Raw genomic sequence first — 57,671 nt, forward strand, 5'->3', positions numbered from 1 at the left:
GGGTGACCGTCCGGGCTGATCGAAATCGCGCATGCTCTGCTCCGGCCTGTTAGCGGAAATTCACGTCGCGCGAGGCCGCACGGAGCGACACCGCGAACCCCGCCAGAACGTCGACAAGCGTGATCGCCATCAGGATGAAGAACAGCGAGCTGGCCGCCTGCCGCACGAGCAGGAACTCAACGAGGAACGCCACGAAAACGAAGGTTGAAAGCAGGTGGTCGACCACGGAAGCGTTCGACGTGCGGGTCGCCTTGACGATCTCGACGAACAGCAGCGCCAGCGCAAGCAGCACGATCATGTCGGCGATGCTCATGGCCCATATGCCGCCCGAGAGCATGGTCAGCGAGAACATCTCCGCCTGCCACGGGTCGCCGAGGTCGCCGAACAGCCCCGCAAGGCCGAGGTTAAAGACGACGAAGGGAACGATCATCAGCGGGATATGGGCGAACATGGCGGGCTCCGGACACGTGGGTTACCTTGTAGCGCGAAAAACCGCTGCGCGGTCAAGCACCTGCTTCAAGCGGGAGACTACGAATCACCCGCTTCCAGGCACTCAAGATGAGGCGTGCCGCAGCGTTGATCTGTTCCGGATCGATACAGTTTCGATCAAAATTAACCATCCTGTTAAGCTTCAGTTAAGCTTTACATGGCATTACTGTGTGCATCCAGTGATCTGGATTCTTACCGAGTGGCTGGGCCACTCCGTTTGACGCCTCCCTGTTAACTCCTGAGAGCCGCCTTTGCGGCTCTTTTTTTATGCCCGGTTCCCTTATTTCCGCCATCTCGACCGCGTTAACCTTTCGTTAAACACGTGCTTGCCTTCGGAAGGCCGAGGGATCAAAGTCCGGTCGATATCGTTTAGGCACCGGCGACCGAGAGCCGGGACCGCCGGACGAGGGAATGCAGCGTCAGTAAATTCGCGGGGTGCAAGGTCATGCAAGAGCAGGGTCACGGGGAAACCAACACGGTCAAGCTCGCCGAGAGGCGCGTCTTTTCCAGTTCCTTCAAGCCCCTCTACAACGAAGGCATGACGCTGGTTGAGCGGGCAGCCGAATATCTCGACGGTGAAGGCCGAGCGGCCGCAAAGACGCTGACGCGCGTCGGCGCGACACTATACGCCGCAGAGTCGATGCGGCTGACGACACGGCTGATGCAGATCGCCTCGTGGCTGCTGCTCCAGCGCGCTGCGAACTCCGGTGAGATGACCCGCGACCAGGTGGCCGCCGAGAAGGCCAAGGTACGGCTCGACACGACCTCAGCACCGACCGACACGGCTGGCTGGACCGAATTGCCGGACACTTTCCGCACGATCGTCGATCATTCGCTGCGTCTTCAGGCGCTGGTGCGTCGTATGGACGACGAGATCTACGGCGAGCCGGCGAGCCAGCGCTACGTGGCGCCGCAGCGCGGCAACCCGGTGTCTGACCAGATCAATCTGCTGCACACGGCTTTCGCCCGCGGATAGTCGCTATCCGGCCAGTTGGCGGGCAATTGCATCGAAAACGCTATCGAAGGCGGGCAGCGCCAGCAGCGCCGCCATGACGACGAGCGCGAAGGTCACCATCCGGTAGAGCCACTCGCCGCCTCGGGAAAACATCGCCCAGCCGGCAAGAATGCCGACGAAGTAGGCGGGTGCCGCGAGCAGCCCCAGCGTGACGACGTCTCGCTGGAACAGCCCGGCAAACCAGAGATTGCCGATCGAGACGAACTCCCCGAGCAGGAACAGGGACAGCAGGTTGGCCCTGATGATGGTGGCCGGGAGCCCGCTCGCCATCCAGTAGGCGATTACGGGCGGGCCGGGTATCGAGGCCACGCCGGAAAGCACGCCCGCCACACCGCCCACGCCCAGGGAAGTGAGCCGGTTGCGCGGGCCCTTATAGCGCCAGCCCGTCCACAACACGAAGACGCAGCACAGGATTGCGCCACAGATCATCCAGCGCAGCACCGTCTCGTCGCCATGTGTCAGCAGCCAGATGCCAGCCGGGAACAGAAGGAACAGTCCAAGCGTGACCGGCAGCACTTCCTGCCAGCGCGCGATACGCAGCGCCGGCACCGTGACAGGCACGGATGGCAGCGAGTCGATGATGACGATAATGACCAGGGCCGCCTTCGGCCCATACAAGGCACCCGCCACCGGAGCCACGATCATGCCGGTGCCGAAGCCGGACAGTCCCTTGGCAACGCCGGCAACGAGCACGACTGCCAGCAGGGTCATCATTGAAAGGTCGAGCGGCGGAAGGTTCATCTTGTCCGGCTGTATGCGATCGGAAGTTGCGGCAAGGCGATACAGCCCGAGACCCCATCGAGACAGTGCAAGGGGGAACCGCAACGCTGGTCCAGCACACAGCCCTGCCATTTGTTGCCGGTTTGTTCACTTTTCCATGGCATTGCCCGATGATCGGACTAGGGTGACATCATGAACGACACGATTCGCGTCATCGGCATCGACCCCGGCCTGCGCCGCACCGGCTGGGGTGTGGTGGAGGCACAGGGCAACACGCTGCGCTTTGTCGCGGCCGGCACGGTGCGCTCGAACGACAAGGACGACCTCGCATCTCGCCTGCGTCAGATCCACGACGGTCTGTCTGCAATCGTGCACGGGCAGATGCCGCACGAGGCGGCCGTCGAGCAGACATTCGTCAACAAGGACGCGACCGCGACGCTGAAGCTCGGCCAGGCGCGCGGCGTCGCGATGCTGGTGCCGGCGCTGGCCGGCCTGCAGGTTTCGGAATATGCACCCAACGCCGTCAAGAAGGCGGTGATCGGCGTCGGCCATGGCGACAAGAAGCAGATTCATATGATGGTGCGCGTGCTGATGCCGCGAGCGTCCTTCGACAGCGACCATGCGGCGGATGCGCTCGCCATCGCCATCTGCCATGTTCACCATCGCCAGAGCGTGACGGGGCGGCTGGCGGCGGCCGCACTTGCGGCGGCCGGTTAAAACAACGAGCGGGTGGCGGGGATGATCGGCAAGCTCAAGGGAACGGTCGACGAGATCGACGAGGATCACTGCATTATCGACGTTCACGGCGTCGGCTATGTTGCTTATTGCCCGGCTCGTACGCTGGCGGCGCTGCCCGGCAGGGGCGAGGCGGCCGTGCTCTTCATCGAGACCTATGTGCGCGAGGACATGATCCGGCTCTACGGTTTCGCGACGGTGCTAGAGCGGGAGTGGTTCCGCCTGCTGCAAAACAATGTCCAGGGCGTCGGCGCCAAGGTCGCGCTGGCGGTGCTGTCGACCCTGTCGCCTTCGGAACTCGCCAACGCGATCGCGCTGCGCGACATCGCCATGGTGGCCAGGGCGCCGGGCGTCGGCAAGAAGGTAGCCGAGCGCATCGTCACCGAGCTTAAATCGAAGGCGCCCGCCTTCGCAGGCGATGCATCCGGCACGATCGGCTTCAAGCAGGAGATCGGCGAAGGCGTGGCGCCGGCGCCGATTGCCGACGCGATCTCGGCGCTGACCAATCTCGGCTACTCGCGCGACATGGCTGCAAACGCCGTCGCGGCTGCCATGAAAGCCGCCGGCGAGGATGCGGATTCGGCCAAGCTCATCCGGCTCGGGCTGAAGGAACTGGCGCGGTGAGCAGGCTTGTGCCGAAGCGCGCCGCGTGAAATGAAAAAGCCATGAACACCGCCCCCGTCTCATATCGGCAGAAAAGCGCGGCGAGGACGTCGAGCAGACGCTACGTCCGCAGTCGCTTGACGAATTCGTCGGCCAGGCGGCGGCGCGCGCCAACCTCAAAGTCTTCATCGAAGCCGCCAGAATCGCGGCGAGGCGCTCGACCACGTGCTGTTCGTCGGTCCGCCGGGCCTCGGCAAGACCACACTGGCGCAGATCATGGCGCGCGAGCTGGGCGTCAATTTTCGCTCGACCTCTGGCCCCGTCATCGCCAAGGCGGGCGACCTTGCGGCCCTTCTGACCAATCTCGAGGACCGCGACGTCCTATTCATCGACGAAATCCATCGTCTCAACCCGGCAGTGGAAGAAATCCTGTATCCGGCGATGGAGGACTTTCAGCTCGATCTCATCATCGGCGAGGGACCGGCTGCGCGGTCGGTGAAGATCGATCTCGCACGCTTCACGCTTGTCGCCGCCACCACCCGCCTGGGGCTCATCACCAACCCGCTGCGTGACCGGTTCGGCATTCCGGTGCGGCTCGACTTCTATACAGTCGAGGAACTGGAATTGATCGTGCGGCGCGGGGCCCGCATCCTGTCGTTGGCGATGGACGACGATGGTGCCACCGAGATTGCGCGGCGCGCGCGTGGCACCCCGCGTATCGCCGGTCGCCTGTTGCGGCGCGTGCGGGATTTCGCCTCCGTCGCCGGCGCCGAGGTTGTCGACCGCAAGGTGGCCGATGCGGCTTTGACGCGACTCGAGGTCGACGCGCTCGGCCTCGACAATCTCGACAGGCGCTATCTTGGCATGATCGCCCGCAATTTCGGCGGCGGGCCGGTCGGCATCGAAACGATCGCGGCCGGCCTTTCCGAACCACGCGACGCGATCGAGGACATCATCGAGCCCTATCTGATCCAGCAGGGCTTCATCCAGCGCACGCCGCGCGGTCGCGTGCTCACCGCCAATGCATGGCGTCATCTGGGGCTGGATGCGCCCGCCAACATCGCCCAGCAGCAGATCAACCTGTTTCAGGAAGAATGAGCGCTAACGAAACGATACCCGCCGGGCTCTCCGGCGAGCTGACCGAATACGGGCATCGCCTCGACGCGCGGGTCTATTATGCCGACACGGACTTTTCCGGCGTGGTCTATCATGCCCGCTATCTGGAATTCTTCGAGCGCGGCCGCTCCGATTTCCTGCGCCTTGCCGGGGTGCACCACACTGAGCTTGCCGACGGCAAGCATGGCGAAAAGCTCGTCTGGGTGGTCAAGCGCATGGAAATCGATTTTCGCGCCCCTGCCCGCATCGACGACATCCTGATTGTGGAAACCCGCACCGAGAAGGTGTCCGGCGCGCGTATCTTCATGGCGCAACAACTCAAGCGCGGCGAGGAGCTGCTCGTCGAGGCGAAGGTCGAGGCTGCGATCATCTCCGAGAGCGGCCGGCCGCGCAGGTTTCCCAGGGAATGGGTAGCCGCCTTCATGCCGCGCTCCTGAGCAGACCCGCATAACAGATCCTTAACCTTAACGGTCCATCAAGATCGTGGTGAACGTCGCGTGAATTCGACGCGCCTTCGTTTCACCAAATTTGGCCCGGAAAAGGCCGAAACCGCGCATTGAGGGCGAGTTCGGACCGACGACGGACCGAGGTCGATAGGGAATGATGCGCACGGGCAGCCGCTGGCGAATGCCCGACACTCTTTAGGGACTAAGGATTCATGGAACAAATGGCTCTTGCCGCGCCCGGCGGCGACCACTCCATATGGGCCCTGTTCATGCAGGCCGGCTGGGTTGTCAAGCTGGTGATGATCGGCCTTATAGCTGCATCGGTCTGGACCTGGGCCATCATCGTCGACAAGCTGCTCTCCTACGGTCGCATGCGCGCTTCGCTGAGCCGCTTCGAGGAGGTTTTCTGGTCGGGACAGTCGCTCGAAGATCTCTACCGGTCGCTTTCTGAACGCAAGACGACCGGCATGGGCTCGATCTTCGTCGCCGCCATGCGTGAATGGAAGAAGAGTTTCGAAAAGGGCGTGAAATTGCCGCTTAGCCTCCAGACCCGCATCGACAAGGCGATGGACCTGGCACTGACGCGCGAGATGGAGCGTCTGGAAGGGCGGCTCGGCTTCCTCGCTTCCGTGGGTTCGGCTGCACCCTTCATCGGACTTTTCGGCACCGTCATCGGCATCATGACCTCATTCCAGGCAATTGCGGGTTCCGGCGCCACCAACCTTGCAGTCGTCGCGCCCGGCATCGCCGAAGCCCTTCTGGCGACGGCCCTCGGCCTGCTGGCGGCCATCCCCGCGACCATCGCCTACAACAAACTGTCGTCCGACGCGGGCAAGATCGGACTGCGTATGGAAGGCTTCGCCGACGAGTTCTCGGCCATACTGTCGCGGCAAATCGATGAAAAGGTCGTCACGCGGGCGGCGGCTTAGGAGCGGGTTCCATGGGAATGTCAATCGGCCAGACCGGCGGACGCGGTGGACGCGGCCACAGACGACGCGGGCGGCACCATAAGCTCGTGTCTGAGATCAACGTCACGCCATTCGTCGACGTGATGCTGGTGCTGCTCATCATCTTCATGGTCGCAGCACCCCTGCTTACGGTCGGCGTGCCAATCGAACTGCCCGAAACGCAGGCCCGCGCTCTGAATGCCGAAACGCAGCCCATCACCGTATCGGTCAATCGCGAAGGTCAGATATTCCTTCAGGAAACCGAGATCGCGATCGACGAGATCGTTCCCAAGCTGCAGGCCATTGCTCAGACGGGCTACGAGGAGCGTATTTTCGTGCGCGGTGACCGCGATGCAGATTATGGCACGGTCATGCGCGTCATGGCGCGCATCTCGTCGGCAGGTTACCGCAACCTGGGTCTCGTGACGCTGCAGGAACAGGATAGCTGAAAGGCATGAAGGCCGGGCTGACGACATCGTTGGTGCTGCATACGGTCGTGCTGGGCTTCGGGCTCTTCACGCTGTCGTCGCCGCGTCCGATGGAGGTTGCCGACGTCGAGTCCTTCCCGGTCGACATCGTCCCCATGGCCGAGTTCGCGCAAAGCGTACAGGGCGAACGCGAGGCACCCGCCGCCGAGCGTCCCGCGCCCACGCCAACCACACGGACCGATGTCGTCGAGGATGCGCAGCGCGTTGGCGACAACACGGTCGACACGACCGCGCCGCCGACACCCGACCGCGGCCGCGGCCCGTCGAAACGGCCGAGGCACCGCCTCCCGCGCCGACCCCTCCGACGCCCGCACCCGAGCCGGCCCCCGAACCAGAGCCTCAGGCCGAACCGGAACGCCCCGAACCGGTGCCGACCACCGAGGTTGCTCCCGAGCCCCGCCCGCAGCAGGAAGTCGCGCCTGATCCGGTACCGGAAACCGAGGTTGCCGAGGCTCCCGCGACAGAAAGCGTGAGCCTGCCCACGAGCGCGCCCACCCCGCAGTCGCGTCCGCAGCCGCCGCAGGCACAGGCCGCACGCACACCGGAACGTCGCGAACCCGAGCGCCAGAGGGAGCAGCGTCAGCAAGCCGCCGCCAGCGACCGCGACTCCGAGAACCTCGAGGATCAGGTTGCCGCCCTACTCAACCGCGATCGCGCGTCAGGCGGCGGCGCGCAGCGATCGAATGAACAGGCGGCGCTCGGCGGCCGGGAAACCACCGGTGCTCAACTGACTCAGACCGAGCGCGATGCGATCATCGCCCAACTGCGCAGTTGCTGGAATGTGCCAGTCGGCGCGGAAGGCTCATCTGACCTGCAGACCACGGTTCGGTTCCGTCTCGACCCCTCGGGCACCCTTGAGGGGAGCCCGGTTATCGAGAAGGCAAGCGGCAACCGGCAATTCGATGAAAGTACCACGCGCGCCATCCGCATCTGCAGCCAGCGCGGCTTCCAGCTTCCCAGCGACAAATACAACACCTGGTCGGAAGTCGTCGTGAACTTCGACCCGCGTGACATGTTCTGACCTGAATGGAACGCCATCAAACCGGCATGAGCCCTATCGGACCCATGAGGCCAAACGAATGATGAAATCCCTGACAAACCTATTCAAGATCGGAATGCTGGCAGCCGGCCTCGCGCTCGCCGCCTCGCAGCCCGCACGCGCCGTGCTAGAGATCGACATCACGCAGGGCGTGGTCGAGCCTCTGCCGGTCGCAATCACCGATTTCGTGTCGTCGGACGCCATCGGGCAGGAGATCTCGGCGGTCATCACCGCGGATCTGAAACGCTCCGGCCTGTTCGCCCCGATCGACAAGGCTGCATTCATCGAGACCGTGACCAACCCTGATGTTGCGCCCCGCTTCGATGACTGGAAGGTCATCAACGCGCAGGCCATCGTCACCGGGCGCGTTACCAAGGAAGCCGACGGCAGGCTGCGCGCCGAATTCCGCCTGTGGGATACCTTCGCGGGTCAGCAGCTGGTCGGCGAGCAGTTCTTCGCCAACCCAACGAACTGGCGACGCGTCGCCCACATCATCGCCGACGCCATCTACGAGCGGCTGACTGGCGAGAAAGGCTATTTCGACACGCGCGTGGTCTTCGTTGAGGAAACCGGCCCCAAGAACCAGCGCGTCAAGCGTCTGGCCATCATGGACCAGGACGGTGCCAATCAACGTGCGCTCTCCGACGGAAGATCGATCGTTCTGACCCCGCGCTTCTCGCCTAATCGACAGGAAATAACCTACATGTCCTACGAAAGCGGTCAGCCGCAGGTCTACCTGCTGCAGATCGAGACGGGACAGCGCGAACTTGTCGGCAATTTCCCCGGCATGACCTTCGCCCCGCGCTTCTCGCCAGATGGGCAGAAGGTGATCATGAGCCTCCTGCGAGACGACGGAAACTCCAACATCTACACGATGGATCTGCGCAGCCGCACCACCACGCGCCTGACCAGCTCCAACTCGATCGACACCTCCCCCTCCTACTCGCCGGACGGCAACCGGGTCGTCTTCACTTCGGACCGTGGCGGCCGCCCACACATCTACGTGATGGGCGCAGACGGCTCGAACCCGCAGCGCATATCCTTCGGCGACGGAACCTACTCGACGCCGGTGTGGTCGCCGCGCGGTGATCTCATCGCCTTCACAAAGCAGACGGGCGGCGAGTTCCAGATCGGCGTCATGCGTGTCGACGGCTCCGGCGAGCGCATCCTGTCTTCCGGCTTCCTTCAGGAAGGGCCGACCTGGGCTCCGAATGGGCGTGTTCTCATGTTCTTCCGCGAAGCTGCGGGCGGCGGTGGACCCCGTCTCTTCTCGATCGACCTGACCGGTCGTAACGAGCAGTCGATACCGACGCCGAATTTCGCTTCAGACCCGGCATGGTCACCTCTGCTCGACTAGCGTAAGCCCCTGGAACGGAAGGCGGTGTCGAACCGCCTTCCCGTCAAAACGCCGCGTTTCCGCCGCATTTCGGCCTAGTGTGCGCGACAAAGCTGGTGAGTCGACAGTCTGATCGGCATGGCACGGACGGGCCATTAGGACATCGTTAACCCTGTTTGTTGAGCGCAAGTTAACCGCGACATGGTTACTAGACGTTCACCACATTCAATAAATTGCGAAGGAGAGGCGGCATGCGCCGTATCGCAGCCATCACACGTAACCCTGCCGCCATTGTGCTGATCGCCATGCTGGCGATTGCCGGCTGCGCCAACAAGCAGACGCCGAACAATCCCGGCGATCTCGGCCTCGGTGGGGCCGGCTCCGCGACCCCGGGGTCTAGCCAGGACTTCACGGTGAATATCGGAGACCGCATCTTCTTCGACACCGACTCCTCGCTGATCCGCGCGGACGCCCAGCAGACCCTGAGCCGTCAGGCTCAGTGGCTGAACCAGTACGGCACCTACGCGATCACCGTCGAAGGCCATGCCGACGAACGCGGAACCCGCGAATACAACCTTGCACTGGGTGCGCGCCGCGCGGCAGCAGCCCGCGACTTCCTGGTCGCACGCGGCGTTGCGGCAAACCGCATCCGTACCATCTCGTACGGCAAGGAACGCCCGGTTGCCGTTTGCGACAACATCTCCTGCTGTCGCAGAACCGCCGCGCCGTCACCGTGCTGAACGGCGCCGGAAGCTGAACCGGACCGATATGCGTCGAGAAATGCGGGAGGCGGCCTTCAAGGCCGCCTCTTTTGCATTACCCGAAACAAAATTTGGCCGAACTCGGCGGTCCTGATAAAAGGGCCAAGATCGACCACTAGACCCAGCGAAAGAGCCAAAGGTGAAGAGACCTGACATGTTCCTGAGAACCTTCCTCGGCGGCATCGTGGCGCTGCCGATCATGCTGTCGGGGGCCGCTCATGCGCGCGACGTCGCAGCAAGCGTCCCGACGTCGACTGCGGCGCCCGCGATCGCCTTTTCGATGCCGTCGCTGCGCCTGCCCGGTGCAGCACAACCCGCGCCCCGCGCCGAGCTTGTGCAATACGCCCAGGTGACGGATCCGCGCGTCGCGCAGCTTGAAGAGCAGGTTCGCCAGCTCACCGGCACTCTGGAAGAACTGAATTTCCAGATCCTGCAGATGCAGGACCAGCTGCGCCGTATGCAGGAAGACAACGAGATTCGTTTCCAGGAGCTGGAGCAGAAGCGTTCCGACGCCGGAAGCGCAGCCCCGAGGCAGGATCGCGCCGCAGCCGGCGACAACTCTGGCCGCGGCTCCGGGGGCAGCGGTGACGATGACTTTTACGCTGCTGCGCCGCGCGTTGAAGACGGCAGCACGGTGACAGGCGCGCCGCCGCGCACCTTCGGCACCATCACCTTCGATGAGAACGGCAATGCGACCGGCGCCGGTCTGCCGGAACAGACCGATCAGGACACGACGGTCGCCGCGCTGCCGAGCGGCAGCGGCGGCGATGACGAGCTTTACCGCAACGCCTACGAGTTCATCCTCTCCGGCGACTACGGCACTGCCGAAACCGGTTTCCGCGATCTGCTGGCCCAGTATCCGGACAGCGAGCACGCAGCGGACGCGCATTTCTGGCTGGGCGAGGCACTGCTGGCACAACAGAAGCCGCGCGAGGCGGCCGAAATCTTTTCGGCGGCCAGCCGCGACTATCCGCAGGCACGCAAGGCGCCCGACACGCTTTTCAAGCTCGGCGTTTCACTGGCTGCGCTGAACCAGCGCGATGTCGCCTGCGCCACGTTCACTGAAGTGCTGCAGCGCTATCCGAATACGACCGACGCGCTGCGCGAGCGCATAAAGCAGGAACAGGCCCTGGCCTCCTGCTGACGAGCGGCCAATGGCGCTCGACCTCGATCGCATCTTTGGCGATCTCGCTCTCTCGCAACGGCAGAGCCTGGTCATAGCCGTTTCCGGCGGCAGCGATTCCCTCGCCCTCCTCCTTCTTCTCAAGAATTTCCTCGACCTGCGGGCACCAGCTGTCCGCGTACTTGCCGTGACGGTCGATCATGCCATGCGCACGGAAGCCGCCGCCGAGGCGCACGCCGTGGCGACCTTGTGCCAAAAGATCGGCGTCGAGCACAGGACGATGGTCTGGACCGGCGACAAACCCCGGACGGGCCTGATCGCCGCTGCCCGCGAGGCGCGCTACCGCCTGCTGGCAGAGGCTGCCGATAACGTTGGCGCGGATACGGTCTTTATCGCCCACACGATGGACGACCAGGCCGAGACAGTCGCCATGCGTGCACGACGCGGCGAAGGGCTAGGTCTCGCCGGCATGGCGCGCGCGACACTTTATGACGAGCGCATCTGGCTCGTCAGACCATTGCTGCAGGTCCGCCGGCAGGCGCTGCGAGACCATCTCGCCGCCGCCGGCATTCACTGGATCGACGATCCCACCAACGACAACCGGCGCTACGAACGCGTCAGGGTTCGCGCCGCTCTCGAAGATAACGAGGTACGGGCCCTCGCCGATCAGGCCGCAAGGGCAGGAAAGGCGCGGGCCGAGCTTGGCCGACAGGCCGCGAAGCTGATCGCTCGGTTCGTGACCATGCCGGCGCGCGGGCTTTTCCGCCTCGACCCGGAGATGTTCGACGGCAGCAACGCGGCGACCCATGCGCTGCGCATCTTCCTGGCCGTTGCCGGAGGCACGCCTCGCCTGCCCGATCACGATCGTGCGACCACTCTCGCCTGCCGCCTCGCAGCCGGCCCCTTGCGCGTCGCATTGTCGCGCGCGCTGGTCGACGCGCGAAAGTCGGGTGTCTGGATAAGGCGCGAGAACCGCAACCTGCCTGTCACGCAACTGTCTGCGACGCCGACTTTATGGGATGGACGCTGGCGTATCGCGGTGAAGGACAAGGCCATGGAACTGCAGGTCCGCGCTTGCCGCGAGGCGCGGCCGACCGTCGATGCAGCAAGCCGCTCCCACATACCGGAAAGTCTTGTTCGAGCGGCATTTTCTGCCGAACCCTGCATCTTTCGAGATGGCCGGATGATTGGCGCGGCGGAAAGCGGCGATGCCGATGCCCTGGGCATCTCGGCATCGCCCGTCGAGGCACTTTTCGCTCACTTCCTGCCCGAATTCGATCTCACCGCAGCACAGGCACTCCGCCGTGTGCTTGCTCGCCACACCCTGCCCGTCTCGCCTTGGAAGAAACACATTGACGCCGATGCTTAACCGCATGCCTTAGTTGCGCTTGGCAAGGCTGGGGCCGCTGCCTATGTTAGTCGCAGCACTTGCTCAATGGGACCAGTGTCCGTGATGGCTCGCCCGGCCGGACACCAACGGGAAACACGATGAATCCGAATTATCGCAACCTCGCGCTCTGGGCGATCATTGCCGTCCTGCTGATCGCACTTTTCAATCTGTTCCAGGCGCCACAGCAGCGTGGCGTATCGCGCGAGATTCCCTATTCGGAGTTCCTGCAGGAAGTTGAATCGGGCCGCGTCAACACGGTGACGATTTCCGGCAGCCGGATTTCCGGCACCTACGGCGACTCCAACAGCGGTTTCCAGACCTACTCGCCAGGTGATCCCTCGCTGGTCGAGCGGCTTGAGCAGCGCGGCGTCACGATCAACGCGCGACCGGAGACGGACGGCTCCAATTCGATCTTCGGTTACCTGATTTCCTGGCTGCCGATGATCCTGATCCTCGGCGTGTGGATTTTCTTCATGCGCCAGATGCAGTCCGGCTCCGGCCGGGCAATGGGGTTTGGCAAGTCCAAGGCCAAGCTTTTGACCGAGGCTCATGGCCGCGTCACTTTCCAGGACGTGGCGGGCGTCGACGAGGCCAAGCAGGACCTGGAGGAAATCGTCGAGTTTCTGCGAGACCCGCAGAAGTTCCAGCGACTTGGCGGCAAGATTCCGCGCGGCGTCCTGCTCGTCGGCCCTCCCGGAACCGGTAAGACGCTGCTTGCGCGTTCCGTTGCCGGTGAAGCCAACGTGCCGTTCTTCACGATCTCCGGTTCGGACTTCGTCGAGATGTTCGTCGGCGTCGGTGCCAGCCGCGTCCGCGACATGTTCGAGCAGGCCAAGAAGAACGCGCCCTGCATCATCTTCATCGACGAGATCGACGCGGTCGGCCGCCATCGCGGCGCCGGCCTTGGCGGCGGCAATGACGAGCGCGAGCAGACGCTGAACCAGCTTCTTGTCGAGATGGACGGCTTCGAGGCCAATGAGGGCATCATCCTCATCGCCGCGACCAACCGGCCCGACGTGCTCGATCCCGCACTTCTGCGTCCGGGCCGTTTCGACCGCCAGGTGGTCGTGCCCAACCCGGACATCATCGGCCGTGAGAAGATCCTCAAGGTGCATGTGCGCAACGTGCCGCTGGCGCCGAATGTCGACCTCAAGGTTCTCGCGCGCGGCACGCCAGGCTTCTCCGGTGCCGATCTGATGAACCTCGTCAACGAGGCCGCCCTGATGGCCGCGCGCCGTAACAAGCGCCTCGTGACGATGCTGGAGTTCGAGGACGCCAAGGACAAGATCATGATGGGCGCGGAGCGCCGCTCCAACGCCATGACGCAGGCCGAGAAGGAGCTGACCGCCTATCACGAGGCAGGCCACGCCATCACGGCGCTGCAGGTCCCCTCGGCCGATCCGCTGCACAAGGCGACGATCATCCCCGCGGCCGCGCACTCGGCATGGTCATGCAGCTTCCGGAGGGCGATCGCTACTCCATGAGCTACAAATACATGATCTCGCGTCTCGTCATCATGATGGGTGGACGCGTTGCCGAGGAAATCAAGTTCGGCAAGGAAAACATCACCTCTGGCGCGGCCTCCGACATCGACCAGGCGACCAAGCTCGCCCGTGCGATGGTCACGCGCTGGGGCTTCTCCGACAAGCTCGGCCATGTCGCCTATGGCGACAATCAGGAAGAGGTCTTCCTCGGCCATTCCGTCGCGCGCCAGCAGAACGTGTCGGAGGAAACGGCCCAGCTTATCGACGCGGAAGTGCGCCGCCTGATCGACGAGGCTTACAAGGAAGCGCATCGTATCCTCAAGGAGCATCGCGACGCGTGGCTCGCCATCGCCGAGGGGCTGCTCGAATACGAGACGCTTTCGGGCGACGAGATCAAGGCGATCATCAAGGGCGAGAAGCCCGCGCGCGATCTCGGCGACGACACCCCGCCGTCGCGTGGTTCCACCGTGCCGAAGGCCGGTGCCCGCAAGGACGACAAGAAAAAGGGTGGCGAAGAGCCCGACGCCGGCATGGAGCCCCAGCCCCAAGGGTGACAAGTCTCCGAGCGTAGCGAGGAGCCTTCGCGAAGCACAAGTCACGCAGTTTCAGAAAGGCGGTCGCATTCGCGGCCGCCTTTTCTTTTGCTGCATGGCGGGCCTCGCCAAAGCCAGTTGCAGCGGCTATGGCTTGCGGCGAAAGGCTTGTTCCCGCGCGCAATGGTCCCACTGCTTTCCGACCCCTGGTTCTATGCTGCCGCCGTTCCGGCGGTGGTGCTCGTCGGCCTGTCGAAGGGCGGACTGGGCGGCGCGATGGCGCTGATCGGCGTGCCGTTGATGGCTCTGGTGGTGTCCCCCGTGCAGGCTGCGGCGATCCTGCTGCCGATCCTCGTCGTCATGGACGTCGTGTCGCTGTGGACGTGGCGCGGCGAACGAGACCCCGTGACGCTGAAGCTGATGCTGCCGGCGGCCATGCTCGGCATCGGGCTTGGTTGGCTGACGGCGGCGGTGGTGACCACCGGCGCCGTACGGCTTATCGTCGGGCTCGTCGCGATCGCGTTCTTCGCCCGCTGGGCAACGCAGGGGATGGCGACCGTCGAGCGGCCGACGGACCACAGTCCCGCGCGGGCGGGCTTTTGGGGCATCGTCAGCGGCTTCACCAGCTTCGTCGCCCATGCAGGCGGCCCGCCCTATCAGGTCTATACCCTGCCGCTCGGCCAGCAGCCCGCACTTTTCGTCGGCACCAGCGTCATCTTCTTCGCCGTCGTCAATGCGGTGAAGCTGATCCCCTATTTTGCCCTCGGCCAGTTCGATGCCACCAATGTCACCGCCTCGCTGGTGCTCATGCCCATCGCTCCGCTGGCGACGCTTGCCGGGGCGTGGATCGTTCGCCGCATGAAGCCGGAAATCTTCTATCCGTTGATGTACGGCATGGTGCTGATCGTCGGCGCCAAGCTGGTGTGGGACGGCGCCTTCGAGATATGGGCGCAACCCTGATGACCGCCGCCGCGCCGTGTGCATAATCGCAGCGTGAAGGAGCTCCGCATGACCAATCCCTACGCGCTCGGCCTTGAGAAAAACGCCGCGAACTACCAGCCGCTGACGCCGCTTACCTATCTGGAGCGTGCGGCGAAAGTCTTCCCCGACCAAGTCGCCATCATCCACGGCGCGTCGCGCACCACTTATCGCGAATTCTGGCAGCGTTCGCTCAGGCTGGCCTCCGCGCTTGCAGGCAAGGGCATCGGCAAGGGCGACACGGTTTCGGTCATGCTGTCCAACACGCCTCCGATGCTGGAGGCGCATCACGGCGTGCCGATGGTCAAGGCTGTGCTGCACTCGCTCAACACGCGGCTCGATGCGGCGATCATCGCTTTCCAGCTCGACCATGCGGAAACCAAGGTACTGATCGTCGACCGGGAATTTTCCGGCGTGATGAAGGAAGCGCTGGCGCTGGCGACGGTCAAACCGTTCGTAATCGACTATGACGATCCCGACTACGGCGACGACGCGCCGTATCCTAAGGGCGAGCGTATCGGCGACACGGACTACGAGGCGTTCCTGTCATCCGGCGACGAGAACTTCGCCTGGGCAATGTCGGACGACGAATGGGATGCGATCGCGCTGAACTACACGTCGGGCACTACGGGAAATCCCAAGGGTGTCGTCTACCACCATCGCGGCGCGGCGCTGATGGCATATGCCAACACGATCCATGCGGGCATGGGCAGGCATCCGGTTTATCTGTGGACCCTCCCGATGTTTCACTGCAACGGCTGGTGCTTTCCGTGGACGCTGGCAGTCACCGGCGGAACCCATGTCTGCCTGCGCTGGGTCCGCGCCAGAGCCATGTACGACGCCATCGCCGACCATGGCGTGACACATCTGTGTGGCGCGCCGGTCGTCATGTCGACGCTGATAAACGCGGCTGACGACGAGAAGCGGGACTTTCCGCAAACCGTCACCTTCAACACCGCAGCCGCGCCACCGCCGGAAGCGGTGCTTTCCGGGATGGCGGATGCCGGCTTCGCCGTCACACATCTCTACGGACTCACCGAGACCTATGGCCCGGCCGTCGTCAACGAATGGCACGAGGGGTGGGACCAGCTTGACAAGGACGCGCGCACAGCCAGGAAGGCACGCCAGGGCGTGCGCTATGCAGCGCTCGAAAGTCTGACCGTCATGGACCCGGAGACGATGGAAGAAACGCCCGCCGACGGAACGACAATCGGTGAAGTCATGTTCCGCGGCAACATCGTCATGAAGGGCTACCTGAAGAACAAGGCAGCCAGCGACGAAGCCTTCGCCGGCGGCTGGTTCCACTCTGGCGATCTCGGCGTGATGCATCCCGACGGCTACATCCAGCTCAAGGACCGGTCCAAGGACATCATCATCTCGGGCGGAGAGAACATCTCGTCCATCGAGGTCGAGGATGCACTCTACAAGCACCCGGCGGTGGCGTCCTGCGGCGTTGTGGCGCGCGCGGACGACAAATGGGGTGAGACACCCGTCGCCTATGTGGAATTGAAGCCTGGCCGGACCGCGACCGAAGAGGAAATCATCGCACACTGCCGCGCGCTGCTTGCCCGCTTCAAATGCCCGCGCACGGTGATCTTCGCGGAAATCCCCAAGACCTCGACCGGTAAGATCCAGAAGTTCCGCCTGCGCGAGATGGCGAAGGAACTATAGATCAGCCCGAAACGAAAAAGACCGGCGCGAGGCCGGTCCTTTCAATCCGTGGATTGGCTAGCTTTCGCTCAGCCTTCCTTCGGCTCCAGCACCTGACGGCCGCGATACATGCCGGTCTTCAGGTCGATGTGGTGCGGGCGGCGCAGTTCGCCGGAATTCTTGTCCTCGACATAGGTCGGGGCCTTGAGCGCGTCGGCGGAGCGACGCATGCCGCGCTTCGACGGCGAGGTCTTTCTTTTGGTACAGCCATTGTCCTGCTCCGGTGTTCGGTCAAACGGCCGCTGCCGCCCTCGACAAAAGGGCCTCGCATCGCGGCCGAGAACCAGGAAAGTTGCGTGCCTATACACTCACGCGCCGGATTTGACCAGCACCGGCGCGCAAATTTTTGCGCGCCGCGTTAACGCAGGCACTGATTGTAGCCGCCTGCGTGGCCGGCCCGCCGCTCGATGGTGCGCGCGAGCCGTTCCAGACCCGGCCCCGGCTTGCCCGGCGTACGCGTCAGCGGGCTTGGAAGCGTCACCGCCAGCAGTGCGGCCTGTCGCGACGTCAGTTCGCTGCTCGACTTGCCGAAATGGTATTGTGCGGCGGCTTCGGCCCCGTAGATGCCTGGTCCCCATTCGGCGATGTTGAGGTAGATTTCCATGATCCGCCGCTTGGGCATCACGATGTCGAGGTAGATCGAATAAGGCAGCTCGATCGCTTTGCGCAGGTAGGATCGGCCGTGCCAGAGATAAAGATTCTTGACCGTCTGCATCGTGATGGTCGATCCGCCGCGCGTCGTCTCCCCGGCGAGCGTCTCTTCAAGCAGTACCTTGAACTCGGCCAGGTCGACACCGTCATGCGAGCAGAACTGTCCGTCTTCCGACATCATCACCGAGTGGATGAGCCTGTCGCCGATCTCATCGATAGGCGTCCAGCGTCGATCGTAGCCTTGCAGCGTAACGATGTCCTTCATCATCAGCGTTGACAGCGGGTGCACGGCCGGCGGCAGATAGGCGAACGTCAGCAGTGCCGGCAGCAGGCCCAGCACCACGACAAAAAGCACAACGCGGCGCAGCCAGACGCTCAGCCGGCTGCGCTGTCGCCCGCCCTTCCAGCGTTTCCGCCTCATCTCCGGCTCGATCTCGACAACCGGCTCTGTGGTCGGCTTGTCCACCCTTGCGCCTCGCACTTCATCTTTCCCGAATACAGACGCAAAGGGCAATGCGCAACGCCGCGGACCGCTTGACGCGGGCTGTATTTGCCCCCATGCCTCGCGCCATGGAACAGATGACCGCCCCCGCTGATTTCGAGATGGCGCTCGCCGATAGGGCACGGAATGTCGAGCAGTGCCTGCAGGCGCTTTTGACCACCAAACCTCGCGAGGGCGAGATCGCACGGCCAGAGGAACTGATGCAGGCCATCAGGCACGGCGTGCTGGGCGGCGGCAAGCGCCTGCGCCCGTTCCTCCTGATGGAAAGCGCCGCCTTGTTCGATGCCGACGGGCTTGCGGCCTTGCGCGTGGCTGCGGCGCTGGAATGTGTGCACTGCTATTCGCTGATCCATGACGACCTGCCGGCGATGGACGATGATGACCTGCGCCGCGGCCGCCCGACCGTTCATCGGGCTTTCGACGAAGCAACCGCGATTCTCGCCGGCGACAGCCTGCTCACCTACGCCTTCGACATCGTTGCCGACGAGGAGACCGAGCTGCCCGCCGAAACGCGCGCACGGCTCGTGCTCCTGCTTGCGCGTGCAGCCGGCATGGGCGGCATGGCTGGAGGCCAGGCCCTCGACCTGCAGGCGGAGCGCGAGAAACCCGACGAACAGGGCATCATCAAGCTTCAGGCGATGAAGACCGGCGCGCTGATACGCTTTGCCTGCGAGGCAGGCGCGATTATCGGCGCGGCAGCGGAGCCGGAGCGGCAACGGCTAACCGAATTCGGACAGGCGACCGGCCTTGCGTTCCAGCTTGCCGACGACCTGCTGGACGCCACTTCGGATGCCACCGCCCTTGGCAAGGCAGCGGGCAAGGATGCCGAGGCTGGCAAGGCAACGCTCGTCGCACTGCATGGCATCGACTGGACGCGCCAACAGCTTTCCGGGCTGGTGGACCAGGCAAACGCGTTGCTTGAACCCTTCGGCGAGCGCGCTGCGACACTGCGTCAGGCCGCACAATTCATCGCGCTGCGTTCGTTCTGAAGCCCAAACTCCCTCGATTAACAGCGCTTTAATCGGATTGCTCGATTTTGAGCGATGTGTGTCGGGTAACGGGTCTTCGGGGTCAATGTCGTTTGCTGTAACACGCGCCTATATGCGCGGCCGTCTGATCTTCATCATGACCGGCTTCCTGCTTGCTGTCGGCATCGGCGCCGCGCTGATCAACTGGCAGGCAGGCGAGGCCAAGACCAGCGCCAAATTCGGCGCCGTTCTCGGCGAAATGAGCGAGGCCACCGGCGAGGTCATTTATTACGCGCTGATGCTGGACCAGACCCGCCTGAAGTCTGAACTCGCAGCCCAGAAGGCGCGACGATCGGTTTCCGTAGAACTCGGAAATGGCGACGTAGGACTGCCTGCCTCCACCCAAGCGCGCCCCGCCGCCGGTGGCAGTGCCGCCATGGCAGACGTGCAAGGCAAACTTCACGGGGCCATCGACCGTCTCGATCTGGCATACAGGGCATTCGGACGCGCTGCGGGTACGGAAATCGCCGTGGGCGAATCGCAGCTCGACACTCCCATGCATCAACCAGCCGATCTCGAGCCCGTCCTCGCGGAGATCGAAGGCCTGACGGCGCCGGAATCGATCGTCCGGCTATGGAACGGTGGCGGTCAAGCCGGCTCCCTTAAACAGGACGTGCTTGAAGTCGTCACGCTCGCGAACCGTCTCGATCTCTTCGCGGACTATTCGCTGCCCGCCGCCCAGCGCGTATTCACCCAGATGCAGACGATCGCCAGCGAGCGTGTCCGGCCAAATCTGGACAGCATCACCGCAGAACTGCGCGCAGACACCATCAAGGGCTACGGCTGGCTGGAAAAAATCCTCTACGCAGTGGCCGGGGTGATCTTTCTGGTCAGCGTCGGCACGACCCTGTGGGTCTTCGTGCCGATGATGCGCAACATCGCCAAGGCGCACGACGATTTGCGCGAGGCGAACGCCTCGATGGAAGCTGCCCGCATCAAAGCGGAATCGGCAGATCGGGCCAAGTCGGAATTCCTGGCCAATATGAGCCACGAAATCAGGACGCCGATGAACGGCGTGCTTGGCATGGCCGAATTGCTGGTGCGCACCGATCTGGACAGCCGGCAGAAAACCTTCGCCGATGTGATCCTAAAATCCGGAAATGCACTGCTGACGATTATCAACGACATTCTCGACTTCTCGAAGATCGACGCTGGACAGCTTAGCCTCGACCCTGCGCCATTCCGTCTTGGCGAGGCGATTGAAGACGTCGCAACCCTGGTCTCGACGCGCGTTGCCGAAAAGGATCTCGAACTCATCGTTCGTGTCGATCCCGACCTGCCGGGATGCGTCGTCGGCGACGTCGGACGGATCCGCCAGATTGTCACGAACCTTGTCGGCAACGGCGTCAAGTTCACAGAGAAGGGTCACGTGCTGGTCGATGTAAGCGGTCACGTCGAAAGCGACACCGCCTACGTTACCGTCCGCGTAGAGGATACCGGCATCGGCATTCCCGACGACATGCTGGCCAAAGTGTTCGAGAAGTTCAGCCAGGTCGATGCTTCGTCCACCCGCCGGCATGAAGGAACCGGCCTCGGGCTGGCCATCGCCTCGCGGCTTGTCGAATTGATGGGCGGCGAGATGGGCGTCTCAAGCGACTTCGGCAAGGGTTCGACCTTCTGGTTCACGGTCCCGCTGCCGGTTCACGCCGATCTTGAACCGACGCTGCCGGTCCCGGTCGATGTTTCCGGGGCACGCGTGCTCGTCATCGACGACAACCGCGTCAACAGAGACATTCTTCTGGAGCAGCTCAGAAGCTGGCATTTCGACTGCGCAGCCGCGGAAAACGGCGAAGTCGGCCTCGCGTTCCTCGATCGCGCAACACAGCTCGGCGCCCGTGTCGACTGCATCATTCTCGACTACCAGATGCCCGGCATCAACGGGCTTGAGGTTGCCCGCAGGATCGCCGCGAATCCGGCGACATGGGATATTCCTGTCCTGCTCCTGACGTCCGTGGATCAGGCGATCACCGGGCACCTGACGATCGAGTCCGGGATTTCGGCGCATCTGAACAAGCCAGCGCGCGCTTCCGCCCTGCTGGAGACCCTCGTCACCATCATGCAGAAGGCAAAGGCGATGCCGAAACGCGACCGCCTTGCCGCCAGCCCGCAAGCTGTCCACAATTTCGCGCCCAAGCCGGTCGTCCGAATCCCGACCGGCCAATTGCGTCCGTTCGATCCGGCGGGGGCCGGCCGCTAGACATTCTCGTCGCCGAGGACAACGAGGTGAACCAGCTCGTCTTCAGCCAGATCCTCGACGGCCTCGGCCTTGCCTACAGGATCGCTTCCAACGGACGCACGGCCGTGGAGATGCACCGCACATTGAAGCCGCGCCTCATCCTCATGGACGTGTCGATGCCGGAGATGAACGGGCTGGAGGCGGCAGCCGCGATCCGCCGCGCGGAAGTCGGCATGGGCACCCGTACGCCGATCATCGGCGTCACCGCCCATGCGCTAAAGGACGACCGCGAGATGTGCATCGAAGCGGGCATGGACGATTACCTGTCCAAGCCGGTCTCACCCAACAAGCTAGCCGCCAAGATCAACGCATGGATCGGCAGTGATGCGGTAGCGTTGAGCGCCTAGACCGGCTGCCCTACTCCGCCGCCTGCCTTCCGCCGGCGCCGAAGCGCTGCTCGATGTACTCCGCGACCATCTTTTGGAAATCGTCGGCGATCTGCGGGCCGCGCAGCGTCGCGGCTTTCTGACCATCGATGAAGACGGGCGCCGAAGGCGTCTCGCCCGTGCCCGGCAGGGATATGCCGATATCGGCATGCTTGGATTCGCCCGGGCCGTTGACGATGCAGCCCATCACGGCGACCTTGAGTTCTTCGACCCCCGGATATTTCTCGCGCCAGACCGGCATGTTGCGCCGGAGGTCGTCCTGGATGGTGGCGGCAAGCTCCTGGAACACGGTCGACGTCGTGCGGCCGCAACCGGGACAAGCCGCCACGATCGGCACGAACTGGCGGAAGCCCATGGTCTGAAGAAGTTCCTGAGCGACCTGAACCTCGCGCGTGCGGTCGCCGCCGGGTTCCGGCGTCAGCGAGATGCGGATCGTGTCGCCGATACCCTGCTGCAGCAGGATGCCCATGGCGGCGGACGATGCGACCACGCCCTTTGTGCCCATTCCCGCTTCCGTGAGACCCAGATGCAGTGCATGGTCGGAACGCTTGGCAAGCTCCACGTAGACGGCGATAAGGTCCTGAACCTGGCTCACCTTGGCCGACAGGATGATCTTGTCGCGCGGCAGGCCGATCTCCTCGGCCATCGTCGCCGAAATCAGCGCCGACTGCACGATCGCCTCGCGCATCACCTCGATCGCCGTCATGGGCGAGCCCTGAGCCTGATTCTGGTCCATGAGGCGCGTCAGCAGTTCCTGGTCGAGCGAGCCCCAGTTGACGCCAATGCGCACCGGCTTGTCGTAGCGGATGGCGGTCTCGACGATGGCGCCGAACTGCCGATCCTTCTTCTCCTTGAAGCCGACATTGCCCGGATTGATCCGGTACTTGGCCAGCGCTTCGGCGCAATCCGGGTGGTCGGCCAGCAGCTTATGCCCGATATAGTGGAAATCGCCGACGAGCGGCACGTGGCAGCCGAGCCGCGCCAGGCGATCCCGTATGCGAGGCACGGCTGCGGCCGCCTCGTCGCGGTCCACCGTGATCCGAACGATCTCGGAGCCAGCGCGGTGGAGCGCTGCCACCTGGGCCACGGTCGCGTCAATATCAGCCGTGTCGGTATTGGTCATCGACTGAACGACGACCGGGGCGTCGCCCCCACGATGACATCGCCGACGGCGACACCGACCGAATGGCGTCGTGCAAGGGGGCGGTCAAGGAATTGCTGCATCGGGTCGAACTCGTTGTCGCCTGTTCGCGGCGATATCTATGCCTTGATACCGTCTAGCACAATCCGCCAAAACTGACATGACAAAGGCGACACGGCGCTTACCGGCCGGCAAGGTTGGATTTTATGCTGCGCTGCAATAAATCTGCATCAAGGGAAATGGACACGCGAAGGAAGAGCCATGCTGACCGGAAAAACGGCAATCGTGACGGGATCGACCTCAGGCATCGGCTTGGCCATAGCCGAGGCGCTGGCAGCCAAGGGCTGTGCCGTCGTCATCAATTCGTATTCCGACAGCCAGGAAGACCATGCGATAGCCGCCGGCGTAGCGGAGCGCCATGGCGCCGAAGCCGTTTACATCAAGGCGGACATGTCGAAGCCTGACGACTGCCGCATGCTGGTCGAGAAGACGGTCTCGCGCTTCGGCACGGTCGATATTCTCGTCAACAATGCGGGCATCCAGTTCGTGGCCCCCGTCGACGAGTTCCCTGCGGAACGCTGGGATGCCATCATCGCCATCAATCTGAGCTCGGCCTTCCACACTGCGGCGGCAGCGATCCCCCACATGAAAGCGTCCGGCTGGGGCCGCATCGTGAACATCGCATCGGCGCATGGGCTACGGGCCTCACCGAACAAGTCTGCCTATGTCGCGGCCAAGCACGGCGTGGTGGGGCTTACCAAGACCATCGCGCTCGAGTTGGCAGGTCAGGGTGTGACCAGCAACGCCGTATGCCCCGGCTTCGTGCTCACACCGCTCGTCGAAACGCAGATCGAGGACCGCGCGAAAGAGACGGGCCTCGACCGCGAGACCACCATCCGCGACGTTATCCTTGCCAAGCAGCCGTCGAAGCAGTTCGCGACCGTCGAGCAGATCGCCGCCTCGACGGCCTTTCTGTGCTCCGACGATGCGGCACAGATCACGGGCACCACGCTGTCCGTCGATGGCGGCTGGACGGCGCAATAGGATCTCCAACCTTTCGGGAGGCAACCGGGAGGCATGGAGCACGACATGAACGCGGACGCGACATCGGCCGACAAAAAGCCGGTCAACATAGCGCTGCAGGGTGGCGGTTCGCACGGCGCCTTTACCTGGGGTGTGCTCGATCGCCTGCTTGAAGACGGGCGGCTGGACATTGCCGCCATATCCGGCACAAGCGCAGGCGCAATGAACGCGGTGGCGCTGGCGCATGGCTGGGCCACCAATGAGCCGAGGGCGCCCGGCAAAAGCTTCACGACTTCTGGCGTGCGGTCGCCCAGCAGGGCCGCTTCAGCCCCGTCCGACGGATGCCGTGGGACGTGCTGTGGGGCAACTGGTCGGTCGAGAACACGCCGGGCTATCTGTGGTTCGACGCCTTCTCGCGGATTTTCTCGCCCTACAGCGCCAATCCGTTCAACCACAATCCGCTACGCGATGTGGTCCGCACGGAGATCGATTTCGATCTGGTGCGCCGCTGCACGGGGCCGAAACTTTTCATCTCGGCCACCAATGTCGAGACAGGCCAGTTGCGCGTGTTCGAGACGAGTGAGATCACACTGGACACGGTGATGGCCTCGGCCTGCCTGCCGCAGATATTCCAGGCCGTCGAGATCGACGGCACACCCTATTGGGACGGCGGTTATGGCGGCAACCCGGCGCTCTATCCGTTCTTCTACGCGACGCCGGTCGAGGATGTGCTGCTGGTGCAGATCAACCCGGTGGAACGGGAGGGCGCGCCACGCTCGGCCCGCGAAATCCAGAACCGCATCGACGAGATCACCTTCAACGCGGCGATGCTTCGCGAATTCCGTGCCATCGCCTTCGTCAACGAACTGATCGAGAGCGGCCAACTTGAGCGCGGCCAGTATCGGCAGATCCGCATGCACAGGATCGACGCCGACGAGGCGTTCAAGGATCTCTCCGCCTCGTCGAAGGTCAACGCCGAATGGGCATTCCTCGAATATCTGCGCGATCTCGGCCGCTCGGCCGCTGAAGACTGGCTGGCGGAAAGCTACGATGATGTCGGCGAGCGCGCCTCGCTGGACATTTCCGGCGAACTGGCCCCGGGTCTTGCGGCGCGACCGCGCAAGACGGCAGGCGCCCGCGTGCGCGATTTCCTGGCCACCCGCAAGCGGCCGCCGTCAGCCAATCATCACCGCCCGCGCGGCGAGCCTACGGATTCAGAACCGCGCCGATAACCTTCAGATAGAGCTTGCCGCGTTCCATATGCTCCTTGGGATCGGCAATGCGGGCCTTCATACCTTCCATCGCGTCGTTCAGCATTGTCGCGAGGGTTTGAGCGGAAAAACCCTTGGCTTCCAGGTCGACGCCATTCTTGAGCGCCTCGGTCTCGATGACCTGCGCCAGGACCGCGTCCAGTCGTCCCCGCCATTCGGTCATCACATCGCCGGCAAGGTGATTCTTGACGTCGAGGAGTTCGGGGCCGTGCGGCGTCTCCTCTATCTCGCGCATCATGCAGTAGAAGACGCCTTCGCACATCCGGTCCAGCCGGGCCGCCAACGGGCCTTCCTCTGCCAGCACAGCTTCCGTGCGAGCCAGTAGTTCGTTCAGGAATTGTGAGGCGAGCGCCCTGTAGATGTCGGCCTTGTTGCGGAAGACAAGATAGAGTGCCGGCCGGGAGATTTCGGCCGCCCTGGCGATATCGTCCATGGTGGTGCGATCGTAGCCATACGCCAGGAAAACCTTGAACGCGCCCTCCAGGATGCGCTCGCGGCGCTCATCTGAGGGCTGACGTCGTTTGTCGCTGGTTGGCGCGGCCATGGTCATGAGACTGTCTTGACAAAATAACAAAATTTGTCAAGGTGTCCGCGATCAACCCCGACGGCCTGCAAAGGTATTCCCATGCAACTCGAAGTCGACGGTCGGCAGATCGATATCCAGGTCGATCCCCAGATGCCACTCCTGTGGGCCTTGCGCGATGTCGCGGGCATCCTTGGTCCAAAATTCGGCTGCGGCATCGCAGCCTGCGGCGCGTGTACCGTTCTCATCGACGGCGCTCCCGTCCGGTCCTGCGTATTGCCGGTGGGCGACGTCACGGGCCGGGTCACGACGATTGAGGGGCTTGCCCGCGACGGGGCGCTTCACCGGGTTCAGCAGGCCTGGCTGGACGAGCAGGTCGCGCAGTGCGGCTATTGCCAGGCGGGACAGATCATGACCGCGGTGGCGCTGCTCGAAGAGATCCCCGACCCCACCGACGAAGACATCGACAAGGCCATGGCCGGCAATCTTTGCCGCTGCGGCACCTATCCCAGGATACGGGCCGCCATCAAGCGCGCTGCCGGCAACGGGACGGAGGCCTGACCATGTCGCGTCTCGGAACGATCACCCGCCGAACCTTTCTCGGCCTGGCAGCAGTCGCAGCCGGCGGCATCGCCGTCGGCTATTACTACTACCGCAAGCCCTACCCCAACCCGCTTGAAGACGGCCTCGCCGAGGGCGAAGTCACGTTCAACCCGTATGTGAAAATCGGCACCGACGAGACCATCACCGTCATCGCACCGCGTGCGGAGATGGGCCAGGGCATCTCGACGACGCTGGCGGCCTTCGTCGCGGAAGAGCTCGACGTGACGCTGGACCGCGTCAGGGTCGAGCACGGCCCTGCGTCTTACGCCTATTACAACGCGGCGCTGCTTGAAGAAGGCGGCGGCTTTGATTTCTGGGACGACAGCTTTACCGCCGAGACCGTGCGCGGAATGATGGGCGGCGCAGGCAAGATGCTGGGTCTGCAGGCAACCGGCGGCTCGACCGCCGCGCGCGACGGCTTCGACAGGATGCGCCAGGCCGGCGCTGCCGCGCGAACGATGCTGATCGACGCAGCCGCCACACGTCTGGGCGTTGCAGCCACGGAACTCGAAACCGACAACGGCACCATCGTGCACGAGGCCTCTGGCCGCAGCCTCACCTATGGAAGCGTGGCGACGGACGCCGCAGAGCTGTCGCCTCCTTCGGAGGTGCGGCTGAAGGAGCCCACGCAGTGGAAACTGCTCGGCAAGCCGCAGCCGCGCGTCGACATGCTCGACAAGGTCACCGGCGCGCCGATCTTCGGCATCGACGTCAGACAGCCCGACATGCTGTTCGCGACCGTGCGTATGAGCCCGGTATTCGGCGCGAAGCCGGTTCGGTCAGACCTGGCGGCGGCGGAAGCCTTGCCGGGCGTGGTCAAGATCGTGCCGATAGAATCGACCTATGGCAGCGGCTTCGGCGTCATCGCGGAGAACACCTGGGCTGCCTTCAAGGCTGCGGAAGCGATCGATGTCGAATGGGGCGAGCCAGCATATCCCGTCACCCATGACGCCATCGTCGCAATGATCGCGGATGCCGCGCGATCCGGCGACGCAAGCGCGATGCGGGACGACGGCGACGTGGATGTCGCTTTCGCCGACGCGCCACCCGAGCGCGTCATCGAGGCCGAATATTCGGTTCCCTACCTGGCGCATGCGCCGATGGAGCCGATGAACTGCACCGCGCGCCTGAAAGATGGCGTGCTTGATGTCTGGGCGCCGAACCAGATGCCGGTGCTCGTTCGCTGGTTCTGCTCGGACATCGCCGGCGTGCCAGGCGAGCGCACCAACGTCCACACCACATCGATGGGCGGTGCGTTCGGGCGACGCGGTGAACTGGATTACGCGCTCTATGCGACGATCCTCGCCAAAGAGACCGACGGACGCCCGGTGCAGGTGACCTGGACCCGTGAGGAAGATATGCGACGCGGGGTCTATCGCCCTGCTTCGGCTGGCCTCTTCCGGGCGCGCATCGGCGACGACGGCCTGCCGGTTGCGGTCGATATGCGCATCGCCGCGCAGAACATGATGGCGTCGCTGACGTCGCGGCTGTTTCCGTCCCTGCCGGCTGGCGGATCTGATCCTGCGATCACCGACGGGTCGCGCAATCAGCCCTACACGATCCCCAACTACCGGGTGTCGGAGATCCAGGTGCCGCTGACCATCCCAGTCAGCTTCTGGCGCTCGGTGGGCAACTCGGTCAACGGCTTCTTCCACGAGGCTTTCATGGATGAGATCGCCCATGCCGGCGGCATCGATCCGGTGGAGATGAGGCGAAAGCTCATGGCCGACTTTCCGGCGGCCGTCGCCGTCGTAGACAAGGTCGCGGAAATGTCGGGCTGGGGCGAACCTCTGCCTGAAGGCAAGGCAAAAGGGTTCGCCTTCACCCTTTCGTTTGGAAGCTGGTGCGGACAGGTTGTCCAGATCGCCGACACCCCGGCGGGCATCAAGCTGGAAAAGATGTGGATCGCAGTGGATGTCGGCACGGCGCTCGACCCCGGCATCATCGAGACACAGATGACGTCCGGCGCCGTCTTCGGCCTTTCAGCGGCCATGGGACAGGAGTTGACCTTCACGGACGGCAAGGTCGACCAGTCAAATTTCCACGATTTCGACGCCATGCGCATGCATCAGGCCCCGGCGTTCGAGGTCGCGATCCTCCAGAACTTCCACAAGATGGGCGGCGTCGGCGAAGTCGGCACGCCACCCGCCGCTCCCGCGCTGGCAAATGCAATCTTCGCATTGACCGGCAAGCGCATACGCTCCCTCCCGCTCGGCAAGGAGGTTGCCTTCGCATGAATTCGAAACCCGTCATCCTGGCTGCTCTGGTATCCCTCTTTGCGCCGGCACCGTTTGCAGCTTCCTTCGCGCAGACGGCCCAGCAGCAGGAGCCGGCGGTCGACCGCGAACGCGGGCTTGAGGAGTGGGAGAAGGTCAACGCAGTTTTCTCGCATCCGCGGTGTGCCAACTGCCATGTCGAGGACGAGCATCCACGCTGGTCGGGCCGTCATTACGGCGGAACGCGTTTCCACGCCTTCAACGTGCAGCGCGGCGACGATGGATCCGGTTTCGGCAATGCAGGCCTGCGCTGCTCGACCTGCCATTTCGAGACCAATTCGCAGGTCCTGCACGGCCCGCCGGGTGCCGAGAACTGGCATCTGGCGCCGGCGGAGATGGTGTGGTTCGGCAAGACTTCGGCCGAAATCTGCGAGCAGATCAAGGACCCGGCGCGAAACGGCGATCGTTCCCTTCAGGAGGTTGCCACGCATGTTCGCGACGACGCACTCGTTGCCTGGGGCTGGGATCCTGGCCCCGGACGGGAACCCGCGCCGGGCAGCGCGGAGGAAACCTATGAGGCAATTCTCGCATGGGAGGCTGCGGGAGCCCCATGTCCTTGAATTGTCTTTATTTTATGTCGCCTCGAGGTCAGGTTGCAATGCCGGCGACAGCCGGTGGTGATGAGCCGAATACAATATTGAACGGATGCTGTCGGGTTGACGGTTCGTCAAACGTCCTTCGCGGCGAAGGCTGACAACCCATTGTCAGGAGTGATCGGAAGATCACAAGTTCTGACTATGTTGCACCGCAAAATTGAGGTAGAACCCCGTGCTTTTCGCATTGATTGCGGACCGCCGGATTGAATGGGAAACGACGCACCCCCATATCGACGCCTTCCGTAGGGGTACGCGACCCACTGGGGCATCGCTCGCTGGATTTCGAAGAACATGCCAAAGATCAAGTTCCACAAGGTAGCGGCGGTCGCCGTTCTCATCGCAACCGCCGCTTGGGTGGCAACGGGCGAATTCTCGTCGGTCGGCAGCGCCGCAGACGAAGAAGCCGCTGCGCCAACGCCCGCAGAAACCCAGGAAGAGCAGACGCCGCCGCGCACAGTCGCGGTGGTTCAGCCGCCACGCGTCGACCATTCGCGTGCGATCCGTCTGTCGGGAACCACCGACGCGGACAAGCGGGCCGTGCTTGCCACGCGTGCGGCCGGTGTCATCGAAGACCTGCCGATCCGCCAAGGCTCGCGTGTCGAGAAGGGCGACCTGATCGCCAAGCTTGAAGCCGAAGGCAAGGAAGCCTCGGTCGAAACAGCACGCCAGTTGCTCGCCCAGCGCGAAGCCGAGGCCGACGCGGCCAGCCGCTTGGCCAAGACGGGTAGCATGCCCAAGCTTCAGCTCGACAACGCGATGTCCGCGCTCGCTTCCGCCCGCTCGCAGCTCGAGATGGCGCAGGCCGAACTTGACCGCAACACGCTGCGGGCACCGTTTGCAGGCATCATCGACAAGGTCGACGTCGAGCTTGGCAGCTCCGTCAGCCAGGGCGCGCAGGTCGCCACCATCATCAATCTCGATCCGATCCTCGCACGCGGGGAGGTTTCCGAGCGCGACCTCGCTTACGTGGAGACCGGCGACAAGGCCGAAGTTCGCCTCGTCAACGGCATGACGGTCGAAGGCGAAATCCGCTACATCAGCCGCGATGCGACCGCCGCCACCCGCACATTCCGCGTCGAGGTTGCCGTGCCGAATGCGGACCGCAAAGTGCCGGCCGGCATGACCGCCGAGGTCACGTTGCGCGCCGATCCGGTCTCAGCAACGATCCTTCCGCGTTCGGTCGTCACGCTCAGCAATACGGGCGACCTCGGCATTCGCGCCGTCAATGGCGACAACGAGGTGGTGTTCTACCCGATCGATCTGGTCGACGACACGCCCAAAGGCCTGGTCCTCGGCGGCATCCCCGCAGATGCACGGGTAATCGTTGAAGGCCAGGAACTGGTCACCGAAGGCGACGTCGTGAACCCCGTCGAAGCCGACAAAGAGATGATCAACAAGCTGGTCAGCGAAGCGACCGGCGGGACGCAATGAGCTCATGGACATCGTCAAACTTGCCATACGCAACGCAAGACTGACCCTCTCGGTCCTTCTGTTTCTGGTCATCGCAGGCGCTCTCGCCTACCAGTCGGTGCCAAAGGAAGCCGAGCCTGACGTTGCGATCCCGATCATTTATGTGAGCCTGACCTACCAGGGCATCTCTCCGGAAGATCGGAGCGTCTGCTGCTGCGGCCTGTCGAGACCAAGCTCAAGACGATCAAGGGCGTCAAGGAAATGCGCTCCTCCGCCTATCAGGGCGGCGGCTTCGTGCTGCTTGAATTCGACCCCTCGACCGACCTGAAGACGGCCCTGGACGACACCCGCAGCAAGGTTGACGACGCCCGGGGTGACATTCCTCAGGGCGCGGACGAGCCGACGGTTCACGAGGTCAACGTTTCCGAATTTCCGGTTCTGGTCGTCACGCTTTCCGGCCATGTGCCCGAGCGCGTGCTGACGAGAGCAGCGCGCGAGCTGCGCGACCGCATGGAAGAAATTCCGGGCGTGCTGGAAGCCTCGCTGCAAGGCGCGCGCGACGATCTCGTCGAGGTCGTGATCGACCCGATGAAGCTCTCATCCTATGGCCTGCGCCTCGACCAGATGATCCAGTCCATCGGGGCCTCCAACAGCCTTGTGGCAGCCGGTGCTCTCGAGGGCGACGAGGGCAAGTTTGCCGTCAAGGTGCCCTCGCTGATCGAGACAGTCGAGGACGTCGCCAACCTGCCGATCGTCGCGGGCCCCAATGCTGTGGTGCGGGCGCAGGATCTCGCCACCATCCGCTCGACCTACAAGGACGCCGAGACGATCACGCGCATCAATGGCGCGCCGGCGATCGCTATCGAAGTCAAGAAGCGCACGGGCGCCAACATTGTCGATACGATCAATGGCGCGAAGGCGCTCGCGGATCAGTTTGCGGCCGAGTTGCCGGAAGGCATGACCGTCACCTACACCCAGGACAAGTCGGTCTTCGTCAACCAGCTCCTGAACGACCTCCAGAACCACGTGCTCATCGCGGTCATCCTGGTCTTCATCATCATTCTCTACTCGCTGTCCGGCCGCTCCTCGATGCTGATCGGCCTTGCAATCCCGTCCTCATTCCTGATGGGTATCCTGGCGCTGGCGATGATGGGCTACACGATCAACATGATCGTGCTGTTCAGTCTCATCCTTGCCGTGGGCATGCTGGTGGACGACGCGATCATCGTCACCGAGTTCGCGGAAAGGCGGATGTCGGAAGGCATGCCGCGCGAACAGGCGTTCGAGCTGGCGGCCAAGCGCATGGCGGGTCCTGTGATCGCGGCAACGATGACGCGTATCGCAGCGTTCTCGCCGCTGCTGTTCTGGCCCGGCATCGTCGGCGACTTCATGAAGTACATGCCGATCACACTGATCGTCACGCTCGCAGCCTCAATGCTCTATGCGCTGGTCTTTACCCCGACGCTCGGGGCCATGTTCGCCAAAGCGCATGTCGAGCCGGAAGGCTCCCATCGCGACGGCTGGTACATGGCGATCGTCAAGCAGGCAGTGCGTTTTCCGGTCACCGTGCTGGTCCTGACGGTGGGCCTGCTCGCCGGTGTCTTCTACTCCTATTCGCAATACGGCGCCGGCGTGGAATTCTTCCCGAGCGTGGAGCCCGACTACGGCCTGCTTTACGTGCACGCCCGCGGCAATCTCTCGCTGGCAGAGATGGACGCCGCGACGAGCGAGGCCGAAAGCCGTCTGCTTGGCTGGCCAGGCATCGATCTGTCTATACCCGCGTCGGCAAGACGCAGGGCGGAGGGCAGGACATCCCCGAGGATGTCGTCGGCGTCATCCAGTACGAGTTCGTCGACTGGCGCGAGCGTAAGTCCGCGAACGCCATCCTCGATGACCTGCGCGTTGCGATGGCTGGCATTCCCGGCGTCGACGTTGAGGTGCGCGTGCCCGATGCGGGCCCACCAACCGGCAAGCCTATTCAGGTTCGCCTGTCGGCTACCGATCCCCAGAACCTCAATGACCATGCGCGTGACGTGGCCGCAAAGATCGCCCAGGTGCCCGGTGTGATCGACATCTCGGACGGACTGCCGCCACCCGGCGTCGACTGGGCACTGGAAGTCGACCGCACCAAGGCCGCCCAATACGGCATCAGCCCGTCCTCCGTCGGTACGGTCGTCCAGCTCGTGACCACTGGTCTCAAGCTGACCGACTATCGCCCCGCCGGGGCCGACGATGCGGTGGATATTCGCCTGCGCCTGCCCGAGGATCGCCGCACGCTGTCGACGCTCGACCAGCTCCGCGTCGAGACCGCGCAGGGTTCGGTGCCGATCTCGAATTTCGTCTCCCGCGTTGCCGAGCCGCGCACCGGTATCTTGTCGCGTATCGACGGCCAGCGCACGATCGTGGTGCAGGCCAATGTCGGCCATGGCTTCCAGGTAGCCGAAGTCCAGGCACAGGTGGCCGAGGCTGTCGGCGGCATGGAGCTCGCCGGCACGAACTGGAAACTCGCCGGGTCCAGCCAGGAGAGTGACGAGGCCAGTGCGTTCCTCGCCAACGCCTTCGGCGCGGCGATCTTCCTGATCTTCATCGTGCTACTGGCGCAGTTCAACAAGTTCACCAGCGTATTCCTGGTTCTGATGACGGTGGTCATGTCCACCATCGGCGTGTTCCTCGGGTTGCTGCTGACCGGCCAGACCTTCGGCATCGTGATGTCGGGTATCGGCGTCATCGCGCTCGCTGGCGTGGTAGTGAACAACAACATCGTGCTCATCGACACCTATGACCGTCTTCGCGAGGAAGGCTGGTCGAAGATGGACGCGGTGCTGCAGACCTGCCGCGAACGCGCGCGTCCGGTGGTTCTGACCGCCGTCTCGGCGATCATGGGCGTGCTGCCGATCGCATTCGGTCTGGGGCTGGAACTGTTCCACCATGAAACGACGATCAACGCGCCGTCGACGCAGTGGTGGATTTCTCTGTCGAGCGCGATTGTCTACGGCCTCGCCTTCGCGACCGTGCTGACGCTCGTCGTGACGCCCTCGGCGCTGATGGTGTTCACCCGCGACAAGCGGCCGGAAGGCCACCGCAGCCTGCTGTCGCGCCTGTTCAGGCGCGGCAAGGGCGGCACTGTGGACACGACGAAGGATGCCGACAGCAAGCCTGCGATCGCCAACGATGAAGGCGTGGCCTACCCCAAGGCAGCCGAATAAGGAAAAGGCGCCTCCGGATCATCACGGGGGCGCCGACCGTCCTGCCGGGAACCAATCCCCTCCAAGCAGCATTTATGTCGTGTTTCACGCCACTATGCGAAGGGGACCATCATGTCGCTCGGCACAATTCTCATCATCATCCTGATACTGATCCTGCTCGGCGCTGTGCCGGCGTGGCCGCACTCGCGCGGTTGGGGCTATGGCCCGTCCGGCATTCTCGGCGTCGTGCTGGTGGTCGTGTTGATCCTGGTGTTGATGGGCAGGATCTGACCCTGCCCACATGACAGTACCTACTCGGCGGGCTGGTGAGCCACGAAGTCCGCCGAGCGGGCAAGCCCCGCCATGAGGCTCACCACCACCAGCAGCCCCGACAGCGCGACGAATATGAGGGCAAAGCCGACGCGCTCGCCCAGAAAGCCGATCGCCGAGGGCGCAACCAGAATGCCCGAATAGCCCATTGTGGTAACCACGCTCATACCGGTGCCCGATTCGATGCCATCCTGGTTTCCGGCCGCCGAGAAGGCGATCGGCACCATATTGGCAATGCCGAGCCCCGAGAACGCGAAAGCCGCGATCGCAAGCCATGCATGCGGCGCCAGTCCCGCGACCAGCATTCCCGCAGCAGCGATGAGGGCCGAGACCCGCAACGTGGCAACGGCGCCGAAGCGGTTGCGGACACCGTCTCCCAGGAACCGCATAGCAGCCATCGTCGCCGAGAACGCGGCAAACGCGAACCCTGCCGTCGCAATGTCGCTGCCCATCTCCTGCTGAAGGTAGAGGGCGGCCCAGTCCAGCACAGCCCCTTCCGGGATCATCGAGAACAGCGCCATGAAGCCGACAAGATAGACCAGCGGATTCGAAGGCCATGAAAAGCGCGCATGCTCCTGCGCTGCCGGCCGCTCGCCCTCGACCAGCATGCCGATTGCCACGGCCACGATGGCAAACACCACGACCGTGACCATACCGGCATGCGCGAGGTGGCCAACGGACTGGATGATGAGCCCGCCGCTCGCCCCGCCCGCAAAGCCGCCGAGGCTCCAGAAGCCGTGCGAAGACGACATGACCGCGCGGCCGAGGCGCTTCTCGACCACGACGGCATTGGTGTTCATGGCCACATCCATTGCGCCGATCACGCCGCCAAGGAAGAACATGGCGGGCGCTATCAGCCAGAGGTTGTTGGCCAGAGCCACCAACAAAAGCGCGAAAGAAGACAGTACCGCAAACACCCGCAGGATCGCGCGCGAGCCGTGCCGAGCCATCTGATAGCCGCACCAGGGCATCGCGACCAGCGCCCCCAGCCCGAACACGAGGATCAACAGACCCAGCGTCGTCTCGGTGATGCCGAGGCGCGAGAGCACCAGCGGAATCTGCGGTGCCCAGCTGCCGATGATAAATCCATTGGCGAAAAACATCGCAGCAACCGCAAGGCGGCCGCGTCGGGCGGCTAGTTTCGTATCCGTCGTCATTGATTTCCGCATCCTGATCGATCGCAGGTGAAACTAAATCGATTTAATCGCCAGTCAAGGCCATGTAGACGCAGAAAGATTGGGCCAGAATGCAGCAGGCGGCTTGTGGAAAAGCGCATTGCCACAAAGCCGACCAAACGCAGCCACATTCCGGTTCCATGGAACTAGGCACAAGGAGAGGGGCATAGCCGCCTGCGCGCTCGTGCAGGCAGGCGGGTTTGGGCACCATATCGCCCACATGGAGAACAGCGTGAAGAGTCCCTTCAAGTTCAAGCAAGTCCAGCAGCCTTTTCTCGCACCTCTCGGGTCCCGCTCGCGCGTCCCTCGTCTTCCGCGGCTGTCACGCGAAACGTGGGCCGAACTTCCCGCCTCCGCCGCGCCGATCGCCGTGACCCTTGTCGGCGGACTGGCACTGATCGTGTTGTTGGGAACGTTCCTGGGTCGCGAGGCCGGCAAGGATCACAGTCAGCCTGCTGTGGTTTCGGCCAGCGTGTCGGATGTAGAGCAGTCGGCGGCACAAGCCAGCCCGGTTGCAGCGCAAGCCGAGACATCCGGCGCGTCCGGTACATCCGATCAGGATGCGGTTGCGGCAGCCGCAGCAAAACCGGCCGTTCCGTCGGTCGAATCTGCCGGCCAGTTGCTGGAACCGGCCACCTTGGCTGGCAGCGGCAGTGCGTTCCAGCCGGATTTGGGGCGCACCTCGTCGATATTGCCAGCCAAGCCCGGCATCTCGGCCTTCGCACCTTCAGTTCCCGTCGCGGAATCGGAAGACGAGATCGCCAAGCTCGAAGCGATCCAGCGCCGCGAGGTCGAGGCCGATGTCGGAGCCCCCTCTGAGGAAGAAACCGCATCCATCGGCGCTATCGGAACGTCTTCGATGCAGCAGGCCACCACCACGCGCTATGTGAACATGCGTTCGGGACCTGCCGACGACTCGGAAGTGCTACTGGTTGTACCGGCGCTGGAAAAGGTCGAGGCCGAGGCGGACTGCGATTGGTGCTCCGTCCGATATGACGGTCGCACCGGCTACATCTACAAGACATTCCTCAGCTACGAGTGATCGGACGGCGGCCAAGCCGCCATCCCGGTACGCTCCGCACCCGCGAAAGGCAATTGAGCAGCGTTGGATAGCTAGGCGTACACCACCAGCAGATCCTTGGCGTCGATCTGGTCGCCCGCCTTCACCAGCACTTCGACGATTTCGCCGTCGCGTTCGGCATGAAGCGCCGTCTCCATTTTCATGGCCTCGATGGACAACAACACGTCGCCGGCCTTGACCGTCTGCCCCGCAGTGGCAGCCACGGTCGAGACCACACCCGGCATCGGCGCACCGACGTGCGCGGCGTTACCCGGCTCGGCCTTGCGCCTCGCCTTGCCGTTGGAAGCGCCATGCGCGCGGTCGGGCACCTTGATGCGACGCGGCTGGCCGTTGAGCTCGAAGAATACCGTGACCATGCCCTTCTCGTCAGTCTCGCCGATCGCAAGGCAGCGGATCACGAGCGTCTTGCCGCGCTCGATGTCGACGAAGATCTCGTCCTCCTGCTCCATCCCGTAGAAATAGGATGGCGTCGGCAGAACACTGACAGGGCCATACTCTTCCTGCGCGGCGGCAAAGTCGCTGAACACCTTGGGGTACATCAGCCAGGATGCGAATTCCGCATCCGAAATCGGCCGCTCCAGCTTCTCCTCGATTTCCTTGCGGTCCTTTTCGAGGTCGGCCGGCGCGAGCAGCGATCCGGGACGCACGGTGATGGGCTTCTCGTTCTTCAGCGCCTTCTTCTGCAGCGCGGCGGGCCAGCCACCGGGCGACTGCCCGAGATCGCCGCGCAGCATCGAGATCACCGAATCCGGGAAGGCGATGTCGCGGGCGGGATTCTCGACATCGGCGACGCTCAGGTCCTGGCTGACCATAGTCAGCGCCATGTCGCCGACGACCTTGGACGACGGCGTCACCTTGACGATGTCGCCGAACATGAGATTGACGTCGTGATAGGCCTGCGCCACCTCATGCCAGCGTGTTTCCAATCCCAGCGACCGTGCCTGCTCCTTGAGGTTGGTGAACTGCCCGCCCGGCATCTCGTGCAGATAGACTTCCGAGGCAGGTCCCTTGAGGTCGCTCTCGAACGCGGCGTACTGGTTGCGCACCGCCTCCCAGTAAAACGAAATCTTCCTGATCCACTCGGGGTCGAGCCCCGGGTCGCGCGCGTCGCCACGCAGCGCCTCGACGATCGAGCCGAGGCAAGGCTGGGAGGTATTGCCGGAAAAAGAATCCATGGCCGCATCGACCGCATCCACACCCGCCTCGACCGCGGCGAGCACGGTTGCAGCCGCGATGCCGCTGGTGTCGTGCGTATGGAAGTGGATCGGCAGGTCGGTCGCCTCGCGCAGCGCCTTGAACAGCGCCTTCGCCGCCGTCGGCTTCAACAGCCCCGCCATGTCCTTGACCGCGATTATATGCGCGCCGGCCTGCTCCAGTTCCTGCGTCAGCGAGACATAATAGTTCAGGTCGTATTTGGCGCGGTCCGGGTCGAGGATGTCGCCGGTGTAGCAGATGGCCGCCTCGCAGAGCTTGCCTTCCTCACGCACGGCATCCATCGAGACGCGCATGTTCTCCACCCAGTTCAGGCAGTCGAACACGCGGAAGAGATCGATCCCTCCGGCGGCCGCTTCCTTGACGAAATAGCGCACGACATTGTCGGGATAGTTGGTGTAGCCGACGCCGTTCGCGCCGCGCAGCAACATCTGCAGCAGAAGGTTGGGTGCAGCCTCCCGCACCAGTGAGAGCCGCTCCCACGGGTCCTCGGTGAGGAACCGCATCGCAACGTCGAAGGTAGCCCCACCCCAGCATTCGAGAGAGAGAAGCTGCGGCAGCGCGCGTGCATAGACGCCGGCGATGCCCGCGATGTCGTGCGTGCGCACGCGCGTCGCCAGCAGCGACTGGTGGCCATCGCGCATTGTGGTGTCGGTCATGAGCACGCGCGTTTGCGCGCGCATCCATTTTGCGAAACCGTCGGCACCAAACTCGTCGAATGTCTGCTTGCTACCATTCGGGATCGGCGCGTCGACATAGGGCACGCGCGGCGGGGCGGCTTCGGCATTGGGTCTCGGCCGGCCCCGCGTTTCCGGATGACCGTTGACGCTCACATCGGCCAGATAGTTCAGCAGCTTGGTCGCGCGGTCCTGCCGCTTGACCTGGCTGAACAGCTCCGGCGTCGTGTCGATGAACTTGGTGGTGTAGGTATTGTCGCGAAACTTCTCGTGGCCGATGATGGCCTCGAGAAAGGTGAGGTTGGTCGCCACGCCGCGGATACGGAACTCGCGCAGCGCACGGTCCATCCGTGCGATCGCCTCTTCGGCGGTGGGCGCCCAGGCCGTGACCTTTTCCAGCAGCGGGTCGTAGAACCGCGTGATGACGGCGCCTGAATAGGCCGTGCCTCCATCGAGCCGTATGCCGAAACCCGTCGCGCCGCGATAGGCGGTGATGCGGCCGTAGTCGGGGATGAAGTTCTGCTCCGGGTCTTCCGTCGTTATCCGGCACTGCAGGGCATGGCCGTGGAGCTTTATGTCGCCCTGTGCGGGAACGCCCGACGCGGGCGTGCCGATGGCTTCGCCTTCGAGGATGTGAATCTGCGCCTTCACGATGTCGATGCCCGTCACCTCCTCGGTGACGGTGTGCTCGACCTGGATGCGCGGGTTGACCTCGATAAAGTAGAACTTGCCGGTATCGGCATCCATCAGGAATTCGACCGTGCCCGCGCCGACATAGTCGGTGGCCTCGGCGATCTTCAGTGCATAGCCACAGAGCTCGGCGCGACGTTCGTTGTCGAGATAGGGCGCCGGGGCGCGTTCCACGACCTTCTGGTTGCGGCGCTGGATCGAGCAGTCGCGCTCGAACAGATGCACCGCATTGCCTTGCGTATCGCCCAGCACCTGCACTTCCACGTGGCGCGCGCGCTCCACGAGCTTTTCGAGATAGACCTCGTCTTTGCCGAACGCCGCCTTCGCCTCGCGCTTGGCTTCCGTAACCTCGCGGGCCAGGTCTTCCTCCGCGCGGATCGCGCGCATGCCGCGTCCGCCGCCGCCCCAGGAGGCTTTCAGCATGACCGGATAACCGATCTCGGCGGCCATCTTTCTGACCGCCTCCATGTCGTCCGGCAACGGTTCCGTCGCCGGCACGACCGGGACGCCGACCTCGACGGCCAGATTACGCGCAGCAACCTTGTTGCCCAGGCGCCGCATGGTCTCGGGCGACGGGCCGATGAATGTAATGCCGGCTTCGGCACAGGCCTCCGCGAATTCGGGACTTTCGGAGAGAAGGCCGTAACCCGGATGGATGGCGTCGACGCCGGCCTGCCTGGCGACCCGGATGACCTCATCGATCGAAAGGTAGCTCTCGATGGGGCCGAGATCCTTGGCGAGATGCGGCCCGCGCCCGATCGGATAGCTCTCGTCTGCCTTGAACCTGTGAAGCGAATATTTGTCTTCTTCCGCCCAGATGGCGACGGTCTTGATGCCCAGCTCATTGGCCGCGCGGAACACGCGGATGGCGATCTCGGAACGATTGGCGACGAGCAGCTTCCTGATCTTCAAAGGTGGCTCTCCGTTGGCATTTGTAGGACGGTCCGCTTTCCTTAGCGGTAATTTGCTGCACTGCAAACCTCAAGCTGAAGCAAGATTCGTTCGTCTTGCAACGCAAGACGGCCCGGCGCTTGCGCGCCGGGCCGTTCGATACCGGTTGATGCGGTGTCTTACTGCTCGAGATAGTCGTACTTGCCGTCTTTCCACTCGTAGAAGACGTAGCCGGGCAGCGTCACGTCGCCCTTGTCGTCAAACTCGAGCTCGCCGAGCACCGTGTTGAACTTGCCGTCGTTCAGCGCCGTCACGATCGGGTCGAAGTCGGTCGAGCCAGCCGTGGTTGCAGCCTCAGCCCATGCCTGGACAGCGGCGTATGTGTAGAGCACGTAGCCTTCCGGCTCGACGCCCTTGGCGCGGAACTTCTCGACCAGCGGCGCTGCATCCGGGTTCTTGCGCGGATCCGGCGAGAAGGTCATCAGCGTGCCTTCGCCTGCGTCACCGGTGATCGCCCAGTATTCGTCGGTGACCAGAGCGTCGCCCGACACCAGGACGGTGTCCATGCCCTGCTCTTTCATCTGACGCATCATCAGGCCGGCTTCGGTGTGGTAGCCACCAACATAGAGGACGCCAACGCCTTCGGCCTTCAGCTTGGAGACGAGCGCGCTGTAGTCTTTTTCACCAGCGGTGTAGGCTTCGTACATGGCCGGCTTTCCGCCCGCAGCCTCGTAAGCCGCCATCGTGGCGTCGGCGAGACCCTTGCCGTAAGCGGTCTTGTCGTGGACGAAAGCGACCTTCTTGTCGCCGAAGTTCTCAACGAGGAACTTGCCTGCAACGTCGCCCTGCTGATCGTCGCGACCGCAGACACGGAAGACGCCGTCGCCCGGACGCTCGTCGGTGAAGGTCGGGTTGGTCGAAGCCGGCGAGATCTGGACGATGCCTTCCTCGGCATAAACGGCCGAAGCCGGGATCGAGGAGCCCGAGCAGAAGTGACCGGCCATGAAGACAACGCCTTCGCCCGCCGCCTGGTTGGCGACCGCGACAGCCTGCTTCGGATCGCACGCATCGTCACCGACGAAGAGCTTCAGCATCTCGCCGTTGACGCCGCCGGCGGCGTTGATGTCTTCCACGGCCTGCTCGGCGCCAGCCTTCATCTGCTCACCGAACGCCGCATACTGGCCCGTCATCGGACCTGCGGTGCCGATGAGGATCTCTGCAAGCGCGGGGGTGGAGAATGCGAAGCTGAGCGCAACGCCCGCCAAGAGTGCTTTTTCATGATTGCTCCCATTAACACCTGACAAAACCGGCGCCGGCGAGGTTGGTGTCGAATGCCCCTGCCCGGCGGCATGCGGGTGTTCCCTACCCGCTTGAACCGACATAAAAGCCCAATTTCCCAATGAAATAAAGGCTTTTACGCCGAACTTTCGTCACTGCAACGGACTGCGGCAAGCTTGCCGCTCGGCAAGGTTAACCGGCCTGCGCTCGGCCGAGAAAACCATACTGCCTTGCCATTTGCTTCGACCGCGTCACCCTGAAGCCGATCGTGGCGATGACCAGCAGAACCACGAGGTCGACGAGATAATAATAGGGCGAGAGCAGCGTTCCGCTGAACAACGCGAAGTGGATGAAGCGCGTCGCCGCGGCAAGCAGCACCATATAGGCAATGATATGCCCCGTCCCCAGCCATGAATTCGCGAGCGCCCTTCCCGTCATGTAGGCTGCCGCCCCGGCCAGTATCACCGTGACGAAGACGAACTCCCAGATCGTGACTTCCCAGATCAGCGTGTTCTGATTTTCCATCGCTCGCCCCTCAGTGCCTTCCGCCTTCGAGATAGGCGGCACGCACCTCCTCGCGCTTCAACAGTTCGGCGCCCGTTCCGCTCATCGTGATATTGCCGTTGACCATCACGTAGCCGCGATGCGCCAGCTTGAGCGCGTGGAATGCATTCTGCTCAACCAGAAAGACCGTCAGACCCTCGGTGCGGTTGAGCTCCTTCACAGCCTCGAAGATCTGCTTCACGATTAGCGGCGCAAGCCCAAGCGAAGGCTCGTCGAGCAGCAGAAGTTTCGGACGGCTCATGAGAGCGCGTGCTATCGCCAGCATCTGTTGTTCGCCGCCGGAGAGCGTACCGCCACGCTGCCCGGCGCGTTCCTTGAGCCTCGGGAACAGTTCGTAGACCTTGCGCAGGTCGTCGTCGAAATGCTCCGGCGCGACGAGCTGAGCGCCCATCTGCAGGTTTTCCAGAACAGTCATGCGCGGGAATATGCGTCGCCCCTCGGGAGATTGCGCAATGCCCAGACGCATGATCTCGTGCGTCGGCATCATGGTGATGTCGGTGCCGTCGTAGATAACCGAGCCTGTGCGCGCCTGCGGGCTGCCGCATATCGTCATCATCAACGTCGACTTGCCGGCTCCGTTGGCGCCGATCAGTGTTACGATCTCGCCGCGATTGACGTCGACATCGACGCCACGCAGCGCGACGATCTTGCCGTAATAGGTCTCGACACCGCGGACCGAAAGCAGTGGGGTTTGCGCTGTCGTGCTCATTTCGCGCCCCCTGTCTTGCCTTTGCTGGATTTTGCCAGCGTCTTCGCCTGCTTCACCCATTCCTCGCGTTCGATGCGGCCGGGGAAGGCAAGGTAGGAACCAACCCATTCAACCTCGGCCTTCTTCCAGGAAGCCACCTGGTCGAAATGCCAGATACCAAGGCCGTTCAGCTTCTTCTCGTTGACCGGCCCCACGCCCTTGATGCGCGTCAGCTTGTCCGGTCCACCCTCTCGGGCGGCGGACAGGCCTGATGGCCGGGAACCGGGGTGGGCTTCGTCGTCTGCCGCAGGCACGGCGGCCGCCTTGATGCCAACCTCCTTGGCGGCATCCCCGCCAATGGCCTCCACGACCAGCGACGCCACCTCCGGAGCCGCCTCGATTTCTTCGTCCTCGACACCAAGATAGGCGGCAATGACGCTCGGGTCGTTGCGCACGAAATCGGCATCGCCGTCGGAAATCTTCACGCCGTAGTCGAGCACGACGATGTGGTCCGAAATCTCCATCACAACGCCCATGTCGTGCTCGATGAGCAGGATCGACGTCTCGTGATTGGCGCGAATGTACTGCAGCAGCTCGTTGAGCTCGGCGGACTCACGCGGGTTGAGGCCCGCGGCCGGCTCGTCGAGGCACAGAAGCTGCGGCTCGGTGCACATCGCCCGCGCAATCTCGAGGCGCCTTTGCGCGCCATAGGGCAGATCGCCGGCCGGATCGTCAGCGCGTTCGATCAGATGAACCTGCTCCAGCCAATAGACCGCCTTGTCGATCGCCACCTGTTCCGCTTTGCGGAATGACGGAATGCCGACAATGCCGCCGAGCGTGAACCCCGATGCTTTCATCAGAACGTTGTGCTGGGCGACCAACAGATTCTCCAGAACCGTCATGCCGCCGAACAGACGGATGTTCTGGAAGGTGCGTGCCACCTTCGCCTGATGCGAAATCTCGAAATCCGGCATCCGCTCGAGCAGGAAGACCGCGCCCTCGGAAGTCGCCTGCCATTTCAGGCCGCCTTCGGTGAGCTTGTCGATCGCCTGCTGTTGGCGTCCGGGACCGTGCCGCATCACGATGCGCCCTTCGGTCGGCTTGTAGAAGCCGGTAACGCAGTTGAAGACGGTCGTCTTGCCGGCGCCATTGGGGCCGATCAGCGCGGTGATCTGGCCGCGGCCCACATTGAACGACAGGTCGTTGATCGCGACCAGCCCGCCAAACCGCATCGTCAGATGCTCGACCGTGAGGACCGGATCCTCGTCCCACTTCGCCGGCGCGCTCTCGGCCGGCTTCCTGACAGCTGCAGCGCTCATCAGTGCCCCTCGCCCTGCGCGACCATGTCCGCGCCGATTTTCTTTTTCTCCTTGAGCACGGCCGACGGTTCGCGCGTCGATACCAGTCCCCGCGGCTTCCAGACCATGATGAGCACCATGGCGAGGCCGAAGATGAGCATGCGGTATTGGGTCGGGTCGAAGCCAGGCCCAAATATCTGGCTGAGGAAGCCGATATTGCGCAGCATCTCGATGCCGCCGATCATCACGATGGAGGCAATCACGACGCCGATCTGCGATCCGAGACCACCCAGCACCACGATCGCCAGGATGATCGCCGATTCCAGGAAGGTGAAGCTCTCGGGCGAGATGAACCCCTGTCGGGTGGCGAAGAAGGAGCCAGCGAAGCCGCCGAACATCGCACCGATGGCAAATGCCGTCAGCTTGGTGTTCGTCGTGTTGATGCCAAGCGAGCGGCAGGCGATTTCATCCTCGCGCAAGGCTTCCCAGGCGCGCCCCACGGGCAGCCGCCTCAGCCGCATCGTCACGATGTTGGTGATGATCGCGAGCAGGAAGATGATGTAGTAGAGATAGACGAAACGGTGGATCGTCGAGAATTCGAGCCCGAAGAAATCGGCGAACCCGCCCTCGCCCCGCGAGAACTCAAGTCCGAAAAAGGTCGGCTTCGGAATGCCGGAAATGCCGTTCGGACCGCCGGTGAATTCGTACCAGTTCAACAGCACCACACGGATGATCTCGCCGAAGGCAAGCGTCACGATCGCCAGATAGTCGCCGCGCAGCCTGAGCACCGGGAATCCGAGGATCAACCCCCAGAAGGCGGCGAGCAGGCCGGCAAGCGGCAGCGCCGTCCAGAACCCGATGAACTCGAAATGCGTCGACAGAAGCGCGAAGGAATAGGCGCCCACCGCGTAAAAGGCGACGTAACCAAGGTCGAGCAGGCCCGCGAGGCCGACCACGATGTTCAGCCCCCAACCGAGCATGATGTAGGTCATGATCAGGATGGCGAGATCGATGTACTGACGCTGCTGCGCAGGAAAGAAGATGATGAAGAAGAACGGCAGCACGACCGCGAATGCAAACAGCACCCGGCCAAGCCATTTGCCGAGGTCCGGCAGCGCCGTGCCGACACCCGAGCCTGCGGAAGCGAGGCCCCGTGTGATCGGCTTGTCGGTGCGCCAGACGAACAGGTTCAGCAGCAGGCGCCCCGCAAAGACGATTGCGATAGCGGACAGCCAAAGTCCCCAGCGGGTGGTGATCGCAAGGCCGCCGGGCGCGATGTCCGTGCGCAAGGCGAGGAAGTAGAAGCCGAGCACGCCGGTCAGGAATGCGGCCAGAAGCGCATCCTTGATCGAGGCCTGAAAAGAGTTCTCGGGATTCACGTTGGTGGAAACCGCCGACATCAGACCTTCTCCACTTCCGGTTTGCCGAGCAGGCCCGAAGGCAGGAAGATCAGCACGATGGCAAGGATCGAAAACGCCGCGACGTCCTTGTATTCAACGCTGAAGTAGCCCGACCAGAACACCTCGATCAGACCGATCAGCAGGCCTCCAAGCATGGCTCCGGGCAGTGACCCGATGCCGCCGAGCACCGCTGCGGTGAATGCCTTCACGCCGGCAAGGAAGCCGATGTAGAAGTCGATCACACCGTAGAGCAGCAGGAACATGAGGCCGGCGACCGAAGCCAGTGCGGCGCCCATCACGAAGGTCAGCGAGATCGTCCGGTCGACGTTGACGCCGAGCAGCGAGGCCATCTTGCGGTCCTGCTCGCAGGCGCGCTGGGCGCGTCCCAGCGAGGTGCGCGAGATCAGAAGGGTGAAAAGCGTCATCAGCACCAGCGTCGTGACGATGATGATGATCTGCATGTAGGAAAGCTGGACGACGATCGCGCCGTTTTCCGTGTTGCCTTCCATCAGCGTGATGCCGCCCTGAATCTGGGGCGGCAGCGGCTTGACGCGCGCGCCCTGTGTGACCTGGACGAAATTCTGAAGAACGATCGACATGCCGATCGCTGTGATCTCGGCGCCAGCCTGAAGGACCCGCGCAACGGCCTGTAGGCCAGCCGCTCCACCGTCCACCCCCAGGCGGACGTGAACAGCATGGACACGATCAGAACGATCAGAAGCACCACCGGCAGAAAGGCAAAACCGAGCACCGTCGTCAGCACCAGGAAAGTTGCCAGGGCGATGAACGACCCGATCATGAAGATATCGCCATGAGCAAAGTTGATCATGCCGATGATGCCGTAGACCATCGTATAGCCGATCGCGATCAGGCCATAGATGGAGCCTAGCGTCAGCCCGTTGATGAGCTGCTGGACGAAATATTCCATTGTTACGCGACCCCTCGAGGATGTCGCCGGTACGACGCATCCTTTTCTTTGGTTCCCCTAGTCCTATTATGTCGAGACCGGATTGCAACGCTTAAATTCGACGGCAGGACGGTTCCGGCAACGTCGAACGGTTGTGCGCTTCTTCGCCATCCGCCCCTTGGACCACGGCGGAAGCTAGCACCGGCCCAACGCAATGTCCTTGTCTCGGCACGGCGAATATTGACGCTGTCACGCAAACAAGCGTCAAAAATGGATAGATATCGGCGTTTTCTTGCATCGTATGGCGGCTCCCTGAATTGCGGTTCATGGTTGAAGCCGACCATGCGCTAGGCCCTACAAAACCGAGAAACCGTGCGCGAACGGATCGCGGTCGTCGATGAAGATGGTGTTGAGCCCCGTCATACGTGCCCAGCCGCCGATCGACGGCACGATTGCCGGCCGGCCGGTCACCTGCGTCTCCTTTTCCACCCTGCCCTTGAACAGCGAACCGATGATCGACTCGTGAACGAAGTCGTCGCCCTGCGTCAGCCTGCCTTTGGCATGCAGTTGCGCCATGCGGGCGGACGTGCCGGTGCCACAGGGCGAACGGTCGATGGCCTTGTCGCCATAAAAAACGGCGTTGCGGGCATCGGCGCCTTCGACCGTCGGCGCACCTGTCCACAAGATGTGTGTCAGCCGGTCGATGGTCGGATTGTCTGGATGCGCGAAGGTGTAGAGATCATTCAACCGTTGCCGCAGCACCGGGCTCCACGCGATCAGCGAGCCTGCGGAATACGCCGCCATATCGGAGAAGTTCTGCTGCGGATCGACGATCGCATAGAAATTGCCGCCATAGGCGACATCCACGACGAGGCGGCCGAGGTCCGGGCATTCCACTTCGAGCCCCTCGGCATAAAGGAAGGACGGTACGTTTGTGATGCGCACCTCCTCCACATATTGCCCTTCCTGGCGATACTCCGCCACCACGACCCCGGCCGGTGTATCGAGACGCAGCACGCCCGGCGTTTTCGGCGTCACCAGCCCGTGCTCGATGGCCATGGTAACCGTGCCGATCGTGCCATGCCCGCACATCGGCAGACACCCCGATGTCTCGATGAACAGGATCGCGATGTCGCAATCCTCCCGCGTCGAGGGATAGAGGATCGAGCCGGACATCATGTCGTGGCCGCGAGGCTCTAACATCAGCCCCTTGCGGATCCAGTCGAACTCTTCGAGGAAATGTGCACGGCGCTCCATCATGGTGGTGCCGTTGAGACGCGGGCCGCCGCCGGCGACGAGCCGCACCGGGTTTCCGCAGGTATGGCCGTCGATGCAGAAAAACGAATGGCGAGCCATGCTCAGAACCTCTGCGGCGAAAAGGGCGAAAGATCGATCGCAGGAGACTGGCCCGTCACGAGATCGCGCACAAGCCGACCCGTCGCGGCTGCCTGCGTCAGCCCGAGATGGCCGTGACCGAAAGCATAGACAATGCTGGCGGAGTTGCGCGACCGCCCGATGACCGGCAGGGAATCCGGCAGCGAGGGACGGTAGCCCATCCATTCGCGCCCGCCATCGGTTTTAAGACCCGGAAGGAATTGCCGCGTCTTTTCCAGCATCGCTTTCGAGCGACGATAGTCGGGCGGACGGTCCAGCCCGCCAAGCTCGACCGCGCCGCCGATCCGCAACCCGGTTTCAAGCGGCGTGACGACGAAGCCGTGGGATGAAAAGATCAATTGCCGCTTCACGTCGAAAGCATCGATAGGCAGCGTAGTGTTGTAACCGCGCTCGGTTTCCAGCGGAATCCTGTCGCCAAGCGGCGCCGCAAGCCGATGCGACCACGCACCGGCGGCAACCACGAGCGCGCGGCAAAGCACTTCCTCTCCGTCGGCCAGCCGCAACAGCGCACCTTTGTCACTCGGCGCGATCGTTTCCACCCTGCGCTGTTCGAACGCCACCCTGCCGCGCCGCCGCGCATGCTCGAAAACGGCCTTACCCAGCAATTTCGGATCAGCAACGTTCTTCCAGCCGGGCATGAACGTGCCCTTGACGAAGCGCGGCGAGAGGCCCGGCTGCAGTGCCGCCATCTCATCGCCCGCAACATGGCGGAATTCGAAACCGAACCTGTCGCGTGCCTGCCACCCCGGGAGGGACGCCTTGAACTCGCCATCGCTTTCGTAAAGCTCGAGCGCACCTTCTTCGCGCAGCATCGAACGCGTGCCGGACGCATCGAGCAGCCGCATCCATTCCGCTTCGGCCAGCCTCATCAGTGACGACTGCGCCGCGAGGCTCTTCTCGTAAAGGCGCGGACTGCCCGCGCGCCAGAAGCGCCATAGCCAGGGCGCGAGCTTCGAGAAGTGGGAAGGCGGAATGGAAAGCGGCCCGAGTGGATCGGCCAGCCAGCGCGGCAGGTTCCGCATCATGCCTTTCTGCGCCAGCGGCAGGACGTCGGGAAAAGCCAGCGCGGCGGCGTTGCCGGAGCTCGTCTCCTCGCAGATGCCGGTGCGGTCGAAAACCGTGACGGCGCGGTCGGCTTCGGCGAGGCTGGCGGCAGCACAGATACCCACAATGCCCGCACCGATGATCGCGACGTCGACCTCCCTCATCGCCGCACTCGCGACACCATCGAGATGAGGGACAGGTCAGACCGCAATGCCATCACTCCCACTGCTTGCGAATTGAGGTGCCGGCCTCAGAACGCCGGCATTTCCGGCCTCGTCGCCATGGCATCCCTGACGACCTTCTCCGCCGCCTGCCGCCTTTCGCCCGCAAGTGGCAGGCGCGGCGCGCGCACCCGCTCGTTGGACCCGATGGCAAGCGCCTCGACGAACTTGATGTTTTGCACCAGATAGGTCGACACGTCGAGGTCGAGCAGCGGCCGGAACCAGCGATAGATGGCCAGCGCCTCCTCGCGGCGCCCCTGCTGCATGAGCTGGTAGATCGCCACAGTCTCGCGGGGAAAGGCGGTGACGAGCCCGGCCACCCATCCGACGGCGCCGACACAGAGCGCCTCATAGGCAAGGTTGTCCACGCCGGTCAGAAGATCGAACCTGTCGCCGAACGCGTTGATGATCTCGGTGGAGCGGCGGATGTCGTCGGAAGACTCTTTCACCGCCACGAAACGCGAGTCGGAAGCAAGCTCCGCCATGACCGGTACGGTGACGTCGACGCGATATGCAAGCCGGTTCGAATAAATCATTATCGGCAGGTCGCCTGCGGCGGCGACAGCCTTGAGCGCGGCGACGGTCTCTTCCGGGTTGGTGTGGTAGATCGGACTTGGCACGACCATCAGGCCGTTCGCTCCCGCCTTCGCGGCCGCCTTGGCCAGCGAGCATGCATCGCGCGTAGCGGCTTCGTTAATCGTGAGGAGCACCGGCCTGTTCCCGGCGACGCCTTGGGCCGTCTTCAACACGGCGAGCTTCTCGTCGACATGCAGCATGGGACCTTCGCCCAAGGAACCGCAAACGATCAGCCCGTCGCAACCCGCGTCGATCTGAAGCGAAAAGCAGCGCTCCATCTCCGCATGATCGAGCTCATCGTTTTCGGTGAACTTTGTCGTCACCGCCGGGAGAACACCTGCCCACATCGCCTTGCTCCTTCTGATATATCACTGATATATCTGTTGGCACGCGGGCTGTCAAGCGACGTTGGATACTGATATATCAAGGGAATGATGGAGAGTCGGTTGATGATCGAAACGGAAGTCGCCAACGAGCCCGCAGCACAGCGTGCCTATCGTGTGCTGGAAAGGATGATCGTCACGCTCGACCTTCAGCCTGGCGGCATCACCACCGAAGGCGCTCTGATCGAAAGGCTCGCTCTGGGTCGCACCCCTGTCCGCGAGGCGATCCAGCGTCTGGCATGGGAAGGTTTGATCGAGATAAGGCCGCGCGCCGGCCTTGCAGTCGCACCACTGCTCGCACGCGACTGGCCGCTGGTGGTCGACGCACGGACGGGCGTCGAAATCGTTCTGGCGCGATCGGCGGCCCGCCACGCGTCGCCAGCAGACAAGCAACGCCTGCACGACGCGGCGGATCAGATGAACGATGCCGTTGCGGCGGCCGATGCGCTTGCCTTTCTCGAAGCCGACAAGCAGCTCGACGATGTCTTTGCCGCCGCTTCCAACAACAGCTTTGCGGTGCGCGTAGCCGCTCCATTGCAAACCCACAGCCGCCGCTTCTGGTTTCGCTACCAAAGCGACACTGGTCTTGCACAATCAGCCGAACATCACATCCGGCTGATCCGCGCTGTTATCGATGGGGACGAATGGCAAGCCGGGCGCGAGGCGGAGCGTCTGATGCTCATGCTGCGTCGGCTTGCCGAACACGCTGCCCGCCGGTGACTCGACCTAGAGCGTGCCGGGCGACAACGTTCTAAGCGTCGACGCCACGCACCAGCTGGTTGCTTTCGAAGCCCTCACCGGCAGAGACGATGCAGCTCTTCCCGTCAGTGCCCGTTGCTAGGATCGTCCAGCTACCGTTGGCGGAGACGAGAATCTCGACAACCGAAGAACCGTCAACCTGACCCACGGCCATTGGGGTCTCGTTAAACTGCTGTGACAGCTCGGCCACCACGGCGTCACGCTCTCCGCACATGGCCATACCCAGCATGTTGGCATTCAGCGCGGGGGTTTCGGCGACACCAACAGTCTCTGCAGCAGACTCGTCTTCAGGGCTCGTCGCCGAAGCGAGCGGAGAAACAGCGAGCATGGCGCCAGCGGCCAGCGCCGAAATGAGAAGTGGGATGCGTGCCATTGCAGCCTCCTGATGCCGAGGCGACCACCTGATCGGCGACCGGTCCGGCTTGTTTACCGCCCCGCGCAGCATGCAACGGGTCTCGCGAAAACAAGCTCTCAGGGACCACGCACGTTCCATCACGTTTTTTTGACAGTTTGTAACAATCACCTGCGGATAACGGACGAAAATCCAGCTTTTCGGGTATTTTCGCCGCTGAAACGTTCACAAAAGATAAGGCGGCGGTCCGGTGGACCGCCGCCTTGATTTTCCATGAAAACGTTGTGGCGCCCGATCAGTTCATCGTCGGGATGACGAATTCCGCACCATCCTTGATGCCTGACGGCCAGCGCGAGGTGACGGTTTTGGTCTTGGTGTAGAAGCGGAAGGCGTCGGGGCCATGCTGGTTCAGGTCGCCGAAGGACGAAGCCTTCCAGCCGCCGAAGGTGTAGTAGGCGATCGGCACCGGGATCGGTACGTTCACACCAACCATGCCGACCTGCACGCGGGATGCGAAGTCGCGCGCGGCATCGCCGTCGCGGGTGAAGATCGCGACGCCGTTGCCCATCTCGTGGTCGTTGGCGAGCTTGATGGCGTTCTCGTAGGTCGGCGCACGCACTACCGACAGGACGGGACCAAAGATCTCTTCCTTGTAGATGCGCATGTCCTCGGTGACGTTGTCGAAGAGGCAGCCGCCCATGTAGTAGCCGTTTTCATAGCCTTGCATGGTGAAGTTGCGGCCGTCGACCACCAGCTTCGCGCCTTCCTGCACGCCGACGTCGACATAGTTCTTCACGCGCGCCAGCGCTTCCTTGGTGACCAGCGGGCCGAAATCGGCGCTGTTGTCGGTCGACGGGCCGACCTTGAGGCTCTCGACGCGCGGGATCAGGCGCTCGATGAGGCGATCGGCCGTCTCCTGGCCTACCGGCACGGCGACTGAGATCGCCATGCAGCGCTCGCCGGCCGAGCCGTAACCCGCGCCGATCAGCGCATCGACGGTCTGGTCCATGTCGGCATCCGGCATGATGATCATGTGGTTCTTGGCACCGCCGAAGCACTGGGCGCGTTTCCCGTTCGCGGTTGCCCGCGAATAGATGTATTGCGCGATCGGCGTCGAACCGACGAAGCCGACGGCCTTGATGTCCGGATCGTCCAGGATCGCGTCGACAACCTCCTTGTCGCCGTTGACGACATTGAGCACGCCGGCCGGAAGCCCCGCCTCGATGAACAGCTCGGCGATCCGCATCGGAACGGAAGGATCGCGCTCCGACGGCTTCAGGATGAAAGCGTTGCCGCAGGCGATCGCCGGCGCGATCTTCCACAGCGGGATCATCGCCGGGAAGTTGAACGGGGTGATGCCGGCAACAACGCCCAGCGGCTGGCGCATGGAATAGACATCGATGCCCGGCCCCGCTCCATCTGTGAACTCGCCCTTCATCATGTGCGGCGCGCCGATGCAGACCTCGACGACCTCCAGCCCGCGCTGGATGTCGCCCTTGGCATCGGCAATGGTCTTGCCGTGCTCGCGCGCCAGCATCTCGGCGAGCTCGTCATACTCGTTCTGTACCAGTTCCAGGAACTTCATCAGCACGCGCACGCGACGCTGCGGGTTGGTCGCGGCCCATCCGGCCTGCGCCGCCTTGGCGTTCTCCACCGCGGCGCGAAGCTCGTCCTTGGAAGCAAGCGCAACCTTGCCGCGCACGGAGCCGTCCATGGGCTGCATGACGTCCTGGCTGCGTCCGCTGGCGCCGGCGACGTGCTTGCCGCCGATGAAATGTCCGATCTCGAGCATGGCTCTCTCCCTGTATATTGGTTGACGGCATTGTCCCGCTTCCGCAGCGCCAATGCAATGCGAGCAAATCAGCATCCGTTGTGCACAGATTGCTGTTCCTGCTATTGGGAACATGATTTGCTGCAATCCCACAATGTGGAGGCACCCTGCATGAATTGGGACGACGTGCGCATATTCCTGGCGGTGGCGCGCGCAGGCCAGATCCTGGGCGCGGCGCGGCGGCTGGAGCTCAACCACGCAACGGTCTCGCGCCGCATCGCCGCGCTGGAGCGCGCGCTCGGCGCCAAGCTGTTTCGCCGGCTTACGACGGGGTCCGAGCTCACGGCTGAAGGCGAGCGTTTCCTGAACGTCGCCGAGCGCATCGAGGCGGACATGATTGCCGCACGAGCCGAGATCGCCGGGGAAAGCGACGAGGTCGCGGGCGTGGTGCGCATTGGTGCACCCGACGGGTTTGGCGTCACTTTCCTTGCGCCACGCCTGGGCCAGCTCACAGAACGGCATCCGGCGCTGTCGATCCAGCTCGTGCCGGTGCCGCGTTCCTTCTCGCTGTCGCGCCGTGAGGCCGACATCGCCATCACCGTTGAGCGCCCGACGGAAGGAAGGCTCGTCGCCGGAAAGCTGGTCGACTACACGCTCGGCCTTTACGCCTCGCGCGCCTACGCGGAAACGCGAGGACTACCTGGAACGCCGGGGAGCTCCGTGGCCACCGGCTTATAGGCTATGTGCCGGACCTGCTCATCAGCCCTTCACTCGACTACGGGCCCGAAATCCTGCCCGACTGGCAGGCCGATTTCGCCGTTTCGTCGGCACTCGGCCAGGTCGAGGCCGTGCGGTCCGGGGCCGGCATCGGCATCCTCCACACCTTTATCGCGCGTGCGCACGATGACCTTGTGCCCGTTGCGGTCTGCCCGCCGATCCGTCGCGCCTACTGGCTGGTGTATCACGAGACAGTTCGCCCGCTGCGGCGCGTTCAGGCGGTTTCAGCCTTTATAGCAGCCGCCGTGGAGGGCGAGCGCGCCACCTTCACGTGAACAAGCGACGGCGCCCATTGCCCGGCAACTGCGAAGCCAATAGAAACGCGGCGACACCAACAGGAGAGAATTCCATGAGCATTGTCCGTCACGAAACCGGCCCCCGCATGAGCCAGGTCAACATCCATAGCGGCGTCGTATACCTCGCCGGCCAGGTTGGCGACGGCGAGTCGGTTGCCGACCAGACCAAGTCGATCCTGTCGAAGATCGACAACCTGCTGGCGCTGGCCAATTCGTCGAAGGAGCGCATTCTCTCCGCACAGATCTGGCTGTCGGACATGGCCGACTTCGCCGAGATGAATGCCGCTTGGGATGCCTGGGTCGCGCCCGGCAACGCGCCTGCCCGCGCCACCGGCGAAGCCAAGCTCGCAGCCCCGAAATACCGCGTCGAAATTATCGTCATCGCCGCGCAGAACGACTAATCCCGCTTCGGCTGCGTGGCTGGGGCTTCACCGTTCCAGCCACGCCCACCTTGCATCCTGCCGCCGCAAAAGCCACGTTTCCATTCCCCAGCGTCATCCAAACCCTTGCCGCGTCAGGGGTTGCGTTAACATGAACGAAACCAATCCTCGCCTATTGATGCAGCGGGGCTTGGTGGGGGAATAACCAAAGGCATGATGCCGCGCTCCCGATCCGGCTGGACCGGAATGTCGATTATCCAGATCAGCGCATAGCCGCGGTTCCCTGCGGCTCGGGAATCTTTGCAATGGCCGCATCGAATGCGACCCGGGTGACGCTCGAAGAACGCCTCGACTTCATCGGTCTCGATTCCTCGACCCGTCAGAATCTGAGGAACCTCAAGCCTCTCCTTTCGCGCGAAATCGGCCCGGCACTGAACGTCTTTTACGACAAGGTGCGGACCAACCCGCAGACCAGCGGCTTCTTTTCGTCCGCAACCCATATGGAGACCGCGAAGGGTCGGCAGGCAACGCACTGGACCGGCATTGCCGAAGCATCCTATGGCGACAGCTACGAGCAGGCGGTCCGGCGCATCGGCGAAACCCATGCTCGTCTCGGCCTCGAACCGACCTGGTACATCGGTGGCTATGCGCTCGTGGCGGAGCATCTCGTCAAAGCGGTGGTCAAGGAAAACTGGCCGCGCCTGATGTCGCGCAGTGGGCCGGAAGCCATGAGCCAGGCGCTTGTCGCGCTGCTCAAGGCGATCATGCTCGACATGGACCTCGCGATCACCACCTATCTGGAATCGCTGGACGAGAAGCGTCGGCAGGCGGAAAACGCACGGCTCGAATCCGAACGGCGCCAGAGCGAGGCGGTCAAGGCGATCACCAGGGCGCTTGGCGGCATCGCAGCCGGCGATCTGACGACGCGGCTTGAGGACGGGCTCGCCCCGGAATTCGACCAGCTCAAGGCCGATTTCAATCACACCGCAGCCGCGCTCGCCAGAACGCTTTCCTCCGTCGCGCAATCGGCGGACAGCATCGGTTCGAGCTCAGAGGAAGTCGGTCGGGCCGCCGACGACCTTTCGCGTCGCACCGAGCACCAGGCCATGCGGCTGGAGCAGACGGCTGCCGCGCTCAACCAGATCACCGGCAGCGTCAAGCGCGCCGCCGACGGCGCCTCGCAGGCTGCGGCCAAGGTGGTATCTACACGCGAAGAAGCACGGCACTCCGGCGAGATCGTGGGCAATGCGGTGCGCGCGATCAGCGAGATCGCAAAGTCCTCGCAGGAAATCTCCCAGATCATCGGCGTGATCGACGAGATCGCCTTCCAGACCAACCTGCTGGCGCTCAATGCGGGTGTCGAAGCAGCGCGTGCCGGCGACGCGGGCAGAGGCTTCGCCGTGGTAGCGCAGGAAGTGCGTGCTCTGGCGCAGCGCTCCGCTGACGCCGCCAAGGAAATCAAGACGCTTATCGCGACCAGCTCCGCACAGGTTGAGCAGGGCGTGAAATTGATGGCCGAAACCGGCGACGTTTCGGAGCGGATCATCGCCAGCGTGGTGGAAATCGATGAGCTGGTAGCCGGCATCGCGTCGTCGTCGCGTGAGCAGTCGTTGGGCCTGTCGGACATCAACACCGCCGTCAGCGAGATGGATCAGGGCACGCAGCAGAACGCGGCGATGGTCGAGCAGACGACAGCGGCCGTCCATTCGCTGCGCAGCGAGGCCGCGACGCTCGCCGAGGGCGTCTCCGCATTCGTTCTCGACAGCGCGCCTCGTGCAAAAGCGAAAGCGGCTGCATCACAGACGGGACGACCGGCAAGGGGGCAGCCGGTCTACGCAACTGCAGGGGCGACCGCATTGGCGGTCAGGACGGAAACTTCCGAATGGGAAGAATTCTAGAGGAGAGGGGCATGGGCAAAACCGCCACGGAAAGCGTGACGCTTCCGAACGAACTCGACATCAAGGCGGCCGGTCCGCTCGCGGCAGAGCTGCTGGCAGCACGCGGAAAGGACCTCGCTCTTAATGCGTCGCAGATCGAGCGCGTCGGCGGGCAATGCCTGCAGGTGCTGCTTTCGGCTGCCGCGACATGGGCCGCTGACGGCGCCGAGCTGACGATCGAGGAGCCTTCGCCCGCTTTTTTCGACGCGATCCAGACCGCAGGCCTCGACCTCACGCAATTCACCGCACGGAGCAACTGACGATGGCGAAGACAATCCTGACCGTCGATGATTCGCGCACCATCCGCGAGATGCTGAAGGCGGCCCTTCTGGATGCCGGCATGGAAGTCGTGCAGGCCGAAGACGGTGTGCATGGCCTCGAAGTCCTGGAAACCTGCGATCCGGATGTGATCATCACCGACATCAACATGCCCCGCATGGACGGCTTCGGTTTCATCGAGGCCGTGCGTGGTTCCGACCGGCATCGCGCTATCCCCATCCTCGTGCTGACGACGGAAAGCGTCGACGAGAAGAAGGACCGGGCACGCCGGGCTGGCGCAAGCGGCTGGATCATCAAACCGTTCGATCCGGTCAAGCTCGTCACCGCGATCAACCGCGTCGCCGCCTGAGCGAGGGAGGACACCGACCATGGATACTATGGCCGCCATCAAGCAGACCTTCTTCCAGGAATGCGAGGAACAGCTCACCGAGATGGAAGAAGGCCTGATGGTGATCGAGCGCGAGGAAGGCGATCTCGAAACGATCAACGCCGTCTTCCGCGCCGTTCATTCGATCAAGGGGGCGCCGGTGCTTTCGGGCTCGACGACCTCGTGCGTTTCGCGCACACCTTTGAAACCACGCTTGACGGAATGCGCAGCGGCAAGCTGGAAATCACCCCGCAGATCGTCAAGCTCATGCTGCGCGCCGCCGACATCCTGTCCGACCTGGTGCGTATCTCCCGCGACGGCGGCGAGCTGGATGCTGCCCGCGTGGCGCAGATGGCGGAGGAACTCAGCAAGGCAGGCGGTGCTGTCCCCGCTCCGGCGGCTCCCGTTGCTCCTGTGGCCGACTTTTCGTTTGAACCTGTGGCTGCAGATGGTGACGGACCGGCAGTCGATGAGTTCGGTTTCGCGCCCGTCCAGATTTCCTTCGACACGCTCATCACCGACGGTGCGGGCAGCGACGGCCACACTTTCGAGATCAGCTTTACACCGCGACCGGAACTCTACGCCAAGGCCAACGATGCCCTGCGTCTGCTGCGAGAGCTTGGCCGTCTGGGCGAGATGAAAGTCAGCTGCGACGTTTCTGCACTGCCGGCGCTCGACGAGCTTGATCCGGAAGGTGCCTATCTGACCTGGAAAGTCAGCCTGACCACGGACGCTGATGAAAAGTCGGTTCGTGAGATTTTCGAATTCGTGGAATTCGATTGTGACCTGTCCATTGACGTCAATGTGGTTGGCATGGACGAGGAAAGTGCGGCCCAGACCGTCGAAGCCATCCTTGCCCAGGTCGCAGCCGAAGAAGCGGCCCAATCCGCCGCCGTCGAGCCTGTCGCAGTTGAGCCGGTCGTGATTGCGACAGAGCCGCAGGCAGCGCCGGATCCCGCACCCAGAACGCCCGTCGCAGCCAACCAGCAGTCCCAACCGGCAGCACAGTCGGGCCAGCAGCCCGGCGCCACCATCCGCGTTGATCTCGACCGTGTCGATCGCCTGATCGACCTGGTCGGCGAATTGGTTATCAACCAGTCCATGCTGGCGCAGCGTGTTACCGAGGCCGGCATCGCGCGCCTGTCGGATGTAGCTGTGGGCCTTGATGACCTCGAACACCTGACCCGCGAAATCCAGGA

General features: G+C 63.5%; 46 protein-coding genes and 9 pseudogenes (2 of these 55 only partly in view). 34 read left to right on the plus strand and 21 right to left on the minus strand.

Going from position 1 to position 57,671, the window contains the following annotated elements; all coding sequences use genetic code 11:
- Together HK436_RS26505 and HK436_RS26510 are read right to left on the minus strand one after the other, a co-directional pair.
- Positions 1-33, minus strand: partial view of a gamma-glutamyltransferase family protein gene (locus HK436_RS26505; protein WP_173194664.1) — the beginning only. Its footprint begins 1,554 nt before the window's first position; the window shows 33 of its 1,587 coding nt (coding positions 1-33); its start codon is at positions 31-33; its stop codon lies off the left edge, out of view.
- A gap of 16 nt (positions 34-49) precedes the next feature.
- Entirely contained in the window at positions 50-451 is a 402-nt protein-coding gene (locus tag HK436_RS26510; protein ID WP_173194665.1) for a hypothetical protein, read from the minus strand.
- Between the two features lie 483 nt (positions 452-934).
- Here HK436_RS26510 and rcdA point away from each other — a divergent pair, with 483 nt between their 5' ends.
- Positions 935-1,465, plus strand: coding sequence for a protease adaptor protein RcdA (gene rcdA / locus HK436_RS26515; RefSeq protein WP_173194666.1), 531 nt, complete (start codon positions 935-937; stop codon positions 1,463-1,465).
- A 3-nt stretch (positions 1,466-1,468) separates the two neighbouring features.
- On the opposite strand, the gene HK436_RS26520 is transcribed toward rcdA, so the two are convergent.
- Complete coding sequence (locus HK436_RS26520) at positions 1,469-2,245, minus strand: sulfite exporter TauE/SafE family protein (RefSeq protein ID WP_173194667.1); 777 nt, start codon at positions 2,243-2,245, stop codon at positions 1,469-1,471.
- A 171-nt stretch (positions 2,246-2,416) separates the two neighbouring features.
- Between HK436_RS26520 and ruvC the strand changes: the two genes are divergently transcribed.
- The 14 genes and pseudogenes from ruvC to HK436_RS26590 all read left to right on the plus strand — a co-directional run bounded on the left by ruvC (position 2,417) and on the right by HK436_RS26590 (position 16,874).
- Positions 2,417-2,941: a crossover junction endodeoxyribonuclease RuvC gene (gene ruvC / locus HK436_RS26525; protein ID WP_173194668.1), complete on the plus strand. Its 525-nt coding sequence runs from the start codon at positions 2,417-2,419 to the stop codon at positions 2,939-2,941.
- A 21-nt stretch (positions 2,942-2,962) separates the two neighbouring features.
- Positions 2,963-3,583 (plus strand): Holliday junction branch migration protein RuvA, encoded by a 621-nt coding sequence (gene ruvA / locus HK436_RS26530; protein ID WP_173194669.1) that lies wholly within the window; start codon positions 2,963-2,965, stop codon positions 3,581-3,583.
- Between the two features lie 61 nt (positions 3,584-3,644).
- Positions 3,645-4,660 (plus strand): annotated as a pseudogene (ruvB, locus tag HK436_RS26535) (Holliday junction branch migration DNA helicase RuvB).
- Positions 4,657-5,115 carry a tol-pal system-associated acyl-CoA thioesterase gene (gene ybgC, locus HK436_RS26540; RefSeq protein WP_173194670.1) on the plus strand — a complete coding sequence of 153 codons (459 nt, stop codon included), beginning with the start codon at positions 4,657-4,659 and terminating at the stop codon, positions 5,113-5,115. Before ruvB ends, ybgC begins: the two are co-directional and overlap by 4 nt.
- Positions 5,116-5,336: 221 nt before the next feature.
- Complete coding sequence (gene tolQ / locus HK436_RS26545) at positions 5,337-6,053, plus strand: protein TolQ (RefSeq protein ID WP_173194671.1); 717 nt, start codon at positions 5,337-5,339, stop codon at positions 6,051-6,053.
- Between the two features lie 11 nt (positions 6,054-6,064).
- On the plus strand, positions 6,065-6,520 hold the full coding sequence (tolR, locus tag HK436_RS26550) for a protein TolR (protein WP_173194672.1): 456 nt from the start codon (positions 6,065-6,067) through the stop codon (positions 6,518-6,520).
- Positions 6,521-6,926: 406 nt separating this feature from the next.
- Complete coding sequence (gene tolA / locus HK436_RS33260) at positions 6,927-7,580, plus strand: cell envelope integrity protein TolA (RefSeq protein WP_312860768.1); 654 nt, start codon at positions 6,927-6,929, stop codon at positions 7,578-7,580.
- A gap of 94 nt (positions 7,581-7,674) precedes the next feature.
- A complete protein-coding gene (gene tolB / locus HK436_RS26560; RefSeq protein WP_244649477.1) occupies positions 7,675-8,955 on the plus strand; it encodes a Tol-Pal system beta propeller repeat protein TolB in 1,281 nt (426 codons plus the stop codon).
- Positions 8,956-9,185: 230 nt separating this feature from the next.
- A pseudogene (gene pal, locus HK436_RS26565) lies at positions 9,186-9,691 on the plus strand (peptidoglycan-associated lipoprotein Pal).
- 188 nt (positions 9,692-9,879) lie between these two features.
- Positions 9,880-10,839 (plus strand): tol-pal system protein YbgF, encoded by a 960-nt coding sequence (gene ybgF / locus HK436_RS26570; RefSeq protein WP_312860769.1) that lies wholly within the window; start codon positions 9,880-9,882, stop codon positions 10,837-10,839.
- A 10-nt stretch (positions 10,840-10,849) separates the two neighbouring features.
- A complete protein-coding gene (tilS, locus tag HK436_RS26575) occupies positions 10,850-12,187 on the plus strand; it encodes a tRNA lysidine(34) synthetase TilS (protein WP_173194674.1) in 1,338 nt (445 codons plus the stop codon).
- Positions 12,188-12,306: 119 nt separating this feature from the next.
- Positions 12,307-14,246 (plus strand): annotated as a pseudogene (ftsH, locus tag HK436_RS26580) (ATP-dependent zinc metalloprotease FtsH).
- A 162-nt stretch (positions 14,247-14,408) separates the two neighbouring features.
- Positions 14,409-15,185, plus strand: a complete 777-nt coding sequence (locus HK436_RS26585; protein WP_173194840.1) for a sulfite exporter TauE/SafE family protein — start codon at positions 14,409-14,411, stop codon at positions 15,183-15,185.
- A gap of 48 nt (positions 15,186-15,233) precedes the next feature.
- Positions 15,234-16,874 carry an acyl-CoA synthetase gene (locus HK436_RS26590; RefSeq protein WP_173194675.1) on the plus strand — a complete coding sequence of 547 codons (1,641 nt, stop codon included), beginning with the start codon at positions 15,234-15,236 and terminating at the stop codon, positions 16,872-16,874.
- A gap of 68 nt (positions 16,875-16,942) precedes the next feature.
- Here the strand turns inward: HK436_RS26590 and rpmF are convergent.
- Positions 16,943-17,113: pseudogene (rpmF, locus tag HK436_RS26595) on the minus strand (50S ribosomal protein L32); the annotation flags it as partial.
- A 158-nt stretch (positions 17,114-17,271) separates the two neighbouring features.
- On the minus strand, positions 17,272-18,030 hold the full coding sequence (mtgA, locus tag HK436_RS26600; protein WP_376769217.1) for a monofunctional biosynthetic peptidoglycan transglycosylase: 759 nt from the start codon (positions 18,028-18,030) through the stop codon (positions 17,272-17,274).
- Between the two features lie 113 nt (positions 18,031-18,143).
- Here mtgA and HK436_RS26605 point away from each other — a divergent pair, with 113 nt between their 5' ends.
- From HK436_RS26605 to HK436_RS33830, 3 genes are all read left to right on the plus strand, one after another.
- Positions 18,144-19,055 carry a polyprenyl synthetase family protein gene (locus HK436_RS26605; protein ID WP_376769218.1) on the plus strand — a complete coding sequence of 304 codons (912 nt, stop codon included), beginning with the start codon at positions 18,144-18,146 and terminating at the stop codon, positions 19,053-19,055.
- Between the two features lie 85 nt (positions 19,056-19,140).
- Complete coding sequence (locus HK436_RS26610; RefSeq protein ID WP_376769219.1) at positions 19,141-21,291, plus strand: ATP-binding protein; 2,151 nt, start codon at positions 19,141-19,143, stop codon at positions 21,289-21,291.
- Between the two features lie 26 nt (positions 21,292-21,317).
- Positions 21,318-21,677, plus strand: coding sequence for a response regulator (locus tag HK436_RS33830; protein ID WP_376769220.1), 360 nt, complete (start codon positions 21,318-21,320; stop codon positions 21,675-21,677).
- A 10-nt stretch (positions 21,678-21,687) separates the two neighbouring features.
- On the opposite strand, the pseudogene ispG reads toward HK436_RS33830, so the two are convergent.
- Positions 21,688-22,940: pseudogene (gene ispG, locus HK436_RS26615) on the minus strand (flavodoxin-dependent (E)-4-hydroxy-3-methylbut-2-enyl-diphosphate synthase).
- Between the two features lie 178 nt (positions 22,941-23,118).
- On the opposite strand from ispG, the gene HK436_RS26620 reads away from it, so the two are divergent.
- A complete protein-coding gene (locus HK436_RS26620; RefSeq protein WP_173194678.1) occupies positions 23,119-23,901 on the plus strand; it encodes a 3-hydroxybutyrate dehydrogenase in 783 nt (260 codons plus the stop codon).
- A 45-nt stretch (positions 23,902-23,946) separates the two neighbouring features.
- Positions 23,947-25,112 (plus strand): annotated as a pseudogene (locus HK436_RS26625) (patatin-like phospholipase family protein).
- Here HK436_RS26625 and HK436_RS26630 read toward each other — a convergent pair.
- Positions 25,087-25,701, minus strand: a complete 615-nt coding sequence (locus tag HK436_RS26630; protein ID WP_244649459.1) for a TetR/AcrR family transcriptional regulator — start codon at positions 25,699-25,701, stop codon at positions 25,087-25,089. The pseudogene HK436_RS26625 and the gene HK436_RS26630 overlap by 26 nt on opposite strands.
- Positions 25,702-25,776: 75 nt before the next feature.
- Here HK436_RS26630 and HK436_RS26635 point away from each other — a divergent pair, with 75 nt between their 5' ends.
- From HK436_RS26635 to HK436_RS26660, 6 genes and pseudogenes are all read left to right on the plus strand, one after another.
- Entirely contained in the window at positions 25,777-26,235 is a 459-nt protein-coding gene (locus tag HK436_RS26635; RefSeq protein ID WP_173194679.1) for a (2Fe-2S)-binding protein, read from the plus strand.
- A 2-nt stretch (positions 26,236-26,237) separates the two neighbouring features.
- Positions 26,238-28,514 (plus strand): xanthine dehydrogenase family protein molybdopterin-binding subunit, encoded by a 2,277-nt coding sequence (locus HK436_RS26640; protein ID WP_173194680.1) that lies wholly within the window; start codon positions 26,238-26,240, stop codon positions 28,512-28,514.
- A complete protein-coding gene (locus HK436_RS26645; protein WP_173194681.1) occupies positions 28,511-29,113 on the plus strand; it encodes a hypothetical protein in 603 nt (200 codons plus the stop codon). Before HK436_RS26640 ends, HK436_RS26645 begins: the two co-directional genes overlap by 4 nt.
- Positions 29,114-29,440: 327 nt before the next feature.
- Positions 29,441-30,580 (plus strand): efflux RND transporter periplasmic adaptor subunit, encoded by a 1,140-nt coding sequence (locus HK436_RS26650; RefSeq protein ID WP_173194682.1) that lies wholly within the window; start codon positions 29,441-29,443, stop codon positions 30,578-30,580.
- A gap of 4 nt (positions 30,581-30,584) precedes the next feature.
- Positions 30,585-33,765, plus strand: a pseudogene (locus HK436_RS26655) (efflux RND transporter permease subunit).
- 111 nt (positions 33,766-33,876) lie between these two features.
- Complete coding sequence (locus HK436_RS26660; RefSeq protein ID WP_173194683.1) at positions 33,877-34,035, plus strand: DUF3309 family protein; 159 nt, start codon at positions 33,877-33,879, stop codon at positions 34,033-34,035.
- Between the two features lie 20 nt (positions 34,036-34,055).
- Here HK436_RS26660 and HK436_RS26665 read toward each other — a convergent pair whose 3' ends face one another.
- Positions 34,056-35,231: an MFS transporter gene (locus HK436_RS26665; protein ID WP_173194684.1), complete on the minus strand. Its 1,176-nt coding sequence runs from the start codon at positions 35,229-35,231 to the stop codon at positions 34,056-34,058.
- 250 nt (positions 35,232-35,481) lie between these two features.
- Between HK436_RS26665 and HK436_RS33265 the strand changes: the two genes are divergently transcribed.
- Positions 35,482-36,291 (plus strand): SH3 domain-containing protein, encoded by an 810-nt coding sequence (locus HK436_RS33265; protein ID WP_173194685.1) that lies wholly within the window; start codon positions 35,482-35,484, stop codon positions 36,289-36,291.
- A 71-nt stretch (positions 36,292-36,362) separates the two neighbouring features.
- On the opposite strand, the gene pyc is transcribed toward HK436_RS33265, so the two are convergent.
- From pyc to HK436_RS26720, 11 genes are all read right to left on the minus strand, one after another.
- Complete coding sequence (gene pyc / locus HK436_RS26675; RefSeq protein WP_173194686.1) at positions 36,363-39,821, minus strand: pyruvate carboxylase; 3,459 nt, start codon at positions 39,819-39,821, stop codon at positions 36,363-36,365.
- A 158-nt stretch (positions 39,822-39,979) separates the two neighbouring features.
- Positions 39,980-41,065 (minus strand): branched-chain amino acid ABC transporter substrate-binding protein, encoded by a 1,086-nt coding sequence (locus HK436_RS26680; protein ID WP_244649460.1) that lies wholly within the window; start codon positions 41,063-41,065, stop codon positions 39,980-39,982.
- Positions 41,066-41,270: 205 nt separating this feature from the next.
- Positions 41,271-41,603, minus strand: coding sequence for a DUF6867 family protein (locus HK436_RS26685; RefSeq protein ID WP_173194688.1), 333 nt, complete (start codon positions 41,601-41,603; stop codon positions 41,271-41,273).
- Positions 41,604-41,613: 10 nt separating this feature from the next.
- The gene (locus HK436_RS26690) at positions 41,614-42,351 is read right to left on the minus strand and encodes an ABC transporter ATP-binding protein (RefSeq protein ID WP_173194689.1); all 738 of its coding nucleotides are present in this window, start codon (positions 42,349-42,351) and stop codon (positions 41,614-41,616) included.
- On the minus strand, positions 42,348-43,649 hold the full coding sequence (locus HK436_RS26695; RefSeq protein ID WP_173194690.1) for a helix-hairpin-helix domain-containing protein: 1,302 nt from the start codon (positions 43,647-43,649) through the stop codon (positions 42,348-42,350). The genes HK436_RS26690 and HK436_RS26695 overlap by 4 nt, the downstream gene beginning before the upstream one ends.
- On the minus strand, positions 43,649-45,028 hold the full coding sequence (gene livM, locus HK436_RS26700; RefSeq protein WP_173194691.1) for a high-affinity branched-chain amino acid ABC transporter permease LivM: 1,380 nt from the start codon (positions 45,026-45,028) through the stop codon (positions 43,649-43,651). Before livM ends, HK436_RS26695 begins: the two co-directional genes overlap by 1 nt.
- Positions 45,028-45,627 carry an ABC transporter permease subunit gene (locus HK436_RS33835; RefSeq protein WP_376769221.1) on the minus strand — a complete coding sequence of 200 codons (600 nt, stop codon included), beginning with the start codon at positions 45,625-45,627 and terminating at the stop codon, positions 45,028-45,030. Before HK436_RS33835 ends, livM begins: the two co-directional genes overlap by 1 nt.
- Entirely contained in the window at positions 45,537-45,956 is a 420-nt protein-coding gene (locus HK436_RS33840; protein ID WP_376769222.1) for a branched-chain amino acid ABC transporter permease, read from the minus strand. The genes HK436_RS33835 and HK436_RS33840 overlap by 91 nt, the downstream gene beginning before the upstream one ends.
- A gap of 333 nt (positions 45,957-46,289) precedes the next feature.
- A complete protein-coding gene (locus HK436_RS26710) occupies positions 46,290-47,291 on the minus strand; it encodes a 4-hydroxyproline epimerase (RefSeq protein WP_173194692.1) in 1,002 nt (333 codons plus the stop codon).
- Between the two features lie 2 nt (positions 47,292-47,293).
- Positions 47,294-48,538 carry an NAD(P)/FAD-dependent oxidoreductase gene (locus HK436_RS26715; RefSeq protein WP_173194693.1) on the minus strand — a complete coding sequence of 415 codons (1,245 nt, stop codon included), beginning with the start codon at positions 48,536-48,538 and terminating at the stop codon, positions 47,294-47,296.
- Positions 48,539-48,624: 86 nt separating this feature from the next.
- A complete protein-coding gene (locus HK436_RS26720) occupies positions 48,625-49,518 on the minus strand; it encodes a dihydrodipicolinate synthase family protein (RefSeq protein WP_173194694.1) in 894 nt (297 codons plus the stop codon).
- A gap of 102 nt (positions 49,519-49,620) precedes the next feature.
- Between HK436_RS26720 and HK436_RS26725 the strand changes: the two genes are divergently transcribed.
- Entirely contained in the window at positions 49,621-50,274 is a 654-nt protein-coding gene (locus HK436_RS26725; RefSeq protein WP_244649461.1) for a GntR family transcriptional regulator, read from the plus strand.
- A 31-nt stretch (positions 50,275-50,305) separates the two neighbouring features.
- On the opposite strand, the gene HK436_RS26730 is transcribed toward HK436_RS26725, so the two are convergent.
- Entirely contained in the window at positions 50,306-50,686 is a 381-nt protein-coding gene (locus HK436_RS26730; protein ID WP_173194695.1) for a hypothetical protein, read from the minus strand.
- A gap of 274 nt (positions 50,687-50,960) precedes the next feature.
- Positions 50,961-52,457 carry a CoA-acylating methylmalonate-semialdehyde dehydrogenase gene (locus tag HK436_RS26735; RefSeq protein ID WP_173194696.1) on the minus strand — a complete coding sequence of 499 codons (1,497 nt, stop codon included), beginning with the start codon at positions 52,455-52,457 and terminating at the stop codon, positions 50,961-50,963.
- A gap of 150 nt (positions 52,458-52,607) precedes the next feature.
- On the opposite strand from HK436_RS26735, the pseudogene HK436_RS26740 reads away from it, so the two are divergent.
- The 6 genes and pseudogenes from HK436_RS26740 to HK436_RS26765 form a co-directional block, all read left to right on the plus strand.
- Positions 52,608-53,488 (plus strand): annotated as a pseudogene (locus tag HK436_RS26740) (LysR family transcriptional regulator).
- 74 nt (positions 53,489-53,562) lie between these two features.
- Positions 53,563-53,910, plus strand: coding sequence for a RidA family protein (locus tag HK436_RS26745; protein ID WP_173194697.1), 348 nt, complete (start codon positions 53,563-53,565; stop codon positions 53,908-53,910).
- Between the two features lie 284 nt (positions 53,911-54,194).
- A complete protein-coding gene (locus tag HK436_RS26750; RefSeq protein ID WP_173194698.1) occupies positions 54,195-55,787 on the plus strand; it encodes a globin-coupled sensor protein in 1,593 nt (530 codons plus the stop codon).
- 11 nt (positions 55,788-55,798) lie between these two features.
- Positions 55,799-56,086, plus strand: a complete 288-nt coding sequence (locus HK436_RS26755; protein WP_173194699.1) for an STAS domain-containing protein — start codon at positions 55,799-55,801, stop codon at positions 56,084-56,086.
- A 2-nt stretch (positions 56,087-56,088) separates the two neighbouring features.
- Entirely contained in the window at positions 56,089-56,454 is a 366-nt protein-coding gene (locus tag HK436_RS26760; RefSeq protein ID WP_173194700.1) for a response regulator, read from the plus strand.
- A gap of 19 nt (positions 56,455-56,473) precedes the next feature.
- Positions 56,474-57,671 (plus strand): annotated as a pseudogene (locus HK436_RS26765) (chemotaxis protein CheA); it runs 1,033 nt beyond the window's last position.

It is taken from the genome of Neoaquamicrobium sediminum (genome assembly GCF_013240295.1).
Classification (GTDB): domain Bacteria; phylum Pseudomonadota; class Alphaproteobacteria; order Rhizobiales; family Rhizobiaceae; genus Aerobium; species Aerobium sediminum.

What these genes read in the sequence shown, in the direction of transcription:
- HK436_RS26520 (WP_173194667.1), bottom strand. Translation starts at nt 2,245, where the DNA reads ATGAACCTTCCGCCGCTCGACCTTTCAATGATGACCCTGCTGGCAGTC.
- HK436_RS26610 (WP_376769219.1), top strand. Translation starts at nt 19,141, where the DNA reads ATGTCGTTTGCTGTAACACGCGCCTATATGCGCGGCCGTCTGATCTTC.
- ruvA (WP_173194669.1), top strand. Translation starts at nt 2,963, where the DNA reads ATGATCGGCAAGCTCAAGGGAACGGTCGACGAGATCGACGAGGATCAC.
- HK436_RS26585 (WP_173194840.1), top strand. Translation starts at nt 14,409, where the DNA reads ATGGTCCCACTGCTTTCCGACCCCTGGTTCTATGCTGCCGCCGTTCCG.
- HK436_RS26660 (WP_173194683.1), top strand. Translation starts at nt 33,877, where the DNA reads ATGTCGCTCGGCACAATTCTCATCATCATCCTGATACTGATCCTGCTC.
- HK436_RS26685 (WP_173194688.1), bottom strand. Translation starts at nt 41,603, where the DNA reads ATGGAAAATCAGAACACGCTGATCTGGGAAGTCACGATCTGGGAGTTC.
- HK436_RS26730 (WP_173194695.1), bottom strand. Translation starts at nt 50,686, where the DNA reads ATGGCACGCATCCCACTTCTCATTTCGGCGCTGGCCGCTGGCGCCATG.
- HK436_RS26605 (WP_376769218.1), top strand. Translation starts at nt 18,144, where the DNA reads ATGACCGCCCCCGCTGATTTCGAGATGGCGCTCGCCGATAGGGCACGG.
- HK436_RS26745 (WP_173194697.1), top strand. Translation starts at nt 53,563, where the DNA reads ATGAGCATTGTCCGTCACGAAACCGGCCCCCGCATGAGCCAGGTCAAC.
- livM (WP_173194691.1), bottom strand. Translation starts at nt 45,028, where the DNA reads ATGTCGGCGGTTTCCACCAACGTGAATCCCGAGAACTCTTTTCAGGCC.
- tolB (WP_244649477.1), top strand. Translation starts at nt 7,675, where the DNA reads ATGCTGGCAGCCGGCCTCGCGCTCGCCGCCTCGCAGCCCGCACGCGCC.
- HK436_RS26695 (WP_173194690.1), bottom strand. Translation starts at nt 43,649, where the DNA reads ATGAGCGCTGCAGCTGTCAGGAAGCCGGCCGAGAGCGCGCCGGCGAAG.
- HK436_RS26725 (WP_244649461.1), top strand. Translation starts at nt 49,621, where the DNA reads ATGATCGAAACGGAAGTCGCCAACGAGCCCGCAGCACAGCGTGCCTAT.
- HK436_RS26710 (WP_173194692.1), bottom strand. Translation starts at nt 47,291, where the DNA reads ATGGCTCGCCATTCGTTTTTCTGCATCGACGGCCATACCTGCGGAAAC.
- HK436_RS26755 (WP_173194699.1), top strand. Translation starts at nt 55,799, where the DNA reads ATGGGCAAAACCGCCACGGAAAGCGTGACGCTTCCGAACGAACTCGAC.
- HK436_RS26750 (WP_173194698.1), top strand. Translation starts at nt 54,195, where the DNA reads ATGGCCGCATCGAATGCGACCCGGGTGACGCTCGAAGAACGCCTCGAC.
- HK436_RS26650 (WP_173194682.1), top strand. Translation starts at nt 29,441, where the DNA reads ATGCCAAAGATCAAGTTCCACAAGGTAGCGGCGGTCGCCGTTCTCATC.
- HK436_RS26640 (WP_173194680.1), top strand. Translation starts at nt 26,238, where the DNA reads ATGTCGCGTCTCGGAACGATCACCCGCCGAACCTTTCTCGGCCTGGCA.
- HK436_RS26690 (WP_173194689.1), bottom strand. Translation starts at nt 42,351, where the DNA reads ATGAGCACGACAGCGCAAACCCCACTGCTTTCGGTCCGCGGTGTCGAG.
- HK436_RS33840 (WP_376769222.1), bottom strand. Translation starts at nt 45,956, where the DNA reads ATGGAATATTTCGTCCAGCAGCTCATCAACGGGCTGACGCTAGGCTCC.
- rcdA (WP_173194666.1), top strand. Translation starts at nt 935, where the DNA reads ATGCAAGAGCAGGGTCACGGGGAAACCAACACGGTCAAGCTCGCCGAG.
- ruvC (WP_173194668.1), top strand. Translation starts at nt 2,417, where the DNA reads ATGAACGACACGATTCGCGTCATCGGCATCGACCCCGGCCTGCGCCGC.
- HK436_RS26665 (WP_173194684.1), bottom strand. Translation starts at nt 35,231, where the DNA reads ATGACGACGGATACGAAACTAGCCGCCCGACGCGGCCGCCTTGCGGTT.
- tolR (WP_173194672.1), top strand. Translation starts at nt 6,065, where the DNA reads ATGGGAATGTCAATCGGCCAGACCGGCGGACGCGGTGGACGCGGCCAC.
- HK436_RS26620 (WP_173194678.1), top strand. Translation starts at nt 23,119, where the DNA reads ATGCTGACCGGAAAAACGGCAATCGTGACGGGATCGACCTCAGGCATC.
- HK436_RS26645 (WP_173194681.1), top strand. Translation starts at nt 28,511, where the DNA reads ATGAATTCGAAACCCGTCATCCTGGCTGCTCTGGTATCCCTCTTTGCG.
- HK436_RS26735 (WP_173194696.1), bottom strand. Translation starts at nt 52,457, where the DNA reads ATGCTCGAGATCGGACATTTCATCGGCGGCAAGCACGTCGCCGGCGCC.
- HK436_RS26635 (WP_173194679.1), top strand. Translation starts at nt 25,777, where the DNA reads ATGCAACTCGAAGTCGACGGTCGGCAGATCGATATCCAGGTCGATCCC.
- HK436_RS26630 (WP_244649459.1), bottom strand. Translation starts at nt 25,701, where the DNA reads ATGACCATGGCCGCGCCAACCAGCGACAAACGACGTCAGCCCTCAGAT.
- HK436_RS26720 (WP_173194694.1), bottom strand. Translation starts at nt 49,518, where the DNA reads ATGTGGGCAGGTGTTCTCCCGGCGGTGACGACAAAGTTCACCGAAAAC.
- tolQ (WP_173194671.1), top strand. Translation starts at nt 5,337, where the DNA reads ATGGAACAAATGGCTCTTGCCGCGCCCGGCGGCGACCACTCCATATGG.
- HK436_RS26590 (WP_173194675.1), top strand. Translation starts at nt 15,234, where the DNA reads ATGACCAATCCCTACGCGCTCGGCCTTGAGAAAAACGCCGCGAACTAC.
- HK436_RS26760 (WP_173194700.1), top strand. Translation starts at nt 56,089, where the DNA reads ATGGCGAAGACAATCCTGACCGTCGATGATTCGCGCACCATCCGCGAG.
- tilS (WP_173194674.1), top strand. Translation starts at nt 10,850, where the DNA reads ATGGCGCTCGACCTCGATCGCATCTTTGGCGATCTCGCTCTCTCGCAA.
- HK436_RS26510 (WP_173194665.1), bottom strand. Translation starts at nt 451, where the DNA reads ATGTTCGCCCATATCCCGCTGATGATCGTTCCCTTCGTCGTCTTTAAC.
- HK436_RS26715 (WP_173194693.1), bottom strand. Translation starts at nt 48,538, where the DNA reads ATGAGGGAGGTCGACGTCGCGATCATCGGTGCGGGCATTGTGGGTATC.
- ybgC (WP_173194670.1), top strand. Translation starts at nt 4,657, where the DNA reads ATGAGCGCTAACGAAACGATACCCGCCGGGCTCTCCGGCGAGCTGACC.
- HK436_RS33835 (WP_376769221.1), bottom strand. Translation starts at nt 45,627, where the DNA reads ATGTCGATCGTTCTTCAGAATTTCGTCCAGGTCACACAGGGCGCGCGC.